Source organism: Bradyrhizobium sp. MI1.10 (genome assembly GCF_055811035.1).
In genome coordinates this window covers 75,319-119,723 of sequence record NZ_JBVVPN010000026.1, presented here as the reverse complement: position 1 = coordinate 119,723, position 44,405 = coordinate 75,319, and the positions used below count along the sequence as shown (strand labels likewise).

Genomic DNA, 44,405 nt, shown 5'->3' with positions numbered 1-44,405 from the left:
CGGGTGCCAGCCGGCACCCGGCCTTCCCTGCGCCCTCTTGGACAAGAGGGTGGAATGACCAAGCAAAGCTCGGGCGAATTTCGCCGCGAGAACGCGGCGGTGCGTCCGCCAACCCCAATATTCCGGTTCGGGCACCGATGACTTGTCCCTAACGCTAGGGACAGACACGTTGCTGCGATCCGCTTAGCATGGCCCCGCCCGGTTGCTCGGGACCGCAGGAGAAAACGCGTATGTCGGACGACATGCCTCTTGAGCGGCGACGGTGTCGTGGGGAGCACTGCAAGCTCGAGCCGGGGCGCCGACGCAGCCGGCGGAATCGTCAAAGCGGACAGGGAGGAACAGGACATGAAGATCGGTTTCGCGCGAGCCTCGCTTCTTGTGGCATGCGTCCTTTATGGAAATGCGGCTCACGCGGACATCAAAATTGGAATTGTGATTTCGGCAAGTGGCCCGGGATCCGCACTGGGACAACCGCAGCTCAAGACGGTTGCAGCTCTTCCGAAAGAGATCGGTGGAGAGAAAGTGACCTATATCGTCCTGGACGACGAGTCGGATTCGACAAAAGGGGTCCAGAACGCACGCCGGCTGGTGATCCAGGACAAGGTCGATGTGCTGGTCGGCTCCTCTCTGACGCCGGTGACCATGCCGATGCTGGATGTCGCGCTCGAATCGAAGACGCCGCTGCTGTCGCTCGCTGCCGCTACCGCCATCGTTCAACCGATGGATGAGAAGCGCGCCTGGGCTTTCAAGGTCGTTCCCAATGACGACCTCATGGCGGCCGCCATCCTCAAGCATATCGCGAATTCAGGCGTGAAGACGCTCGGCTATATCGGTGTTTCGGATGGCTACGGCGAGGGCTACTACAAGGAGGTGAGCCGCCTCGCGCCCGCGCTGGGGCTGACCGTAACCACACACGAAGTCTATGCGCGAGCCGACACCAGCGTCACCGGTCAGGCGCTGAAGGTGATGTCGACCAATCCGGATGCCGTCTTCATCGCGTCCGCGGGAACTCCGGCGGTCTTGCCGCAGCAGGCGCTCCGCGAGCGCGGATACGCCGGGAAGATATTTCAGACTCACGGCGTGGCCAGTGAGGAATTCATCAAGCTTGGTGGCGCGAACGTCGAAGGTGCCGTATTCGCGGGCGAGGCCTTTACCATTGCCGCCGACCTCCCCACGGGAGATCCGTTTCGTCGCTCGACGGAGGAGTTCGTGACCGCGTATGAAGCGGCAAACGGGCAAAAGCCCAACATGTTCGCTGCTCACCTCTGGGATGTCGTCGCGCTGATCGGAAAAGCTTCGCCGGATGCGCTGAAGACGGCAAAGCCTGGCACAATCGAATTTCGCGCGGCCCTGCGGGACGCACTCGAGCGAGGGCAGAACATCTATCTCAACAATGGGCTGTCGAACATGAGCAAGGCCGATCACAACGGCTATGATGAGCGCTCGGCCTTCCTGATCAAGGTCGAAGGCGGGAAGTTCCGCCTGGCAAAGTAGCGGCGCGCCAATGCACGATCTCGCCTGCTCCGCCTCAGACCCAGCCTCCATCGACGATGTAGTGCTGGGCTGTACAGGCGGAAGCCTCGTCGGAAGCGAGGAAGATGGTGAACTTCGCGATCTCGTCCGGCATGAGCTTGCGCTTCAGGCATTGTCGTTGCATCAGCTCGACCTCGCCCTGTGGCGTCATCCATTTATCGAGCTGGCGCTCGGTCATGATCCATCCCGGCGCTATCGCGTTCACGCGGATGTTGTAGGCGCCATAATCGCGCGCCAGGGAGCGCGTGAGACCGATGACGCCTGATTTGCTGGCGGTGTAGGCGGCCATGCCGCCTTGTCCGGCGATCCACGATACCGAACCGAAATTGATGATCGCGCCGGCATTCGCCGCCTTCATGTCCGGCAACACGGCCTGCGCAGCAAAGAACTGGTGCTTCAAGTTGACCGCGACACGGTTGTCCCAATATTCCGGTGTCATTTCCTCGGTGCTGTGCCGCTCGTCATGTGCGGCATTGTTGACGAGGATGTTGATCGCGCCGTGCACGTTGCGCGCCTCCGCGACACCGGCACGCAACGCGGCGATATCGGTCAAATCGACACGCATGAAACGCGCGCTAAGACCTTGATCCGACAGCTCGCGTGCCAGGGATTGGCCCTCGTCGACTTTGATGTCGAAGAACACGACATTGGATTTCTGCTGTGCGAAGCGCCGCACGATCGCAGCGCCAATTCCGGATGCGCCCCCGGTGACGAGAACGACCTTGCCGGCGAGGTCGGAATAAACGGCAGCCATGGATATCCCTCGATTTGCGTTGGGGCAGCGCGACGCGCCGCCCGATTCTCGCGCTCACCTTAACGACCTCCTTCGTGAGGTGCATAGATCAGAATTTTAGTTGCGTACCTCAAAAATCGAAGGCAGGATTGCACCAAAGAATAAAAGCCGTTGGGAGGAATGTGATGAGACTGCTCGGGAAACTGGGACTGGCCGTTGTCGCATGCCTGCTCGGAGCGAAACTCGCTGCGGCCGATACGACGGTGAAGTGGCTGCACATCGAGGCCAACCCGGCCCAGGTCAAAATCTGGGAAGAGGTTGCGCGCGCCTTTGAGGGGTCGCATCCGGGCGTCAAGGTCGAGATGCAGTTCCTCGAGAACGAGGCCTACAAGGCCAAGCTGCCGACCATCCTCCAATCCAAAGACCGGCCCAACATCATCTACAGCTGGGCGGGCGGTGTCCTGAAGACGCAGATCGAGGCCGGCGTGCTCGACGACATCACCGATTCTGTGAAGGGCTACAGCGACAGTCTCACGCCGGCGGCGCTCGCCGCCTTCACCCGCAACGGCCGCGTTTATGGTCTGCCCACGGCGCTCTCGCAGGTCGGCTTCCTCTGCAACAAGGAGCTGATGGCCAAGGGGAAGGTCGATCCTGCCGGGATCAAGAGCTGGGACGATCTGCTTGCTGCCGTGAAGGCGTTGAAATCCGCCGGCGTGACCCCGATCGTGGTCGGCGGCGCCGATAAATGGCCACTGCACTTCTACTGGACCCATCTTGCTGTGCGCATCGGCGGCAAGGCGGCGTTCGATGCGGCGCTGCGCGGCGAGAACGGCGGCTTTGCCGGGGAAACCTTCCAGAAATCCGGCGAGCTGTTCAAGCAGCTCGTCGATCTCCAGCCGTTCCAGAATGGCTTCCTGGGCTTCAAGAATCCGCAGGCGGTCGGCTATTTCGGCGACGGCAAGGCGGCGATGACGCTGGCGATCAGCACGGTCTATCATCTGCAGCGCGCTCTCGCCGCCGACAAGGTCGGGTTGACCGAGGACAAGATGTGCTGGTTCGACTTCCCGGTCGTGACCGGCGGCAAGGGTGCGCCCACCGATACGCTCGGCGGCATCACCGGTTGGCTGATTACGAAAGGCTCGCCGAAGGAAGCCGTCGATTTCCTGAAATACTTCGTCTCCAAAGAGGTGCAGACGCGGCTTGCCGCCGGCAACTTCATCATCCCGGTGGTGCAGGGCGCGGACGCAGGGCTGAACAACAGCTTCATGAAGCTGATCGCCGCCAATCTGGCGAATTCGAACTACCACCAGAACTTCTATGACCAGAGCCTGGGTCCGTCGGTCGGCCGCGTCGTCAACGACGTCACGGCCGAGATCGCCGGCGGCAGCATGAGCCCGCAAGAGGCTGCCAAGGCAATCGAGGCGGCGTGGAAGCAGGGCAACTGACGGTGGCGCGGCGGACCGCGAGCGTGTCGGCGATCGGTGCTGCTGGCGAGATGGTACCGCAAGTCAGGGTCCGTGGCCCGGTTTGGGACGGCAGGCTGACGGTGCTCATCCTGTTCCTGCCGCCGGCGCTGCTGTTGTTCACGTTGTTCGTTGTGCTGCCGATCGGCGAAGCAGCCTGGTATTCGGGCTTCAATTGGAACGGGTTCGGCAGGCCCACCAACTGGATTGGCTTGGACAATTACCGCTTCGTGCTGGAGACCCGCGCCTTCTGGCTCGCGCTGCGTAACAACGGGCTGATTATCGCTGTTTCGCTCGCCATCCAGCTGCCGCTCGCGCTCACGCTGGCCTTGATGCTCGCCGAGCGCTTTCGAGGGGCGGTGGCGCTGCGCATGCTGTTCTTCATGCCCTATATCCTGGCGGAGATCGCGACCGGGTTGATCTTCAGCTTCGTCTATGATGGCGACTACGGCCTTGTGGCTTCGATCTGGCGCAGCTTCGGCGCCGAGCCTCCGCATCTGCTGGCTTCGACGGATACGGCGATGCTGGCGGTGCTGATCGTGATCGTCTGGAAGTACTTTGGCTTCCACATGATGCTGTTCATCGCAGCGCTCCAGAGTCTCGACAAGAGCCTGGTCGAGGCGGCACGCATCGACGGCGCGACCCGATCGCAAGCCCTGCGACATGTGGTCATTCCCTTGCTCTATCCGACGATAAGGCTCTCCGTGTTCTTCGCCATCGTCGGCTCGCTGCAGCTGTTCGACCTCGTGATGCCGCTGACGCGCGGGGGGCCAGCGGACTCCTCGAACACGATGGTGAGCTTTCTCTACAACAACGGCATCTCGCGCATGCGGGTCGGCTACGGCAGCGCCATCGGTGTCATTTTGTTTGCGATCTGTGTGACCTTTGCCTTCACGTACAAGCGATGGTTCATGCGCGATGAGTAACGCCAGGATCATCCGCGCGCCGTTCGATCCCGCAATGCTGTTCAAGCTGGTGTTCCTCGCCGTCGTTGCCATCATCGTACTGGTGCCGCTGCTCGCGACCTTGTTCGGTGGCTTCAAATCACTCGGCGAATTGCGCGTCAATCCGTTCGGCCTGCCACGTCACTGGGAGTGGCAGAACTATGCTGATATCCTGTTCTCGGCGCGTTACTGGCAGCTCTTGCGCAACTCGCTGATCATCTCGACCCTCACGGTGGCCCTGACCCTGATCGTCGCCTCGATGGCGGCGTTCACCTTTGCCCATATCAGGTTCTTCGGCAGCTCGATGCTGCTGAGCTACCTGACGCTGGGCCTGCTGTTTCCGGCGGCGACAGCGGTGCTGCCGCTCTTCATCAAGGTGCGCGATCTCGGATTGCTCGATACATATTTTGGCGTTGCCCTGCCGCAAGCGGCCTTCGGTCTTGCGATGAGCGTGTTGCTGCTGCGGCGCTTCTTCAAGGACATCCCGTACGAACTGCTGGAAGCCGCGCTGGTCGACGGCTGCAGCTATATCAAATTCTTCCGCTATGTGACGTTGCCGTTGTCGCGGCCGATCCTGGCGACCGTCGGTACCATCACCTTCGTCAACAGCTGGAACGCCTATCTGTTGCCGCTGGTGATGCTCAACACGGACGCGCTCTATCCCTGGCCGCTCGGCATCATGGTTTATCAGGGCGAGTATTCGTCCGAGTGGCATCTGATCCTGGCCTTCATCACACTGACCATCCTGCCGACGATCATTATCTTCCTTCTCGCGCAGAAACACATCGTCGCAGGCCTCACTGCCGGCGCGGTCAAGGGATGAACGGCACCTCACGGAGATCACAATGAGAAAAGTCGGCATCGGCATCATCGGCTGCGGCAATATCAGCACCGCTTATCTGAAGGCGGCCCAGCGCTTCCCGGTCATGGAAATCAAGGCGCTCGCCGATATGCGCAGCGACATCGCAGAGCGGCAAGGCGCCGCCTTCGGGCTGCCGGCGATGCGGGTTGATCAACTGCTCAAGCGGGACGACGTTGAGATCGTCATCAATCTCACCGTGCCACTCGCCCACACCGACGTCAGTCTCGCGGTGCTGAACGCCGGCAAGCACGTTCATTCCGAGAAGCCGCTCGGCATCAACGTCACGGAAGCCCGCAAGGTGATGGAGCTCGCCGCGCAGAAGAGTCTTCGCGTCGGCTGCGCGCCCGATACGTTCCTCGGCGGGGGGCACCAGACGGCGCGCAAGTTGATCGACGATGGTGCGATCGGCAGGCCTGTGGCCGGTAGCGCGTTCTTTGGCTGCCCCGGTCACGAGCGCTGGCATCCGGCGCCGGGTTTCTACTATTTGCGCGGCGGCGGGCCAATCCTTGACATGGGCCCGTACTACATCACCGATCTCGTGCAGTTGCTCGGCCCGGTGGCGAGCGTGATGGGCTCGACGGCGCGTCCGAAATCCGAGCGGTTGGTCACCAGCCAGCCGATGAACGGAACGCTGATCCCGGTCGAAGTTTCGACCCATGTCGCCGGCACGCTCGAATTCGAGAGCGGGGCGGTCGTCTCGATCGCGATGAGCTTTGATGTGCCCAAGCACCGACATGCGCCGATCGAGATCTATGGCGACAAGGGCAGCATGCTGGTACCGGACCCGAACCGCTTCGGCGGCGAGGTGCAGGTCGCGAAGACCGGCGGCGAGTGGGAGCCGGTGCCGCTGACTCACGGTCATGTCGACGGCGAGTTCCGTTCCATCGGTGTCGCCGACATGGCCTCCGCGATCCTGAACAACCGGCCGCATCGTGCCAGCGGTGCGCTCGCGTTCCACGTGCTGGAGGTGATGGAAGCGTTCCAGACCTCTGCCGACGAAGGGCGACGCGTCAAGATCGAGAGCTGCGTCGAACGGCCGGCGATGCTGCCGGCCGGGCGTGAAACCGGACAGATCGACTGAGGGAATGACCATGCGCAAGGCAATGATTGTATGGGGCGGTTGGCCGGGGCACGATCCCGATCTCTGTGCTTCGATGATCCGGGGCTGGCTGAAGGCTGAAGGCTTCGAGGTGCGGATCGAAACCACCACCGCCGCGTTCGCCGATCCCGCGATTCACGACCTGTCACTGATCATCCCGATCTACACCATGTCGAAGATCGAGAAGGCGGAAGCGCTCAATCTCTGCGCTGCGGTCCGTAGCGGCGTCGGGCTCGCCGGCCATCATGGCGGCATGGGCGACGCTTTCCGCGATTCTGTCGACTACCAATTCCTGTGCGGCGGGCAGTGGGTTGCGCATCCCGGCAACATCATCGACTACAAGGTCGACTTGACGAAGCCGGATGATCCCATCATGAAGGGCCTGAAGAGTTTCGAGCATCGTTCCGAGCAGTACTACATGCATGTCGACCCCGCCAACGAGGTGTTGGCGACGACGACCTTCACCGGCGAGCACGCACCCTGGATCGAGGGCGTGGTGATGCCCGTGGTCTGGAAGAAGCGATACGGCGCGGGCAGGGTGTTCTATTCCTCGCTCGGCCACCGCGCTTACGAGCTCGACGTACCGGAGATCCGTACGTTGATGATCCGCGGCATGCTGTGGGCGGCGCGCGAATGAATGCTGGTGCGACCCAGCCGGTGCTTCGTGCCACGCTCGAGGACGTCGCGCGCACGGCAGGTGTTTCGCTCGCCACCGTCGACCGCGTCGTCAACCGGCGCGAGGGCGTGCGCGCCAAGACCGTCGCGCGGGTCGAGGCCGCGGTGGCAAAACTCGGCTATCGAGCCGACGTCGCGGCCGCGCGGCTTGCCCGCGGGCAGACGTTCCGCTTTGCCTTTGTGCTGCCGACGGGTAGCAACAGCTTCATGACCAACCTGACCGAGCAGGTCCAGCGCACCGCGGACTGGCTCGCCGGCCAGCGCGGCTTCATTGATATCCTGCATGTCGACGTGTTCGATCCGGACGTACTCGCTGCCGCACTGGAAAATCTCTCGCCGGTGTATCAGGGCGTCGCCGTCATCGCGCTCGATCATCCCAGGGTGCGCGCCGCGATCGACGAACTCACCACGCGCGGGGTCGCTGTGGTGACCCTTGTGTCGGACGCGCCGAGCTCGCGCCGGCTGCACTATGTCGGCATCGACAACCCGGCGGCAGGCCGCACCGCTGCAACGCTGATGGGACGGTTCCTCACTGGTCGCGAGGGGACGGTGGCCGTGATCGCGGGATCGTTGTCGCTGCGCGATCACACCGAGCGGCAATTCGGCTTCCACCAGATCCTGTCCAGCGAGTATCCGAACCTGCTCGCGCTGCCGGTGATCGAGGGCCGCGACGACAGCGAGCGCACGCGGGAGCTCACTGCGGCACTGCTCGCGCGCCAGCCCGATCTGCGCGGCATATACTGCTGCGGCGCCGGCAACCGTGGCATCGCCGATGCGCTCGAGGCCTCGGGACGCGCGCGCGAGGTGGTCTGGATTGCCCATGAGCTGACTCAATACACACGGCGTTTCCTGGTCCGCGGCGCGCTCGATGCTATCATCAACCAGGATCCCGGCCACGAGGCACGGTCTGCGGCGCGAGTCCTGCTCGCGCATTGTTCGGGTGAGCCCATCAGCCCCGACCAGGAGCGCATCCGCATCGACATTTTTCTGCGGGACAATCTGCCGTAACCTTTGAGTCGCCTGCGGAGCGCATCAGAAGCTCGCGGCCATTGCGGCCAGACGTTGGTGGGCGCGTTCGCGGGCCGCCTCGATCGGCTGTTGCGGTCCGGTGGTTGGTCCGATTGGAATGAAACGGACATTGTTGATCCCGACAAAACGCAAAATTTCGCGCAGGTAAGGTGTTGCCATGTCGATGCGCCCGCGGTTCATTCCGGTGGCGAAATCGCTGCCACTGGCAATGATGACGATGGTCGGCCGGTCCTTCAGCAACGGGACATACCCCAGCGACGGATCGAACCGGAAGGTGAGCCCGGGCTGGACGATGACGTCGAACCATTGCTTGAGCTTATAGGGAATGCCGAAATTCCACATGGGCGTGGAAATCAACACCCGCTCGGCAAGCGCCAAGCGCACCCATCCGCTCGGCCTCCGCGAAGCTGTCCCGCTGCGCGTCGTTAAAGGCCTGCGCCTTCATCCGTGCATATTTGGCCTCGACAATAGGGCCTGAAAACTCCGGCAGGCGCTCGCGCCAGAGATCCATGACGTCCACGTCCCAATCGGGCCGAGCTTGGCGAAAGCCATCGAGGAAAACGCGGGCGCCGGCGCTTGACCAGGAGTCGTCGCGGGGCGAGCAGGACAGGTGCAGGAGCTTCGCCACCGCTCATCCCAGCGCTTTGATGACCGCATCGGCCCTGGTCACGACGGCGACGTTCTGCATGGCGAAGTTGATCGACGCGGCGTGCCAATCGGCGTTCATGGTCGAGCAGCAATCCTCAGGAACGATCATGAAGTAGCCCTTGTCGGCACCGGTCCGCGCCGTGTGCTCGACCGACATGTTGGTCCAGGCGCCGGTGTTGATGATCATGTCGCGACCGGTGGCTCTCAGGATCGTTTCGAGCTTCGTGCCTTCCCAGGCGCTCATTCGCACCTTCTCGACCACGAAATCGCCGGGCCGTGGTTCGAGACCTGAAACCGGTGCCGCGCCCCAGCTTCCGCGCACCATCGCCTTGCTGTCGACGAGACCCTCGAACAGTGGCGCATTCAGAGTCACGCCGGGCGCGCCGGGCTCAACGACGAACCAGACATGGATGACGGCGACGCCGCGCGCCCGCGCGGTTTCGGCCACGCGGCGGACGTTCTCGACGACATGCTGCTGGCGCGCATGCCCGGGCGCGCCGGAATCGGCAAAGGCGCCACCGTCCATGATGACGTCGTTCTGGAGGTCCTGGATGATCATAGCGCAGCGTCGCGGGTCGAGCTGCATCTCGCCGTCGGCGAGGACGGGTGCAGCGGAAGCAGAGCCGGCCGCCGCTGTGCCGCCGCCTCGCTTGCCGCTCATATAGGGCTCGTGGCGCGGTCCGACCTTGGTGGGAATGGCATAGACCGAGTGCGTCGAAGTCAGGTACAGCGTGCGGAAATCCGGCCCGCCCCAGGTAAGGTTGGCGACAAGCTCGGGCAGGCGGAGCTTGCCGAGCAGCTCGCTGCGCGGCGAATAGACCCACACGCCGCCGGGTGCCGTGACCCAGATGTTGCCGTGCTGGTCGCACTTCATGCCGTCGGGCAAGCCGGGCTCGAGCTCGGAGCGGATGCCGCTCGCGAACACACGCGCACTCGACAGCGAGCCGTCGCCGTTGACATCGAATACGCGGATCAGTGCCTGTACGGTGTCGTTGACATAGAGCAGTTTCTCGTCGGGCGAGAAGCACAGCCCGTTCGGCTGGTCGAACAGATTGCGGTCCACGACGAGCTTCGGCTCGGCGCCGGGCACCACGCGATAAACGCCCTGGAAACCGAGCTGCCTTGGCCGCTCGACGCCATAGACCGGCATGCGGCCATACCAGGGATCCGAGAAATAGATCGCGCCCGAGGAGTGCACGCAGACGTCATTGGGACTGTTGAGCTCCTGTCCCCCAAAGTGCGAGGCCAGCACCTCGCGCCGCCCATCCGGCCGCTCGCGGATCAATGACGACGTCGCGTGCTCGCAAACGATCAGATTGAGTTCGGCGTCATAGGTCATGCCGTTGCATTTGTTCGAGGGACGCTTGACCTCGGCGACGCCTCGCCGCGCATCCCAGCGCCGACGCACGTCGGCCGGCATGTCCGAGAACAGCAGATAATGATCGACTGGATGCCAGATCGGTCCCTCCGTGAAGTCAAAACCGGTGCCGATCTGCGCGACTGGTGCGTAGGGGTCAATCAGGGTCTCGAATTCGGAGCGTAAGGTGACGTGCGTCATCATCCATCCTCTGGCGTCTAGGCTGGAAACCAGTTGCGCTGGGGCAGGGACTGCACGACCGGCCCAGGCACCTGGTCGTGGAGTCGGCCGACGACGTTGCCACCTTCGATCTTGGCGGGACGGTCATGGACCGGCAGCAGATATCGCGAATTGCTGAGCAGCTTCTTGATGGCGGTCTTCTCGGCGCGCTTGGTGGTGCCGTGATTGCCGGTGGTGCGCGGCTCCCAGTCGTGGATCTCGTTGAAGGGCGTTACGATCTGGTCGTTGAAATCATAGATGACGTCGCCGCAAATTGTGGCGATGCCGTCGGCGGTTTCGACGATGATGTTCATCGAGCCCTCGGTATGCGCATTCGCAGCGTCGCAGTAGACGCCCGGCATCAGCTCGATGGGACCTGTGATCTCAAGGTCGAGAAAGCGCAGGGCACTCTTGGTGTGCAGACGGTCGATCAGATGCTTAATATCCGGCGCCGGATATTGCGGATGCATCAGGCCGGACACGGAGTATTCAAGCTCCCGACGGTTGAGGACGACAGTCGTGTTCATCGGAAACAGATCGTCCTTGCCGGCGTGGTCGATGTGCAGATGGGTGTGGCAGACGAAGCGCACATCGCCCATCCGCACGCCGTGCCGTGCAAGCTGGTTTTCGATCATGTGCTCGTGATACTGCAGGCCGCGCATGCCCAGCGTTTCCATGATCTGGTTGGAGCGGTAACCCGTATCGACCACCACCGGATACTTGCCGCCGAGGATCAGGAAACCGAGGGTGAGGACGCGGCGGGTGCGGCCGCAATCGCGGCCGAGAACCAAAAAGCTCGATTCCAGCTCAATATCGCCATAGTCCAGAATCTTGATCTCCAGCGGCATTCCGTCCCTCCCTGTGTCCGTTCTCGTTGTTTCCTCGGCGCTCAGAGCCGATAGACGCGCATGGCAGTGGTTCTGAAAACGGCTTCGCGCTGATCATCGCGTAGCGGCGCCGCGGCGACACGGAATGCATCAATCAATTCGCGGTAGTTGGTCCACAATTTCTCGATCGGAAAATTCGAGCCGAACAGGCAGCGTTCGGCGCCGAAGATCGCAATCGTATCGGTCAGGACGGACGCGATATGCGCGGGGTCGTTGCGGTGGATGAAGGTTCCGAGCCCCGACAGTTTCGACACGATGTTCGGGCATGCGGCGAGGCGGGCCATGCCGGCGCGCCACGCAGCGCGGCCTGGGGGTGAAAGGTCCTCCAGCATGCCGGCGTGCTGGAGGATAAAGGTCACCTTCGGGCAAGATTCCACAAGGCGCGCGGCGTCCGGAATCTGCGGCGTGAACACCTGAAGGTCAAAGCTCCAGCCATAATCCGCAAGGCGGGCGATGTTGCGCTGGATCACGGGATCGGTGCAGAGATCCGGCCGCGCGGCGAAGCGATAAAGCGGGTTCTCGTGCCAATGCAGTTGCATGCGAACGCCGCGTACGAGGGTATAGCGCTTCAGGCGATCGAGCTGTGGACGCACGTCATCCACTGAAAAGTCGGCGTAAGCTACGATGGCATGCGGCCAGCCGTGCTCCTCGGCGGTCTGCTGCACCCAGGCGGCCTCGTCCTCGAAGCGGTCATTGGCCCAGTTGGTCTGGACATAGACTGAGCGGGTGACGCCGCTGCCTTCGAGGTCGCGGAGATATTCCCCGATCGGGTAATCGCGCCGGATCGGCTCGTATGGACCGAAGATGCGCGGCTGCATCGGACCGACCAGCCAGGGCAGGTCAGCCTGGCGCCAGATATGATGGTGCCCATCGACGATGTCCGTCACGCAACTCTCCTCTGTCCCAGCGCCAGCACATGCGCGACGATCGACGCGCTCGATCCACCATCGGCCAGGTCGTCGACGAAGCGCTCGATCGCGACCAGCGCTTCGGTCTGCGGCCGAAAGCCGGGACCGGCCGCGAGCGGCGTCAGCCAGCTCACGCGCCACGCACGGCGCGATAGTTTCGCGACCGCATCGCGCAGCGCGTCGGGTTCGCCCCGCTCCAGGCCGTCGGAAATAATGATCACGGCAGCTCCTCGCGCGTATCCGCCAAAGCGGGGCACGGCGAGAAAGGCCTGAAGCGCCTCGCCGATCCGGGTGCCGCCGTCCCAGTCGCTGACCACATAGGCCGCGGCCTTGAGCGCCTGCTCGCGGCGCTTGAGACGCAACGGGCGGGTGATGCGGGTCAGCCGCGTGCCGAAGGTGAAGACCTCGACATTGGGTGCCGCCTGCACCAGCGTGTGCGCGAACTTCATATTCTCTTCGGTGCGCGTCTTCATCGAGCCGGAGACGTCAATCAGAAGCAACACCTTGCGTGGGCGGTGCCGCCGCTTCAAACGTCCCAGCCGGAGGATTTCGCCGTCGCTGCGAATGGAGTCGCGGAGAGTGCGGCGCAAATCCGCGTAGGGTCCGCTGCGAGCCCGCATGCGGCGATGGCCGCGCCGCTTCGGCAGGCGCCTGGGCGCCTCGCGGGACAGCCGGCGCAGCGCATCGGTGGTGGAGAGCTGCGCAAAGCGGCGCTCGACCAGCGCTTCGGCGCGCGCAGCTGCGAGACCGGACTCATTGGCTTCGTCCGACAACAGTGGCTCGTCGTTTCCACGGGCCTCCTCTTGGAGCCGAACTGTCTCGTCGTCCTCGCCGTCATCGACGCGCTCGATTGCCTCGTTTCCGCGAAAGTGCAGATCGAACAGCCGGTCGAACGTTGCGCGACGCTCCGGTGGAGGGGCCAGTGTTGCAAGGGCCGCCTGCCGAATGTCTTCCAGGCAGCGGGGACCGAGCAACTGGATCGCGGCCAGGAACGAGGTCGTCTGTTCCGGTGCGACGGCAAACCTGTTCGTTCGCAACAAGCCGACGAACGAGATGAAAACACGCGCAGCGCGCGGCAGTTCGGGTTCGGCGCTCATGCAGAGGCCTCCGCCAGCAGGGCGTCGAGGCGCGGCGAAATGAAATGCAGATCCTCCTCGTCTTTCAGGGCAACCCCAATCGAGCGCCTGAAGGCATCGGGCCACCGTGCGCCGCCCTTGTGCAGCAGCGTGGCGGCCTCAGCCCAGTCAACGGCCTCGGCGATCCCGGGCGCCTTGCTGAGCGGCTCGCGTCGCAGCTTCTCGACGGCGGCGACGACGGCCCGCGCGGTCCCCTCGGCGACGCTGGAGGCCCGCATCATCACGATGCGGGCTTCGCGCTCCGCCGAGGGATAGTCGATCCAGTGATAGACGCACCGCCTCCGCAACGCTTCATGAAGATCCCGCGTGCGGTTTGAGGTGAGGACGACGACCGGGCGCTCAGAAGCGCGCACCGTGCCGCGCTCCGGGATCGAGATCTGAAAGTCGGACAGAAACTCGAGCAGGAAGGCTTCGAATTCCTGGTCGGCGCGATCGATTTCGTCGATCAGCAGCACAGTCGAGTCAGGCGCGCGCAGTGTCGCCAGCATCGGTCGCTCGATCAGAAAGGTTTCGCCGTAGATGTCGATGCTCTCATCGCCGGCCTGGCGGATGGCGAGCATCTGGCGCGGATAGTTCCATTCGTAGAGTGCGGCGGATGCATCGATGCCTTCGTAGCATTGCAGGCGGATCAGGCGGCGGCCGAGGACAGCGGCGATGGCTTTGGCGGCCTCGGTCTTGCCGACGCCCGGCGCACCCTCGACCAGCAGTGGTTTGCCCAGCGCCAGCCCGAGATAGGCCGCGGTCGCCAGCCCCTCGTCGGCGAGGTAATAGGCGGCCCGAAGCGCCTTCTCCAGTGCCTCGGGGCTGTCGATGCCGGCGATGTTGCTGCGGACGGTCATCGAGACCTCAGCGCCGCGCCTGAGGGCGCGCGCCGCCCTCGGCCTTGATCGCGCGCAGCACCTTCTCCGGCGTAATCGGCAGATCGTCGATGCGAACGCCGACGGCGTTGAAGATGGCGTTCGCGACGGCCGGCAATACGGGATTCGCGCACATTTCGCCGGGGCCTTTGGCACCGAAGGGGCCATCAGGCGCGGGGCGTTCCAACACGGCGATGTCGTGTGGGCAGATGTCGCCAGGACCGGGCATGACATATTCGACGAAGTCGCGAGGGCCGTGGACAGGGTCGGGATAATAGGGTTCAGGCGTCTCGTAGAGCGCGTGACTGACGCCCATCCAGGCGCCGCCGACGAGCTGTTGCTCGACCAGCCGCGGGTTGAGCGCGCGGCCGAGCTCATAGGCAGAGTCCATGCGGATCATCGTGACCTCGCCGGTCTCGTCGTCGACCTCGACCTCGGCGACAAGACAGGCATGGGCGTAGCAGGTCGCCGGCGACATCTCGCCGGTTTCCGGATCGACATTGGACAGAGGAACCAGGAAGATGCCACGGCCAGAGATGGTCTTGCCCTGCTTGAACTGCGCCGCGATGGCGACGTCCTTGGTGGAGATCGAGCGGTGCGGCGCGCCCTTGACGTGGATGTTGCCCCGGCCGTCGGTTTCGAGATCGGCGGCGTTGACCTCGAGTTCCTCTGCGGCGGCCTCCATCATCACGCCGCGCGCCTCGCGCGCCGCCGCCATCACGGCATTGCCGACGCGATGGGTGCCGCGCGAAGCGAACGAGCCCATGCAATGCGGACCGGTGTCGGAATCGGCGGTGTCGACATAGACGTCCTCGACGGGCACGCCGAGCGTCTCTGCGCAGATTTGCCGCGTGACCGACTTCATGCCTTGGCCGAGATCAATCGACGACAGCGCTACGGTGAATTTGCCGCTTGGGTTGGAATGGACCAGGGCTTGGCTGGGATCGCCGCCGAGATTCATGCCGATGGGATAATTGACCGACGCGATGCCGCGTCCGCGATGTCGGGTCATCTCAACGCCTCCTGGTGCCGAACACGGATGAGAATCGACCCGCCCCGTGCGAGGGCGATGCCGGTCGCGGTGGCTGCGGCGGGGAGGGCGCGGGCGGTGGGGGCTCGCGCGGCGGTTCGCGCGACGCGGCCGTTGGAAGGCGATCATAGCTCGTGCGCTGCGGCGCCGGCGCGGTTGTCCGCGCGTTGGTGTCGGCAGGCGTCCGCGGGATGACGGCGCGGCTGCCGCCGCCGTCCTTGCGGGAGGAGGCACGCTTGAACTCGTCGCGGATCGGCCATTTCGCTTTCTCGGCAGCTACCTGGACGCACTCGATCAGCGCCGTGTTCTTGGCCTCGCGCCGGTGCGCCTTCATGTCGCCGTCGCGATAGGCATTGAGGATGCGGAACTCCATCGGATCCATGCCGACGAGGTTCGCGAGCTTGTCCATCTGGCACTCGATCGCAAAATCCATGGCGGTGACGCCGAAGCCGCGCATCGCGGTTGCCGGCGTACGGTTGGTGAAGACGCAGTAGACGTCGCCATAGACGTTAGGGATGGTGTAGGGTCCTGGCAGGTGGGCTGCGCATTTCACCGCGGCATAGCTCGAGAGCCGCGTATATGCACCGCTGTCGAAATATGCGCGGATCTTTCGCGCAACGACGCGGCCGTCGCGCATCACGCCATCCTTGATGTAGATGCGCTCGGCGCCGCGCGGCGGACCGTATTGCATCTCTTCTTCGCGTCCGAACACGTAGCGCACGGGACGTCCCGTCAGCATCGCACCCAGGATGCATAAAGGTTCGGTCAGCGTGTCCACCTTGCCGCCAAAGCCGCCGCCGACGGTGCCGCCAATGAAATGGAAGGTGTTCGAGGGGACGTCGAGAATCTTGGCGCAGGTGTCGACCGAGAAGAACAACGCCTGGGTCGAGGTATAGACGACATAGCGGCCGTTGGTGTCGGGCGCCGCGATCGACCCGTTGGTTTCGGTCGGCGCGTGCTCGATCGGTGACATCTGGTAGCGTTGTTCGAGCACGTGATCGGCGGTCGCGAGTGCGGCATCGGCATCGCCGAAGCGGAGCTTTTGGTGGTCGTATCTGTCGTGATAAATGAAGGCATTCTTCGGATAGGTATCGTTGACGACGGGCGCGCCCGCCTTCAGCGCATCTTCCACGTCGAACACGGCCGGCAACGGCTCATAGTCGATCCGTACCTTCGCAATGGCCTCAAAAGCCTCGCGCTCGCTGTCCGCGACGATGGCTAGGATTGGCTCCCCCTTGTAGCGGACCTTGTCGACGGCCAGCGACGGCTCGTCGTCCTTGCCGAAATTGATCAGGCTCAAAAGTGTGTTGAGGTTGCGGGGCACGTCCGAGCCGCGGATGATCCGGCGCACGCCGGCTGAGCGTTCAGCGTCGGCTGTGTCGATCCGCCGGATCCTTGCGTGCGAATGGGTCGAACGGACGACTTTCAGGTGCAGCATGCCCTGGAGCTTGTGGTCGTTGAAATAGCTCGATGTGCCCGTGACATGGCCGAGCATGTCCTGGCGCTGTGTGCCCTTGCCGATCTCCTTGAGATCGTCGTCGCGCTCGTCGGCGAAAATGTCTTTGCGCAGTTCCAGCATGATCTGGTCCTTCAGGCGCTCACCCGGCCGCCGGCAGCGGCGAGGATGGCGTTGATGATCGGCTCGTAGCCGGTGCAGCGGCAGATGTTGCCGGAGATTGCCTCGACGATCTCGGCGTGGCTCGGGGAGGGATTGCGATCGAGCAGTGCCTTGGCAGCCATCAGCATGCCCGGCGTGCAATAGCCGCATTGGGCGGCAAAATTCTCGGCGAAGGCGCGCTGCAGCGGGTGGAGGTTGGGTCCCTGCTTCAGGCTATCCAGCGTCTCGACGGAGCGGCCGGCGACGGTTTCGGCTAGCGTCAGACAGGAGAGATGGAGGTCGCCATCGATCAGGACGCTGCAGGTACCGCAGCCGCCCTGGCCGCAGCCGAACTTCGGCGTCATGTCGCCGATCAATTCGCGAAGCGCGACGAGCAGGTTGGTGCCGCCATCGACGAAAATGGCGACATCGCTGCCGTTGTGACGAAATTGCAGGGCAGTCTTGGCCATACGATCTATTCCTGACCCAAGAGAAGACGACGCAGATGGACGCCGACGATCTCGCGGCGGTACCATGCGCTGCCGAGCGCGTTGTCGGACGGCGATGTTCCTTCCACGGCTGCAGAGGCTGCGGCCGCAACGGTTGCGGCATCCAGCGAGCGACCTTCCAGAGCGCGTTCGGCCGCCCGCGCACGTATTTGCGTCGGCGCCATCGATCCCAATGCAATTCGTGCCCCGGCGATCCGTCCGCCACTGATAGGCAGATATGCGGCGAGCGTGATGACCGAGCCGCCCTTGGGCTTGATCCGTGCGATCTTGCGGTAGCGGAAAGCCGCTGCGCTGGTCGGTCGCGTGCAGGACACCGACAGCACTAGCGAGCCTGCCTGCCTTTCACGTGACTGCAAAAATTCCTCAATTGGAATGTCGCGCGATCCAAAGCCGCCTTGCAGGGCCACGGTGGCATCGAGCGCAAGCAGGGCGACGGTGAAATCGCCATAGGGGTTGGGCGCGAACAGATTGCCGCCCACCGTACCCATGTTGCGCACCGCCGGGCCACCAATCGAGCGGGCAGGGGCGTGTAGGAAAGCGAGGTCGCGCTCGCCCAGAATCCGGGCGAATGTTACGCCAGCACCCAGTGTGATCCGCGGGCCTGAGGGGTCGATGCGCGTCAAGGCATGGTCATTGGCGCGCACGACGGTCGAGATCGAGATGTCGCCTTCGTTCAGTGCGCGCATCACCAGCGTGCCGCCGGCGAGATAGCGTGCGTTGCGATCGGACGACAGCGCGGCGGCGGCCTCGCTCGAGCTCGTGAAGGTCTTCACCGTCACAGTCATGTTGACACAGCCTCCTTGAGGTACCGGCGGATCGCTTCGAATCCCGCCTGGTAGATATCTTCGGCGACCATGTGGGTGATCCGGTCCTTGTCCTCCGGCCGTGTCGAGAAGCGGGATTCCCAGTGCCAGAAGGTGCGGTCGCCGTCGGTCACCGGCAGCAGGCGGACGTGGGCCACGTAGTTGAACATCGGAACCGGCGTATCGAGCAGGCAATAGCTGAAGGTCTGCTCCAGATCCGACAGCGTCAGCAATTGCTCGCGCAGCTCCGAACCGTCCTGCAGCTTGAAGCGCCTGACACAGCCGATCTTGTCCGAGGCCTGCGCGCGCTCGATCGTGGAGGTCGCGACCGCCGGATGCCAGCGATCGTGCCCGTTGAAGTCGCGCAGCACGGCCCACACGGAGCCGGTCGGTGCATCCAGGATCGTGCTCTTGACGATATGCGGCACGGCGCTCAGCCTCCGAACTGGCGTTTGAGGGCGTCGAAGCCGCCCTGGAACACGCCGCCGCCGATATTTGCGACGAGCTCCGCCTCCCGCTCGGGTGCGCAGTCGAACTCCGCGGTCCATTCCATGAAGGTCTGGTCGCCATCCGTGACCGGCGTCAGCCGAAGCGTCGCGACGTACTCCTCGACCCCCATCGGGGATTCGAGGATCGAGTAGGTGCAGAACATGTCGTAATCGGACAAGCCGAGCAGCTTTTCCCGGATGCGATCGCCGTTGCGCAGGCGAAAATCCCTGACGCAACCGATCTTGTCAGAGGGCTCGCCGCCCTCGATACGGCTTTCCGCAATCGCAGGATGCCAGTTCGGCAGACCGTTGAAGTCGCGTACCCGCGCCCAGACGCGGTCGTTGCGCGCGTTGACGACGGTTGAGACGTAGACCCGCGCCATGGTGCGACCTCAGCTCTTCTTCCGGGGGCCGCGCTCAGCGGGTGGCTCGCCGTCGGCTGAAGGCGAGGGCGCAGCGGCTGGCTTCTCGCCACCGCCGCCGCTCTTGCGCGCGGAGTCCTTGATGCCCTGCATGTCGCGAGCTTCCCGGATCAGGCCTGGCATCTTGGCGAGGCTGCCGCCTTCGACGCCGATGTCCGCCAGAAGCGAGTCGATCAACGGCGCCTGGACGCGGTAGCGCAGCGCCGAGTCGATCACCTCGTCGGTGGCGCTGCGGCCGCCATTGCCGCCATGGCCGTTGCCATTGAGGCCGTCGACCTGGAGGATGCGGATGCCCTCAATCTTCTCCATCGGCTTGACGCTCTCACGGACGATGCCCTCGATGCGGTCGAGCAGCTTTCTACGGAACAGCGAGTAGCGCGCCTGGTCGGTCAGCACGTTCTCGGCCTCGTTGAGCATACGCTGCGCCTCGGCCTCGACTGCAGCGCGGATTCGCTCGGCTTCCGCGGCAATTCGCGTCTCCTCGGCCTGCTTCTCGGCGATCAGGATCTCCACGGTCTTTCGGCGCTTCGCGATCTCGCTCTCGCGCGCGGTAATGACACGCTCGGTGGCTTCAGTGGCATGTACCCGCGCTTCCTCGGCCGAGGCCTTGGCCGCGGATTCCTCCAGCGACTTGAGGTGGATGGCAATCGCCTTTTCCATCAAGACGGTCTCGACCTCCTTCTCGCGATTGATTTCGAGCTTACGCAGCTCGCGCTCGCGGCCGATGCGGGCCTCGTCGAGGCCCCGGTCGGAGGCGATGCGGGAGCGCTCGACCTCTTCACGCGCGGCAATCTCGGCTTCCTGGAGCGACTGGACGCGAGCGACTTCGAGCTGTTCGATCGAGCGGCGGCGTTCGATCCGCGCCGCCTCCAGCGCATGCTCGCGCGAGACGTCGGTGGTCTCGACCTCCTTGCGCGCGACAATCTCGGCCTGCCTGACCTGGCGGTCGGCGTCGATGCGCTCGGATTTCTTGGTCGAGAGCGCAATGACGCGTTCCTCATCTGCGATCTCGATCGCCTTCTTGTGCTCGATGTTGAGGACTTCGCGCTTTCTGGAGGAGGTGATGCGCTCGGCTTCGAGCGCGAGATCGACGCCGATGCGCTGGCGCTCGATGGTGTCGCGCCGGTTCAGCTCGGCGGCCTCGAGCACGGCTGTACGCTCGATCTCGAGCGCGCGCGTGTCACGCTCAGCCTGGATACGCTCGGCTGCAACGGACTTTTCCTGCGCGATCCGGGCGGCTTCGATGGCTTCGCGTGAGGCAATGTCGGCTTCCTCGACGGCGCGGTTGCGGGCGATCTCCAGGGAGCGAACGCGTTCTTGCTGGGTGATGCGGGCAGCTTCCGTGGCTTCGCGCGCCGTGACCTCTGCGACTTCCAGCGTCTGATTTCGTTCTATCTCCAACTGCCGGGTATTTTGCTCGACCGCGATGCGCTCGACGGCGAGCCTGTGCTCGCGGGCGATGCGCGCCGCCTCGACCGCGCGCTGCGCCTCGATCTCGGCTTCCTGGATGTTACGCACCTGCTGGATCTCCAGCGCACGGGTGCGCTCATCGGATGCGATGCGCTCGACATTGACAATCATGGTCTGGGCGATGCGGGCCTTTTCGGTCGTCTCGCGGGCAGCGATCTCGGCCTCGTCCACAGCGCGGGTCCGGTCGATCTCGCGGCGCCGGGTCTCCTCTTCGTTGGCGATGCGGGCGTCGGTCACGACGCGGTCCTGCTGGATACGCGCTTTCTCGATCGCCTCGCGGGCGGTGATCTCGGCTTCCTCGACGGTCCGCATCCGCTCGATTTCGCGCTGGCGCACCTCGCGCTCGGAAGCGATGCGGCTGGTATCGATCGAGCGCTGGTTGGCGATCCGGGCTTTTTCGATTTCCTCCCGTGCGAGCAGTTCCTTCTCCTCGATGGTGCGGGTGCGCTCGATCTCCCGCTGGCGGGTCTCACGCTCCGAGGCGATACGGGCTTCGGCGATCGCCTGGTCGTTGGCGATTCGCGCCTTCTCGATGGTTTCACGGGCGGAAATCTGCGCCTGCTCAGCTTCGGTCTCGCGCAGGGCCCGTTCGCGTGCGACCTCGGTGCGTTGCAGGGCGCGGCGCATCTCGATGTCACGCTCCTGTTCGAGGCGCGCCGTCTCGCTTTCGCGTTCGATCTCGAGAGCCTGCCGCTCGGCCTCCAGGTTACGGGAGCGGATCTTGATCATCGAATCCTGCTCGATGTCGTTGCGCAGTTTGCGCTTGGCCTCGATGTCCTCCATCAGGCGGGTCAGACCTTCGGCGTCGAAGCGGTTCGAGGGGTTGAAGAATTCGAGATCGGTCTGGTCAAGATCGGTGATCGCGACTGATTCCAGCTCGAGCCCGTTCTGGGCGAGGGCCTCTGCGGCGTTCGCCTTGAGGCGGGCGACGTACTCACCGCGCTGCTCGTGCATCTGCTCGAGGGTCATCTCCGAGGCAACGGAACGAATGGCCGAGATGAATTTTCCGGCGAGGAGGGCATGGAGCTGTTCGGGCTCCATGGTGCGGCGGCCGAGTGTGGCGGCCGCGATAGACACGGCTTCGCGGGTTGCCTGCACGCGGACATAGAAATCGGCCTCGATGTCGACGCGCATGCGGTCACGGGTGATCACGGCGTCCTGGCGGGAGCGCACGATGCCCATCGGCTGCACGTTCATGTTGACGGGCGTGTAGTCGTGGATGAACGGCAGCACGAAGGCGCCGCCGTTGATCACAACGCGCTCGCCGAGCAGGCCGGTCCGGACGAATGAGGTCTCCTTGGACGAGCGGTGATAGAGCCAGTTCACGATGTAGACGCCGACCACGATCACCACGACGGCGACGATCAGCCAGAGGATCAATTCACCGACCAGAGTCCCTGACATGTTTCTCTCCTTCGACCTTTCGGCGTTATCGCGCGCCGATCGCCTTGAATTTGCGAACCTGATCCGTCAGCGCCCGCTCGACCGGCAGACGTTCCATCGAGGAGGCGCCGTAGAAGCCGTGGCAATTTCGTGTGTTCCTCATGATGAAATCGGCATCGTCCGGATCGGAGATCGGTCCGCCATGAGCGAGCACCAGAATGTCCGGATTGACGCCGAGCGCGGCGGAGGCCCAGGTGTCGATGTGCGCTGGGCAATCCGTCAGCTTGAGTGCGGTCTGCGCGCCGATGGTGCCCCCGGTCGTTAGGCCCAGATGACACACGATGATATCCGCGCCCGCGATTGCCATCGCGGCAGCTTCCTTCTCGCTAAAGACGTAGGGCGTCGTCAGCAGGTCCTTCTCGCGCGCCTTTGCGATCATGTCGATCTCGAGCGCATAGGACATGCCGGTCTCTTCGAGATTAGCGCGGAACACGCCGTCGATAAGGCCGACGGTCGGAAAGTTCTGCACGCCGGAGAATCCGAGCGCTTTCAATTGGTCCAGGAAAAGATCCATGTCGCGGAACGGATCCGTGCCATTGACGCCGGCGAGCACTGGCGTTCTGGTCACGACGGGCAGCACTTCGCCGGCCATCTCCAGCACGATGGCGTTGGCGTCGCCGTAAGCCATCAATCCCGCGAGCGAGCCTCGGCCGGCCATTCGGTAGCGGCCGGAATTGTAGATGACGATGAGGTCGACGCCGCCGGCCTCCTCGCATTTGGCCGAAAGGCCGGTGCCGGCGCCGCCGCCGACGATGGCCTCGCCGCGCCTTGCCATGTCGCGGAAGCGCTTCAACAGTGCAGCGCGTTCAAACCGGGCCATCGGTCACCTCGCTAGTCTCCGGCGCGCCCCAGTGCGGCCGAACAATGTTCGGAACGCGCTGACAATGGTGGAGGCGAACTCGGGGTCGTTGATGTTCTTGGAAACGCGGATGAGCTGACGGTTGGCGGTCTGCCGCACGTTGCGCTCCAGCGTGCGGAACAGCGCCGCATCGGTGTCCGGATCCCAGAACGGCTGTCCTCGCGCGTCGAGCGCGGAGACGCCGCCCTCGGGCAGGAAGAAGCGCACCGGGCCGTCCATCCGGTTGAGTCGATCGGAGATCCAGTGCCCCATGCGCTCGTTCTCCTCCGCCGTGGTCCGCATCAAGGTAACCTGCGGGTTGTGGACGTGGAATTTCCTGCCGCGGTAGCGCTCCGGGATGGTCTCGGGAGCGCCGAAATTCACCATGTCCAGCGCGCCCGCCGAGCCAACATAAGGCACCCGGCTGCGGATGATGGCGCCAAAGCGGTCGTCGGTGGCCGGGAACACGCCACCCATCAGGAGGTCCCCGACCTCCGTGGTCGTGAGGTCGATGACGCCTGCGAGTTGCCCGGAATCGACGAGTGCCTCCATTGAGCGTCCGCCGACGCCGGTGGCGTGGAAAACGAGACACTCGAAATCCTCGCGCAGGTCGGCCGCGATCTTCTCCACCGCCGGCGTAGTGACACCGAACATGGTGATGCCGACCGACGGCAATCCGCTGTCGCTCCGATCCTTTCCTGCATGCTGATCAAGGCGCGCCTTGACCATGCCGGCCAGCGCGTTGGCGCCGTTGGCCAGCACGGCGCGCGAGATCGAGTTGAGGCCCTGCACGTCGGCGACCGAATGCATCATGGTGATGTCCGCGGGGCCGACATAGGGCCCGACGTCACCGGAGGCGACGGATGAGATGATAAGTTTCGGCACTCCGACAGGAAGGATCCGCATACCGGGCGCGACCAGTGACGCTGCGCCCGAGCCGCCGGCCGAAATCACGCCGGCAACATTGCTCTGGCGCCGCAGCCAGCTGGCGAAGGCGTCGGCCATCGCGGTGACGGCGGCGCCGCGGTCGGGTCCGAATACCGCCGATCCGCCGCGACCATGGTTCAAGGCGATCTCCTGGGCGGAGACGTCGCTGGCCGCGTGCCTGCCGCTGGTGGAGACATCGACCAATCGGGTTCGCAGGCCTGTCCCGGCGATGATGTCGCGGATGAAGCGGAGCTCCATGCCTTTGGTGTCGAGCGTACCCACGACGAGCACGACCGGAGAACCCTGCGCTTGCGTCGCGACCGGTTCGTGCCGGCGTCGTGCCGTCTCGTCGAGACGCATCACCTGTGTCGAGAACGTGCGGGCCGCAGCCTCGATGCGGGCGATCGGCACCGGTTGCGACCACCGTGTCGGCGGCGTCGGGTTTGACATGTAGATGCGGATCGCGCCGCCTGGACGCGTTTGCGGCGGAGGAGGCTTTGCTTCCGTATCCGCCGGTGGCACGTCGAGGTCGAGCTCGAGTCCGGCGTGCATTCCGACACCGAGCAGGCGCTGCTGCAGTTCGCGATCGGCGGCAAGCCGCACTGAATCGATGATGCGGTTGACGCGGCCGTTGACCATGATCGCGACTTTGCGCGACACGGCGGTCGCCACGCCGATATTCTGTTCGATCACGAGCACGGACATGTCGCCGTCCTCGCCAAGCCGTAGCAGCATCTCCTCGACTTGGGCCACGATGACGGGCGCGAGCCCCTCAGTGGGCTCGTCCATGATCAGGAGCCGCGGGTTGGTAAGCAACGCGCGGGAGATCGCAAGCATCTGTTGCTCGCCGCCGGAGAGCTGGCCGCCGCCGTGATCCTTGCGTTCGGCCAGCCGCGGAAACGTCTTGTAGATGCGCTCGACCGTCCAGGCGCCGCGGCGCAAGCCGGCGGCAAGCTGCAGATGCTCGTCGACGCTGAGTGATCGCCACAGCCGCCGTCCCTGCGGAACGTAGCCGACGCCGAGTCGGGCTATGTGGGCAGGCGGCTCTCCGGTGATGTCATCGCCGCGGATGCGGATCGAGCCGCCGCTGACCGGCACCAGCCCCATGATGGCCTTGCACAGCGTGGTCTTGCCCATGCCGTTGCGGCCGACGACCGAGAACACGCCGGCCTCGAGCGTCAGGTCCACGCCCTGCAGCGCGTGCGAATGGCCGTAATAGACGTCCAGGCCGCGGACTTCGAGCGCGGCGGCGGTACGGCGGACCTCATTCATGGCCGCCTCCGAGGTAAAGCTCCTGCACTTCGGGATCGGACTCGATCTCCTGCGGACGGCCTTCCTTGAAGATGCGCCCGTTGTGCATCATCGTGACGCTCTCGACGACGCGCAGGGCCACGTCCATGTCGTGCTCGATGATGATGTAACCGATATGCGCGGGCAGGGAGGTCAATATCTCGATCAGCTCGGCACGCTCGGTCGGCGACAGTCCCGCCGCGGGTTCATCGAACAGGACGAATCGCGGCGCGCCGGCAAGCGCAAGTGCAATCTCGAGCTGGCGCTGCTGGCCATGTGCGAGCTCGGCAACGCGCTGATCCTTCACGCCCGAGAGATGGACGGCCTGCACGAGATTTTCGGCCGCGTGCATCAACGCATCGTTCTGACCGGGGCGGACAAACGAGAAGCGCCCGCGTGAAACGCCACGGCAGGCGAGGTAGACATTGTCCTGGACGGTGAGGCCGGGAAACAGTGCGGAGATCTGGTAAGTCCGGCGCAGGCCACGGCGGATGCGCTCATAGGGCGGGAAGTGCGTGACGTCCTCGCCGAAGAAGCGGATGGTGCCGGAAGAGGGTGGGAAGTCGCCGGTGATGCAGTTGAACAGCGTGGTCTTGCCGGCGCCGTTTGAACCAAGCACGGCGCGCCGTTCGCCGGGGCGGACGGTGATGGTGATGTCGGTGAGGGCTGCGAGCGCGCCGAACAGACGTGTCACGCCGCGCAGCTCCAGCGCGGCGCCGGCGCCCACGACAGAGAGGCGTTGCGCGACGCTATCCATGGCGGGATCCATGGCTGGATCCTTGGCCAGATTCTCGGCCAGGTTCTCGGCCGCGTCGTCCACTTGAACTTGCCGCGCCGGAGCGTTGGCGGCGCCGCCAGCTCTGCCAGAGCCCGATGACGCCGTCCGAGGACCAGAACACGATGGCGAGGAAGCCGAGGCCGATCAGGAGCCGAAAGCGGTTGCCGTCGAGCCCCACCTTGACCAGGAAGTCGAGTGCGAAGGTGCGCAGCAGCACGAAGATCAGCGCGCCGATAAAGGGTCCGACGGGGCGCGTGATGCCGCCGACGATCGCGATGATGAGGATATCGATGCACGCTCCAACGCTCACGGATCCCGGCGAAATCTGCCGGTAGTTCCAGACCTGGAGCACCCCTGCCAGCGCCGCGACGAAGGACGCGAAGGCGTAGGCCGCGACGCGATGCGCATTGACGTTGAAGCCGAGCGCCGCCATGCGGCGGGGATTGTCGCGTACGCCTTGCAACGCGAGGCCGAATGGCGCCCGGGAGATGTAGTCGACGGCGAAGTAGCACAGCGCGGCTACCGCGAGGACGATATAATAGAAGGGAATGTCGGCGCGCCAGTTGACGCCCCAGAAATGCGGCGTGGCGACGGTATTGATGCCGGTATGGCCGTTGAAAATCGCCCAGTTCTGGTTGGTGAAATAATAGAATGCCGCGCCGATCGCGAGCGTGATCATGATGGTGTAGATGCCCTCGGTGCGCACCGCCAGCGCGCCGCCGAGCGTGCCGAAGATGGTCGCGAGCGCGAGCGCCATCGGGACCGCAAGCCACCACGGCCAGCCCAGGCTGATATTGGCGTTGCCGCTGACGCCAAACACCGCGACCATATAGGCGGAGAAACCCGCGATGGTGAGCTGCATCAGGCTGACCATGCCGCCATAGCCGGCAAGAAACATCAGGCTCAGCGCCATGGTTCCGAGGATCAGCGTGGTCGCAAAGATCTCGATCAGGAAGAAGCCGTTGGCGATCAGGGGCATGATCAGGAGAATGGCCGCGACGGTCCAGGCCGCCGGATTGTCGATCTCCGGCCATCCGCGCAATCTGGAGCGTTGCACAGCAGCGGTGGGACGAACCGGGACGCGGGCGTCGTGAGCGAGGGACATGTCAGCGCCTCGCCAACAGGCCCTGCGGCCGAATAGCCAGCACCAGAACCATGATCAGGAAGGTCACGACGATGGCGTAGGTTGGGATGTAGACCGAGCCGAGCTGCTCGGCGAGGCCGATGATAAGCGCGCCCAGCGCAGCCCCCGGGATCGAGCCCATGCCGCCGACGATCACGACGACGAGGGAGGCGAGCAGGAAGCGGATATCTTCGCCGGGCGAGAGCGACTGGAACGTTCCGCCGACGACGCCGGCGACGCCAGCGAGGCCGGCGCCGAGCGCAAACACCACCACGAAAACGAGTTGGATCCGCACTCCGGTCGCCGCAAGGATGTCGCGATCGTCGACCCCGGCGCGGATGATCATGCCGATGCGCGTGCGGTTGAGCGCCAGCCACATCGCCACGCCGATCACGACGGAGGCGGCGAAGATCACGAGTCGGACCATGGGATAGCGGAGATAGACCGGCTCGCCTGAGGATTTGACCGCGGTGACCAGCGGAAGCTCCACAGGTCCGATCAGCCAGTTCGGGGTCTGGATCTGATAGAAATCGCCGCCGCAGGCCCACAGCATCAAATCGGCGAATACGATCGAGAGTCCGATCGTCACCATGGTCTGGCGCAGGTCCTGGCCTTCCATGCGGCGGAAGACGAGGACCTGGAGCAGGACGCCGACCAGTGCCGTCAGGATGAAAGCGACGATGAAGCTGAGGACCCATGAACCGGTCGCGACGCTGATGGCGTAGCCGACATAGCCGCCGAACAAATAGAGCGAGCCGTGAGCGAGGTTGACGTTGCGCATCAGGCCGAAGATCAGCGTAAAACCGCTGGCGACGAGGAAGTAGAGACCGCCGAGCGTGATGCCGTTGAAGAGCGCGTTGAGGAAGACCCGCTTGCGGCCGAGCGCATCTTCGACGCTCTGCGGCCACACTGCGAAAATCAGCCAAAGCGCCACCGCAACCACGATGATGAGGACCAGTGCCCACGCGGGATGGCGTTCGACAAAGCGGGTCATGATCGCCGCTCCGTCTTGACGTCACCCCATCTCTCACCCCGCAAGCGGGATGGAGAGGCACGCAGACCGTTGGCGGCCGCAAGCCCTGCCATGAACGTGCGCTCCCTATCGCGCGGGATCCTCGTTTCGGGACCGCGTTTTGGCGCATCCTAATGCGGCCGTAAGGGAGGCGTTTGATCGTGAGTATCTTTTCGCGTGAGGTCAGGCGCGCAAAACCTTGGCCGCGCGGCGATAATCGGTCGGCGCCATGCCGACATTGGCGGCGAAGAAGCGGGTGAATCCGCTCTGTGACGAGAAGCCGAGATCGAAGCCGATATCGGCGATTGGCGCTTCGCTCGCCACCAGCGCCTCCAGCGCCTGCTCCATCATCAACGTGTTGAGATAGAGGTGCGGCGTGACGCCGGTCTGGGTGCGGAACAGCCGGTAGAAATGCGGCCGGGACAGGCCGGATTCGCGCGCGATGGTGTCGAGCTCGATCTCGGCGCCGGGACTCTCCGACATCATCTTGATGCACTTGCGCACGCGAAAATCCGTGATGGAACCGTTTGCGCGCGGATCGCGCGCGGTCGCCGCCTGTTGCCAGCTTTCGTCATAACAGATGTCGATCAGGCTTCTCAGCTCGCCATCGAGGCTGTTGAGCGAGGGAGCGCCGCACACGAGGGCGGCTGCGTGCCTGATATGCTTGTCCAGCGCAACGGACCGTGTGAACTGGGTGCGGCCGAAGCGGAGGCGGTCGGCGCCGGGCGCATCGGGCGAAAACCACTCCGCATTGACGTAGAGCACGAAGAAAACGGCGCCGCCTTCGAGATCGGATGGCAGGAAGTTATGCGGCTCCCACGGATTGACCGCGACGACGGAACCTTCGGTGAGCTCGTAGCGTCCGTCGCTGACATCGATGCATGCAGAACGCCCGCCGACATGGAAGATCAAGTGACCTTCGCGATGTGCGTGGATGTTGAAAGGGCGGTTCAACTGATAGACCGTCGCCCGACCAAAGCGGCCGTGGAAGACGGCGAGCGCCCGGCTCATGCCTCTCCTCCCAAAAGCTCTTGGTATTTTTTTGTAGCGTTCAACAACCGGGGAGAGAATGCAAGGGCGCACGTGTCGCGCTCCTGGCAAATCTCTCCCCGGTCGGTCATCGTTGGCGAACTAGACTAGGTCAGTATTTCTTACATTCCGGTACTGTGCGGCTCGGCAAACCGATTTTGGCGAACACCGCGGGATCGTAGCCCAGCGTTTGGTTGACGTTCGGGATCACGTTCACGACCTTTGAGAACAGCGCGCCCTTGCCATCGTCGACGACCTCGGTGACGAAGTTGGTGCCGATCGCCTGGCGGTTGGAGTCTAGCTTGATCTTTCCGTTGGGTGCGTCGAGTTCGATCTTGGCAAGGGCCTCCTTGTACTTGGCTTGATTGTTGGAGAGATCTCCGTTGACCTGGCGCAGCGCTAGGATCAGCGCCATTGTCGAGCCATAATAGTTGGTGGCGAGCAGCGATGGGCTCGGGAAGCGCTTGTTGGGCGGGAAGGCGTCCTGATAGTCCTTCACGAACTTCTGCCAACTCGGGTTCTCCCAGGTGTCGGCCTGGCCGCTCGCGGCCAGCGTGCCAATCAGGGCATTCTTGGCGTTTCCCTTGGACGACAGGATGGTCTGGTCGATCATGATCGAGCCGCCCATCAGATGTGCCTTGCCGCCGGCCTGCTGGTATTGGTTCAGGAAGTTGACGGCGTCGGCGCCGCCGAGGCCGAGATAGATCGCGTCGACGTCGTCGGGCAGTGCGGCGATAACAGAGGCAAAGTCCTTGGTGCCGAGCGGCACCCATTGCCGGTTGGTGACCTGTCCGCCAGCACCGCAGAACTCGAGCACGAGGCCGAACACCTGCGTATAGATGAAGGAGTAGTCTTCGCCGACGGTTGCGATCTTGCGGTACTTCTTTTCGTCATAAGCGTATTTGCCGAGGCCCACCTGCCACTGCGCGCCGTCCATGTTGTAGCGGAAAAAGTTCGGAGCCGGATCGACATAGGTCGTTTCCTGGGCCCCGGAGGCGGCGTTGATGAAGGTCAGTTCGGGATGGGTCTTTGCAAAGTTTTTGACCGCGATGCCTTCGTCACCAGAGAGCGGTGACAGCAGGATCTGTACCTTGTCCTGCTCGATCAGCTTGCGCACGGCTCGTACGGCGGAGTCCGGCGTTGCGTCGGTCGACGCGATGACAAATTCGAGTTCCTTGTCGCCGACCTTCTTGCCGAGGACGTTGAGGGCCGTCTGGAAGCCGCGAATGCCGTCCTCGCCGAGTACGGTGTAGGTGCCTTCGAGCGTCGCGGTGACGCCGACCTTGATCTTCTCCTGTGCGAAGGCGGTGCCTGAAAGTAACAGGCTGCTCAACGCGATCAGTCCTAGACTGCCTTTCAACATTGCTCTCCTCCCTGGGTGTTCTTGTCACTGTTTTTCACCGCGCCTTGACGCGCCCGCCGCGCGGTGCAGCGTTCGGGCAAGGCTAACGGTTCTTGAAACGGAGGCTAACCGAACTCCGATGCAGCGCACGTTCTGGAGCCGTGCGCGGCTTAACGGGCAGTCTCATTTTGAATGTTGCGTCGCGATTAACATCGCGGTGCAGCAGGCCTCAGGCTTCCCGATTTGCACCCGCCAGCCGCATGGCGGCCGCGCCTCCGTGAATAGGATCGCTCGAATGGAGGGGAAATCAATCGTAGGCGTTGGGTCATTTCGTGGCGCGCGGCACTCGCTGATTATACGTTGTGGCAGGCGATCGTCCGACCGTCCGCACCGACAGATCGAAGTTGTGGCACATCGACGAGACAGCGATCGCTGGCCATTGGACAGCGGGGCGCATACGCACAGCCGCGCGGCCGCGTGAAGAGGCTTGGCGGTTCACCCATTTCGATCGCGCCATGGATCCGTTTCGATGGATCGGGCTTCGGAATTGCCGCCACCAACGCGCGCGTATAGGGGTGGAGCGGATGATCCAGGACCGTCCGCGTCCCGGCCTGCTCCACGATCCGGCCCATATACATGACAGCAACGCGGCTGCTGATCTGCCCGATCACGCCAAGGTCGTGCGAGATGAAGAGCATCGACAGTCTCAATTGGTCACGCAGATCCATCATCAGGTTGAGCACTTGCGCCTGCACGGAAACGTCGAGGGCCGAGACCGGCTCGTCGGCGACGATGATGGACGGCGTGGGAAGAATGGCGCGTGCAATTCCGACCCGTTGCCGTTGCCCGCCACTCAGTTCGTAAGGGTAGCGAGCGGCGAAAGACGGGTTCAACCCGACGGCCGTCAAGGTGGCGGCTATGGCCGCGCTGCGCTCGGCGCGGCTCTTGAAGATGCCGCTGATGTCGGCCGCCTCCGCCACCGAATCTCCAATTGCGCGCCGCGGGTTGAGCGATGCATTGGGGTCCTGGAAAACCATCCGGACGTTCAGACGCATCTCGCGCAGGCCGGAGCGGCCGGCTCCGATCAATTCGGTTCCCTTCAAATTGATGTTGCCGCTGTCGGGCTGGACCAGCCCGACGAGGGTTCGGCCTAGCGTGGTCTTGCCGCAGCCGGATTCGCCCACGATCCCGAGGACCTCGCCTTCCGCCAGCGACAGCGATACACCATCCACCGCCTGCACCCGGTATTTCCGACCGGCTCGCCTGGCACTGAACGAGACCATCATGTCCCGGACGTCGAGGATGACATTGCCGCTCATGGCAGCCCCCCGCCGGCCAGCGGAAATGCGCAGAGCACCTCGTGTCGTTGGGAGGCCTCCAGGCGGGGAGGGGGCGCCACGCGGCACTCATCGCGCACCGCTGCGCAACGCAAGGCAAACACGCAGCCGGCAGCGACCGTACCTGGCAGCGGCGGCTGACCAGAAATGGTTGGCAGCCGGCGCGCGCCGGAGTTTCGCGACGGCATGCAATCCATCAATCCGCGGGTGTAATGATGACGCGGTGCGCCGAACAGCGCAGCGACTGAAGCGGTTTCCACGATCCGGCCGGCGTACATGACAGCGACGCGATCGGCGAGCTGCGCAATGACTCCCATGTCGTGGGTGATGAACAATATCGCCATATCCAGCCGATTGCAGAGCTCGCGCAAGAGCCCGAGAATCTGAACCTGTATGGTGACATCGAGCGCGGTGGTCGGTTCATCGGCGACCAGCACCTGTGGCCTGCAGGCCAGCGCAATCGCGATCATGACCCGCTGGCGTTGGCCTCCGGACAACTGATGCGGATACGCGGACAGCTGCATTTTGGGGTCGGGCATACGTACCAGTTCGAGCAGTTCGCGCGCACGGACCAGCGCCGCCGCGCCCGAAATTCCCTCATGCACGCGCACGGCTTCGGCGATCTGATCGCCGATCCGACGAACAGGGTTGAGTGAGGTCATCGGCTCCTGAAAGATCATTGCCATGCGGCCGTGGCCCGCTTCGACACGTTGCCAGGGCTGCAGCTGCGTTACGTCGCAGCCCTCCAACAGGACCCGCCCGGCGCGAACCCGGGGACCGGGCTGCGGCAGCAATCCCATGACCGCAAGCGAGGTCATGCTCTTTCCGCAACCGGACTCGCCGACGAGACCAAGGATCTCGCCCTTGGCCAAGCCGAAGGACACGCCCGCGACGATGTCGACCGGCGAGGTTTCCGGCCCCACTGACACCGTAAGGTCGCAAACTGTCAGCACGGCCTAACCCTTCTCACCAAAGACCTGACGGAATCGCGGATCGAGTCGATCGCGCAATGCATCGCCGACCAGGTTCAGAGAAAACGCCGTCGCCACGATCATCATGCCCGGAAAGAAGAGCAGCCACGGAGCGCGCGTGATGAAGGTCCGCGATTCCGCCAGCATATTGCCCCAGCTCGGAATGTCCGGCGGGGCGCCGAGGCCCAGGAAATCGAGTGAAGCCGCGCCGAGCTGCGCGAACGCGAAGACGAAGCTGGCCTGCACGAGAAGTGGTGAGACCAGGTTCGGCAAGATGTGCCGACTGATGAGCCATGCCGCTCCGGCGCCCATGCTGCGCGACGCCTCGACATAGGTTTCCGCGCGCAAGCGCAGTGTCAGTCCGTAGACGATCCGGGTCGTCGTCGTCATGTAGCCGATCCCGATGGCCAGGATGACGGTGGCCACACTCGGGCTCAAGATGACAATCAGGCCAAGTGCGAGAAGCAGAGTCGGGAAGGCCATCAGCACGTCGACCATGCGCATCAGCAGGTGACCCAGCCGCGGGAACAGAGCGGAAAGTACGCCGGCCGGAACGCCGGTCGCGAGAGCGAAGACGACCACGCCCGAGCCGATCAGAAGTGCCATGCGTGCTGAATGAATGGTGCGCGACAGGGTATCCCGGCCGAATTGGTCGGTGCCGAACCAGTGGGTCACGTTCGGGGGCGTCAGGCGGATCAGGGGATCGATGGCATACGGATCGTAAGGCGACAGCCAGGGTGCGAAGATCGCGGCCAGCACGGTCGCCAGAAGGACCCCGAGCCCGGCCAGCGCGATCGGACGGGCGATGAACGGCTTGAGCCACAAAATCACGCTGTTGCTGCTCATTGAAGTTCAACCCGCGGATCGAGCAGACGATAGCTCAGATCGACGATCAGATTGATCAGGAGATAAACCACGACAATAACTAGGATGACGCCCTGGATCACAGGGTAGTCTCGACGAAGGATCGACTGAACGACGAGGCGGCCGATGCCGGGCAGGGCAAAGACGGTTTCGGTCACCACCGCTTCGGACAACAGTGCGGCGAAGGTGAAGCCGAAGGCCGAGACGACCGCCAGCAGTGCATTACGCCAGATGTGGCGGCGCACGACCTGCCACGGCCGGATTCCCTTTGCACGCGCCGTGCGCACGTAGTCTTCCCGGGAGACGTCGAGCATGCTGGCGCGCGTCAGCCGCAGGATCAAAGCGGCATTCGGAGCCGCAAGCGCCAGGCTGGGGAGAACGAGATAGCGGAGATTGACGACACCACCTTCGAAGATCGACGGATAACCGGAGCTCGGAAACCAACCGAGCCAGGCGGCAAAGATCAGGATCAGATAGAGCCCGACCCAGAACGTGGGTATCGAGGCCATCAGCATCGCCCCGCCGGACAATCCCTGATCGAGCCACGTGCCGTGCCGGACCGCCGCAATCATGCCGATCGGCACGCCGATGACCGCAACCCAGATCATCGTCATGGTGGCGAGCAAGGTGCTGGTCTCGGCGCCATCGGCAATCACCGACAGCACGGGCGCCTGGAAGAAGATCGACCGCCCGAGGTCGCCCTCGAGCACATGGCCGGCCCAAGTGAGATATTGCAGGATAATCGGTTGGTCGAGACCGAGTTGGTGTCGCAAGGCGTCGATCTGGTCGGGAGTCGCGGTATCACCGAGCAGAACATAGATCGGGTCACCCGGCACGATATGGATGAACGCGAAGATGATGATGGACGCTGCCAGCAGCGTCACCGCCGTCGTTCCTGCGCGCTTGAATGCGTAAGACCACATGTGATTGGGCGCCTGATCAGCGGCAACGATGCGCGCCGGCGCCGGCGCTCGACAGTCCTCGCGGCCTCATTGCCCGTCCTTATTTCGTCGACACATTCCAGAACACGGGACCGTTGGGGTTGAGCCCCTTGAGCTTGGGAGACGCAATGTCATAGGTGTAGGCATCGCCTACTTTCATCACCGGTACCTGCTCATAGATCAGCGACTGGATCTTGTCCCATGTCGACTTGCGCGCGGCTGGATCGGTCGTGTTGATCAACTCTGCCCGAAGCGAGCCGATCTCGGGGCTGTCCCACCAGCCGGGATAGCTCGCATTCAGGAACGTGAGCAGCAGCGGGTCGGGCGCGAAGGAATGGTGGGTGACGAAGATGTCCCACTGTTCCGGCTGGCCGCGCATCTTCAGAAGGGTCGCCCAATCGACGACCATCATCTGAACATTGATGCCGGCGTCGGCCAGCTGGCGGGTGAAGACAGAGGCTTCATCATAGTGTGCCTGGTAGTTCGTCGAGACCAGCAGGCGGATCGGCGTCCCCGTGTAGTCCGCCTCCTTTGCGAGCTCCTTGGCCTTCTTCGGATCGTGCGCACTGTAATTGGAGGCGCCTTCGGTCGAGTACCAGGGTGTGCCGTTGGGAAAGATCGATCCTTCGGCATTCCACAGGTCCTTGGGACCGAAGGCGACGCGCAATGCCTGCGACTTGTCCAGCGCGGTCTGGATGGCGCGGCGGAGCTTGTAATTGTCCTTCAGGATTCCCTGCTTCGAGTTCATGAAGAAAAGGCCGAAGATCGGCGCGTTGGTACGCTGCACCTGAACCGATGGATCTTTGCTCAGGGACTCGTACAGATCGCCGGAGATCATTTCCGCGTAGTCGTAGTCGCCCGCCTGCACGCCGCTCACGCGCGTGCCGACGTCAGGCACCGGAATGAACCGTATCTTGTCGAAGCTCGCAACGCGGGCGCCGGCGAAGCCGTCCCCCTTTTCCTTGACTGGCTTGTAGCCCTCGAACCTCTCCACCTCGACATAGCGGTTCGGCCGCCACTCCACGAACTTGTAGGGTCCGGTGCCGATATAGTCCTTTTGCTCGATCGGCCGGTTTCCCGCTTTGGCGGCTATGTCTTCCGGATAGATCGCAAGGCCGCCATTGACGTCCGCAATGAGAGCCTTCCAGGCGCCGTTCGGCGCGGACAATTTCAGCGTGACTTCATACTTTCCGGTCGCCTCGACCGAGGTAGCCGCCTCCATCAGGAGCTTGCCACGCGCACCGAAACTGCCCCATCGCGTCATCGAGGCGACCACGTCCTTGGCGGTCATCTCCTTGCCGTTGTGGAAGAGGACACCTTCGCGGAGCTTGATGACGATGGTCCGACCGCCGTCTTCCGTGCGATCGCTCTCGGCCAGCATCGGACGCGGCGTATAGGTCGAGTCCAGGGCATACAGGGTCTCGAAGATGTGGCGGCCGATGACCGATGCGACGTCGGCTGTCGTCAGCATGACATCGAGCGGCGGCGGTTCTCCGATGGTGGCTTCGCGGAGCAGGGTGGCGGCATTGGCCTGCGCAATCAAAAACGACGCAGTGGCCAGCCCCATGACGCCACGCATCAAGACACTTGGACCGTATCTCATGATCGCCCTCCCGCCTTGTTGAACCGCCTGCTTCCGGTGCAGGGGATGTGCCTTTCAGCTGTTGGGCTGATGGCACGCTATTGGTTGTTCGAAAGTTACATACACAATTTGGCAATTATCAAGCGGAAAATGCTGTTCTTGATGGGGCATGCAGATATACGTTTGGTCGATGCTGAAGGTTTCTTACGGCAGCTTCTTGCCAAGGGCGCAGGTTGATCTGACCTGGGGAAGGGCGGGCAATGGCGCGTGCAAAGCGAAATCATCCGGCGAGAGCCGTTGGTACAGCGATCTCGAAGCCGTCGGGCGACGACAATGTCGTGGCCGGCGACATCATCTCCCTCATCAGGCAAAGCGCTCCAAGCCTCAGCCCCTCGGAGCAACGCGTTGCCACGGTGCTGCTGGCCGATATGGAGTTTGCCGTTCACGCCAGCAATTCCGAGTTGGCCCGTCGGGCGCGCGTCAGCGAGCCGACGGTAACCCGGTTCAGCCGCTCCGTCGGTTGTCGGGGCGTCCGCGACCTCAAGGTGAGGCTGGCTCAAGCAATGGCGGTCGGGCGGATTTACGTTGAGCTTCCCCCGCATGTCGGGACCGATCTGGCGCGCCCCGCGCTCTGGCGGTCGGTGTTTCAGGAAATTCGCCGTGCAATTGCCGCCGCCGAGGAAGGACTTCGCAAGGAAGACATCGAGAGGGCTGCCGAAGCTATCTCGCGCTGTTCGAAGCTTGCCGCGTTCGGGGTTGGGGGCGGTTCCACTCTTGCGGCGGCGGAGGTTCAGAACCGGTTCTTTCGTCTTGGGGTTGCCGTCTCGCATGCCTCCGATCCGAGCTTGATGCGGATGATCGCCGCGACCCTCGGACGGGATGATGTCGTCGTTGCCATCTCGACCACCGGTGCAGCGAACGCGGTGATCGAGGCAGCCAGTATCGCCAAGCAATACGGCGCCTTGGTCGTCGCAATTACCAAGCCGCAAAGCAGGCTGGCCTCGATCGCCGATATTGCGCTCGGCGTGCACGTGCCGGAAGCGCCCGACGCGCTCAAGCCGACGGCGTCGCGCTATGCATTTCTCGCCACCATCGATCTGCTCGCAGCGTCAACCGCCTATTGCAAGCCGCTCGAAGCCCAGGCACGCATGCGGCGGATCAAATACGAGTTGCTGAAGGGAAGCGACGGGGACGCCAAAGGGCCGCTGGGAGACTGAAAAATCTCCCAGCGGCCCGACGAGGATTTGTTCGGTGCATCGCCGCTCGCATGTGGCAACGTCCATCGCGCTCCGAAACCTGAACAGTACATGCTGCAGAAAAATCGTCCGGCAGGATACGATGTTCAGAGCCGGCTACGACGGCTATCAGCGGCAGACGTAGCTGCCATTGACCAGAACGCGGACACATCCCGTACCGACAGCGGCTGCACCAACTGCTGCGCCGCCGACGACCGCGCGCCTGGTGGTGCGCCGTGCTACGCCGGCGACTGATACGGGCGTCAAGGGCCGCCCGACCCGTGCTTCAGCCCGGCCGAGCGAGAGCGAAAGGCCTTCGTCCACCGACCAGTCCATCGAGCCGGACACTCCGAGGGCGACCACGGCAACTGCGAGTGATAATTTTGTGACCAAACCAAGCTTCATAATAGTCTCCGCCTGTGAGAGTGAATTTGGACGCTCCATGGACTGGGGCTCGGACCATTGATCAAGATCAAGGAACCGTCGAAATCGTAAGCTGGTAACCGAAGGCGAACCACCAGAACGATTCAGTCGGGTTCGGGTACATGCGTCACCCTTTTCGCCTCGTTTTTACTTCTGTATGCAGAGCGGCCTCAGTGTCTCGTCGCTGCTGCGCGCTTTCGCGTATTCCATCAGCGCCGTCCGGGCTGCTTCGCAACGCTCTGCGCTTGAAAATTCTTGTGTCGATATGACGGCGCCATTCGCGACGCCGAGCCAGCTGATGACGACCAGAACATAGGTCACGGTATCCTCCCCCTCAGCCGTCGATCTCCTGAGCTCAGATTAGCGCGACAGGCGGCTTAATGAGCGCCGCCCATCGCGCCATCATCAAGCTCTATTGGCACACGTACATGATGCCATCGCCGCCCTTCACCAACGAGCCTGGGACGCAACCGATGCCGTTGCGCGCCGCATAGTCGGTCCAGCCGCTATAGCCATAGCTCCACGGTCCGCCGAAGTAATAGGCTCGCACGGCGTACCAGGGCAGACCCTCGTTAGTGTAGTAGTGTCCGCGATAATAGGGAGTGACGTACAACCTCGTCGCCGCTTGCGCCTTGTCGAGCCCCAGCGAAACTCCGCCTTGATCGGTCCAGCCGATGGACAGCGTCGTGCCGCATACGAGCGCGGCGACGGCAACGGCAATCTTCCTTGCGCTTATCGACTTCATGGACGTTCTCCAAAAATGAACTTCAACGCCACCACACCAACGCAGCACCAGGGCTGCGGCTTGCTTTAGATCAAGGGATTCAACAAATCGCATCTGCTTCGTCTTCGATTTTACCGGGTCAAGTTCAGATCGAGTTAAGGGAATCTGGATGACGACGCTTTGACGTCCGACGAGTGCAGCCCGCCGGGTCGCATCGGAAAGCATGCTGTCACGTGGTGCACCGGCTCTCTCTTACTTGAGCCATGTATGCAATCGTGCGAACGCTTCTCGCTGGAATGCGTCAGGCAGTCGGTGACAAGCTCCGAGGCGGCATGACGCGTTTGGATCTACTCTTCATCATTTCTGCCGTTTGGTTCGCAGGCTCGTGTTGCGCCGCGACCAATTTGTTGAAGGCGAAGAATAACCGGGCGGTGATGACGCCTTTCAATTGGTGCTCATCAGGAAGCATCTCGGCGGCCAGCCGTGACCAGCTTCTTGCCTCGGCCATCCAGACCGTTTGGTTTGCCGGATCCTGGCTTGCAAGCTGCCGGCAAAGTGCTGCGCGCGAACTCAGCTCGAATTGACTCATCATCGGCCCTCCCTGCCAGAAGCTCGATGTACACGGTGAGAATTCTGCGTTGCGTGCCACACCTCTGCAATTGCCCTTCCGGTCATTGTACCAAGGGGCAGGTCACAGCCACTGACCAAGCCGTGCGATACTATGCGAGGCCGTGTTGCGATAGTTCAATTCGTTGATCTGGCTCAAGCGAAGCCGCGTTCGGACGCGGTGAATATTCGCCTGCTGCAGCGTGCGTGCGCTTACCGACGAAGCGCCGCCATGCCTCAGCAAGTGCTTCACCAGGGGCGCGCCGCGGCAGAAGCGGCGGCTCGATTTAGGCAGCCATGCCATGCAGGTTGCATTGCTTCGCCAATTCTGCCGCCGTGGCCCGTTGCTTGCCCGGCGAAGATCTGCGGCGGCAATGGCGCCGACAATGCCCATCTCACGATATCTGCTCTATGTCGGCAGTACGTTGCTCGCGATGCTCTTTGTTGTGGACGCACTGGTGCCGGATCGGCCCGCCATCCACGGTGGAGCTGCGCGCTCCGCGACCATCCGCATCCATTCCGATTGGAAATTACCCGAGCGGGTCGTTCTCGACACTAGCCTGCCGACGATTGTCGCAACCGACATCGCCAGGGTCGAGCTTGGTATCCTGCCCGGCGCCGACGTCTCACAGAGGCGCGCTCGCGAGGCCTTTGCTCAGCTAGGAGCCCCCGATGCCGAACGACCGCCAGCGCGTCCGTCGACAAAGGCGGAAGTGAAGCCGCAGCGCCAAAACAAAAGTGCGAGGAGGCACATCGAAAAAAATATCCGGCTCGTCGCGCGGCCGCCGCAATACGGCTGGTTCGGCAACCAGGTTTGGTGAGCGTCTCCTATCGTCGCATCTTCGGAGTGGGGCGCCCGCCATTGATACTATCAACGAGTGCACGTCGAGGCATTGCCCAATCAAACGTCCTTGAAGATCGGGAGTAACTGACATGAGTGAAACGTCGAGGTCTGAGCGAATCGATCGTCGCCGGGCTCTTTCGTTGCTCGGATGGGCCGCGGTACTCGGATTGGCGACCTCCGGAACGTTCCTGTTCGGAGCAGAAGCGCCGGCGCAGACGATCGGCATGGAGCGACGCCAGGAGAGGCGCGGAGCCCGCCACGAGCGGCGTCAGGAACGGCGCGCGGGCCGGACTGAACGCCGTCAGGAAAGGCGTACAGGGCGCACGGAGCGCCGTGAAGAGCGGCGCAATTAGGACGCCGACATGACCTCACCGATTATCGTTCGCCGGCAGATGTCTGCTTGATCGCGATCCGGAAGCTGGCGGATGCCGCAGACCTGGTACGTAACATTCGAGGTGCACAAGCGTGGGACCTTGCCGAAGCGGCGAAGTCCACGGGAGACACGCACATTCGAGAGCGAAGCCGAGGCGCGGGCTTTCGCGCGAGCGAAGTTCAATGAGGGATTGATCGTGTTTGCAGGCACGCTCAATCCCTTTTTGCCGCGACGGCTGATTCCCTCGAGCGATATCCCGTCCTGGATAGAGCAAGACCGAGGCGACGAGGTTGCCGGCCACGATGCCAAGCGCGACCCGGAGAAATAGGCAGCATGTCTTGGTGCTCATGCCGATGTCGCGTCGAAATGTCTTGAGTGTTGCCATTATGGCACGTGGAGTTTGTGGCGTCGCCCGTAGAGTTTCAGCTGGAAGTTGGGGGATGATTGCAGTGCAACAAGCCGCCGATCGGGCAATCAAAAGCGGCCGGCAAGGAGAGAGCATGATGAAAAGACTTCTACTAGCAACCGTTGGTCTGGTGGCGCTGTGCACGGCGGGGACCGCCATGGCTGCCGATATGGCCGTAAAGGCGCCTCCACCGGCACCGATCATTCCGATCTACAATTGGACGGGGTTCTACATCGGCGGCAATGGTGGCTGGGCGCAGAACCACAACTGCGTCGATTTCCTTGACGCGGCTGGAGTCGCCGTCGCCTCTGGCTGCCGCGATCGTTCCGGTGGTGTCATCGGTGGCCAGCTCGGTTATCGCTGGCAGGCCAGCCAGTGGGTGTTTGGTCTGGAGGCTCAGGGCGATTGGGCGGATCTCAGCAACCAGCGCGTCAGCCTGTTCAATCCGGCGCTCTCCACGCGCGCCAAAACGAGCGCCATCGGCCTCTTCACCGGCCAGATCGGCTACGCCTGGAATGCGTCACTGTTCTACGTGAAGGGTGGCGCTGCGGTAACAGACAATCGTCTCAGCGTGCTTGATACTGCGTCCGGCGCCGAGCTCGCGGCGCAAAGCGCAACCCGCTGGGGTGGTGTCATTGGTGTCGGATACGAGTATGGCTTCACCCCGAACTGGTCGGTGGGGCTCGAATACGACCATCTGTTCATGGGGCATCGGAATAATTCGTTCACGGCCGCCGATCCGCGCCTTGCCGCTTTTGTAAACGACCGGATCACCCAGGACGTGGATATGCTCACCGTGCGCTTCAACTACCGCTTCGGAGGGGCCAACCCGGTCGTCGCGAGGTACTGAACTCTCCCGGTCTGATGTCTTCAGGGGGCCGGCAGTCATGTCGGCCCTCATTTTTGTGGTCTCATCGTGCAAGCCAGTCAGCGTCTGCCGGCGCGATCGACCGGACCGCCGCGGTTGGTCGGAGTGCCGGACCGCACTGCTTCTCGTGCGGCAGCGCGCGCGACGGGACGCACTCCCAAGACGACGCCCGGTCTTGCAACGCAATGCGCGGGCTAGTCCACATATTGGCAATATACGGCCGCGTTGGCGCTTTCAGGACTCGCGAAGACGAGCCCGGGCACCAAGAGCGCGTGCTCAGGAAAATCCGGGGCAGATCTACCAGCCGGAATAGTAGCTCCGCCTCGCATAGTAGCCGCCATAACCGCCATAGCTACCGTAGGCGCTGTAGGCACTGGGCGGACAATATTCATAGCCGTATCCTCCGCCGTAAGAGGAGTATCCGCCGCCGTAGGAAGGATATGCACCATAGTAGCCGGAGCTTGCGATCGCGCCACCCACGACAGCGCCCGCAACCACCGCGCCGGCGCCCCAGCCACGGTAGCCTCGATATCCGTAACCTCTGTAGCCATATCCGGCGCCGCGATAGCCCAAACCACGATAGCCCAATCCCGCTCCGCGGTAGCCTCCGCCCCATCCGCCGCGATAACCCCAGCCTCCGTAGCGCACTTTCACCACGTCATTATCGAGCGTGGCTCTCATGGCGCCGACGTTGGTCGGCAAGGGCGCTGCTTCGCTTCCGGCTACAGAAATCATGGTGGTCGCGACAGTAAGAATTGCTGGAAATGCTCCTTTGATGAACCTCATCATATCCTCCACTGGTTTAAATCTCGACTGACCGGCGAGAGAAGAATTCCGTCACGCCGGCGGCACGACCGCGCACATGAAATGTTTGCGGTCGTTACCGGCTTGGCCTTGATTTGAATCAACGAGCGAGCTTGGAGGCCGTGAGCGGCTCCGGCCGGTCACGGGCCCGCTTGCCCGAGGCGCGGCACCAGATGGATCGTCCTTAGGTCGCAGAGCGCGGCGGGCTTGAAGAACCTGCGAATATAGCGAACATTAATCGCAACGGCTCGATCTGCATATCGTCGACACTTGCATAGTGGAGCGGCCTGATGATCACAGTTCCGGAACTGGTGTCGCAAGCTCTGGGCGCGTTTCTGACGACGGAAACCAAGGACCGGTTCGGCGCCTCGCATGCCGGCCTGACCGAATTGCTTCCATTTGCAGCCAAGCTCACGATGGAGTGCATCGGCAACAGCGATGCTCTCTATCACAACATCGAGCATACGTTGCTCGTGACCCTTGCCGGGCACGATATCCTGACAGGCCGCGCGCTGCTCCGGCCCACCACGGCAAACGACTATGCGAATTTCATTCTGGCGTGCCTTGCCCACGACATCGGATACGTCCGCGGCGTCGTTCAGGGCGATGAGGACGATCTGTTCATCGCGGACGTCACCGGCAACACGGTTCGTCTGCCGCGAGGATCGTCCGATGCGGCTCTCGCGCCATACCATGTCGATCGGTCGAAACTGTTCGTGCTGGAACGGTTGGATTCCGTCGAGCAGGTGGATGCCGATCGGGTCGCTCGGGCGATCGAATATACCCGGTTTCCTTACACGATGTCTTCGAATGACAGCCTCATTGAAGAGGAGGGATTGCTGTTGCGGGCCGCCGATCTCATCGGTCAGCTCGGCGATCCCAACTATCTGAAGAAGTCCAACGCGCTGTTCTACGAGTTCGAGGAGATCGGCCTCAACAAGACCTTGGGCTACGCGACGCCAGCGGACATTGTTTACAAATATCCACAATTCTATTGGAGTAACGTAGCTCCCCAGATCCAACCGGCGATACGTTATCTCAACGTGACGTCTCGAGGCCGGCAATGGATAGCGAGTCTCTACGGCAACGTATTTCGGGCCGAGCGTGAGCTGACTCTCTCCGGACCGCAGCCCTAGACCGGACCACAGCCCTAGAAGAGGCTCGACGCTTGATCTGGATCAAGCGTGCGGCGTGAGAGCAGGGGCTAGTTCGCCTCAGCATGCGCGGCATGACTGAAGGCGCGTCCGTGAAAACACTCCGTCAGATATTCTCTGGAGACGAGATCATCCAGCTTTTGATCCGGCTCGGATTGCTCGGGCTGCTGCTCGTCTGGGCGCTCCTCCTGGTCCGTCCATTCATCCCCATATTGGCCTGGAGTGTCGTGCTTGCTGCTGCGCTGAACCCGGTTTTTCGGCGCCTCAGCGACATTCTCGGTGGGCGGCCGAAGCTTGCGGCGACGATTCTCACGCTCGTCAACCTGGCTGTGGTGATCGGACCGGCGACCTGGCTGGGCATGGGCGCGGTCGACGGGATCACCGATCTTGCCGCCCAGGTGACGGCCGGTGAATTGCATGTGCCTTCGCCGCCGCAGTCGCTCAAGGAGTGGCCAGTCATCGGGCCTCAGCTCTTCGATCTCTGGGATCAGGCGACGACCAACCTCCGGTCGCTCTTGCGCGCGGTCGTGCCCTATTTGAAGCCATTCGCGACCACCTTGCTTGGGTTTGCCGGCAATGCCGGTGTGGGAACGGTCAAGTTTCTGCTGTCGGTGGCGGTGGCCGGCGTGCTGTTTCCGTATGGACCTCAGCTCGTGGCCGCAGGGCGCAGCTTTCTGTCGCGCATCGTGCCGGACCAAAGCGAGCATTTTTTGGACTTGGCGGGAGCCACGATCCGTGCGGTGGCTCAAGGCGTGATCGGCGTTGCTATCATCCAAGCCTTGCTGGCGGGAATAGGTTTCAAGCTCGCCGGCATCGCCAGCG

The 44,405-nt window shown here is 63.2% G+C and carries 44 protein-coding genes and 1 pseudogene (1 of these 45 running past the window's edge); 14 read left to right on the top strand and 31 right to left on the bottom strand.

Annotated features, from left to right (window positions below):
• Window positions 1-345 precede the first annotated feature (345 nt).
• Window positions 346-1,494 (top strand): ABC transporter substrate-binding protein, encoded by a 1,149-nt coding sequence (locus AC0L3K_RS25895; protein WP_219684424.1) that lies wholly within the window; start codon window positions 346-348, stop codon window positions 1,492-1,494.
• A 34-nt stretch (window positions 1,495-1,528) separates the two neighbouring features.
• On the opposite strand, the gene AC0L3K_RS25890 is transcribed toward AC0L3K_RS25895, so the two are convergent.
• The gene (locus AC0L3K_RS25890; RefSeq protein ID WP_007593048.1) at window positions 1,529-2,287 is read right to left on the bottom strand and encodes an SDR family NAD(P)-dependent oxidoreductase; all 759 of its coding nucleotides are present in this window, start codon (window positions 2,285-2,287) and stop codon (window positions 1,529-1,531) included.
• Window positions 2,288-2,451: 164 nt separating this feature from the next.
• Here AC0L3K_RS25890 and AC0L3K_RS25885 point away from each other — a divergent pair, with 164 nt between their 5' ends.
• Genes AC0L3K_RS25885 through AC0L3K_RS25860 form a run of 6 tightly spaced genes read left to right on the top strand, consistent with a single transcriptional unit; the run spans window position 2,452 to window position 8,317 of the window.
• Window positions 2,452-3,711 (top strand): extracellular solute-binding protein, encoded by a 1,260-nt coding sequence (locus AC0L3K_RS25885; protein WP_219684417.1) that lies wholly within the window; start codon window positions 2,452-2,454, stop codon window positions 3,709-3,711.
• 2 nt (window positions 3,712-3,713) lie between these two features.
• Entirely contained in the window at window positions 3,714-4,655 is a 942-nt protein-coding gene (locus tag AC0L3K_RS25880) for a carbohydrate ABC transporter permease (RefSeq protein ID WP_473367137.1), read from the top strand.
• Entirely contained in the window at window positions 4,648-5,496 is an 849-nt protein-coding gene (locus AC0L3K_RS25875; protein WP_219684416.1) for a carbohydrate ABC transporter permease, read from the top strand. The genes AC0L3K_RS25880 and AC0L3K_RS25875 overlap by 8 nt, the downstream gene beginning before the upstream one ends.
• Before the next feature lie 22 nt (window positions 5,497-5,518).
• Window positions 5,519-6,616 carry a Gfo/Idh/MocA family protein gene (locus AC0L3K_RS25870; protein WP_354127585.1) on the top strand — a complete coding sequence of 366 codons (1,098 nt, stop codon included), beginning with the start codon at window positions 5,519-5,521 and terminating at the stop codon, window positions 6,614-6,616.
• Window positions 6,617-6,626: 10 nt separating this feature from the next.
• Entirely contained in the window at window positions 6,627-7,271 is a 645-nt protein-coding gene (locus AC0L3K_RS25865) for a ThuA domain-containing protein (protein WP_219684414.1), read from the top strand.
• On the top strand, window positions 7,268-8,317 hold the full coding sequence (locus AC0L3K_RS25860; RefSeq protein WP_007593037.1) for a LacI family DNA-binding transcriptional regulator: 1,050 nt from the start codon (window positions 7,268-7,270) through the stop codon (window positions 8,315-8,317). Before AC0L3K_RS25865 ends, AC0L3K_RS25860 begins: the two co-directional genes overlap by 4 nt.
• 24 nt (window positions 8,318-8,341) lie before the next feature.
• On the opposite strand, the pseudogene AC0L3K_RS25855 reads toward AC0L3K_RS25860, so the two are convergent.
• From AC0L3K_RS25855 to AC0L3K_RS25735, 25 genes and pseudogenes are all read right to left on the bottom strand, one after another.
• A pseudogene (locus AC0L3K_RS25855) lies at window positions 8,342-8,966 on the bottom strand (FMN-dependent NADH-azoreductase).
• Window positions 8,967-8,969: 3 nt separating this feature from the next.
• Entirely contained in the window at window positions 8,970-10,544 is a 1,575-nt protein-coding gene (locus AC0L3K_RS25850) for an isochorismatase family protein (protein WP_007593033.1), read from the bottom strand.
• A 17-nt stretch (window positions 10,545-10,561) separates the two neighbouring features.
• Window positions 10,562-11,410, bottom strand: a complete 849-nt coding sequence (locus AC0L3K_RS25845) for an MBL fold metallo-hydrolase (RefSeq protein WP_473367130.1) — start codon at window positions 11,408-11,410, stop codon at window positions 10,562-10,564.
• 41 nt (window positions 11,411-11,451) lie between these two features.
• Window positions 11,452-12,336, bottom strand: coding sequence for an amidohydrolase family protein (locus tag AC0L3K_RS25840; protein ID WP_354127588.1), 885 nt, complete (start codon window positions 12,334-12,336; stop codon window positions 11,452-11,454).
• On the bottom strand, window positions 12,333-13,454 hold the full coding sequence (locus AC0L3K_RS25835) for a vWA domain-containing protein (protein WP_473367129.1): 1,122 nt from the start codon (window positions 13,452-13,454) through the stop codon (window positions 12,333-12,335). The genes AC0L3K_RS25840 and AC0L3K_RS25835 overlap by 4 nt, the downstream gene beginning before the upstream one ends.
• On the bottom strand, window positions 13,451-14,332 hold the full coding sequence (locus AC0L3K_RS25830; protein ID WP_007593028.1) for an AAA family ATPase: 882 nt from the start codon (window positions 14,330-14,332) through the stop codon (window positions 13,451-13,453). Before AC0L3K_RS25830 ends, AC0L3K_RS25835 begins: the two co-directional genes overlap by 4 nt.
• A 7-nt stretch (window positions 14,333-14,339) precedes the next feature.
• Window positions 14,340-15,362, bottom strand: coding sequence for a xanthine dehydrogenase family protein molybdopterin-binding subunit (locus AC0L3K_RS25825; protein ID WP_007593027.1), 1,023 nt, complete (start codon window positions 15,360-15,362; stop codon window positions 14,340-14,342).
• Between the two features lies 1 nt (window position 15,363).
• Complete coding sequence (locus tag AC0L3K_RS25820) at window positions 15,364-16,959, bottom strand: xanthine dehydrogenase family protein molybdopterin-binding subunit (RefSeq protein ID WP_473367128.1); 1,596 nt, start codon at window positions 16,957-16,959, stop codon at window positions 15,364-15,366.
• An 11-nt stretch (window positions 16,960-16,970) separates the two neighbouring features.
• Window positions 16,971-17,447 carry a (2Fe-2S)-binding protein gene (locus AC0L3K_RS25815; protein WP_473367127.1) on the bottom strand — a complete coding sequence of 159 codons (477 nt, stop codon included), beginning with the start codon at window positions 17,445-17,447 and terminating at the stop codon, window positions 16,971-16,973.
• 5 nt (window positions 17,448-17,452) lie between these two features.
• Window positions 17,453-18,271: an FAD binding domain-containing protein gene (locus tag AC0L3K_RS25810; RefSeq protein WP_473367126.1), complete on the bottom strand. Its 819-nt coding sequence runs from the start codon at window positions 18,269-18,271 to the stop codon at window positions 17,453-17,455.
• Complete coding sequence (locus AC0L3K_RS25805) at window positions 18,268-18,717, bottom strand: SRPBCC family protein (protein WP_473367125.1); 450 nt, start codon at window positions 18,715-18,717, stop codon at window positions 18,268-18,270. Before AC0L3K_RS25805 ends, AC0L3K_RS25810 begins: the two co-directional genes overlap by 4 nt.
• A gap of 5 nt (window positions 18,718-18,722) precedes the next feature.
• Window positions 18,723-19,160 carry an SRPBCC family protein gene (locus tag AC0L3K_RS25800; protein WP_473367124.1) on the bottom strand — a complete coding sequence of 146 codons (438 nt, stop codon included), beginning with the start codon at window positions 19,158-19,160 and terminating at the stop codon, window positions 18,723-18,725.
• Between the two features lie 9 nt (window positions 19,161-19,169).
• A complete protein-coding gene (locus AC0L3K_RS25795) occupies window positions 19,170-22,073 on the bottom strand; it encodes a flotillin family protein (RefSeq protein ID WP_473367123.1) in 2,904 nt (967 codons plus the stop codon).
• Between the two features lie 25 nt (window positions 22,074-22,098).
• The gene (locus tag AC0L3K_RS25790) at window positions 22,099-22,932 is read right to left on the bottom strand and encodes a phosphoenolpyruvate hydrolase family protein (RefSeq protein ID WP_473367122.1); all 834 of its coding nucleotides are present in this window, start codon (window positions 22,930-22,932) and stop codon (window positions 22,099-22,101) included.
• A gap of 3 nt (window positions 22,933-22,935) precedes the next feature.
• The gene (locus AC0L3K_RS25785; protein WP_473367121.1) at window positions 22,936-25,149 is read right to left on the bottom strand and encodes a Tm-1-like ATP-binding domain-containing protein; all 2,214 of its coding nucleotides are present in this window, start codon (window positions 25,147-25,149) and stop codon (window positions 22,936-22,938) included.
• Window positions 25,142-25,924: an ABC transporter ATP-binding protein gene (locus AC0L3K_RS25780; RefSeq protein WP_473367136.1), complete on the bottom strand. Its 783-nt coding sequence runs from the start codon at window positions 25,922-25,924 to the stop codon at window positions 25,142-25,144. The genes AC0L3K_RS25785 and AC0L3K_RS25780 overlap by 8 nt, the downstream gene beginning before the upstream one ends.
• Complete coding sequence (locus AC0L3K_RS25775) at window positions 25,917-27,050, bottom strand: branched-chain amino acid ABC transporter permease (protein WP_473367120.1); 1,134 nt, start codon at window positions 27,048-27,050, stop codon at window positions 25,917-25,919. The genes AC0L3K_RS25780 and AC0L3K_RS25775 overlap by 8 nt, the downstream gene beginning before the upstream one ends.
• 1 nt (window position 27,051) lies before the next feature.
• Window positions 27,052-28,062: a branched-chain amino acid ABC transporter permease gene (locus AC0L3K_RS25770; protein ID WP_473367119.1), complete on the bottom strand. Its 1,011-nt coding sequence runs from the start codon at window positions 28,060-28,062 to the stop codon at window positions 27,052-27,054.
• A gap of 201 nt (window positions 28,063-28,263) precedes the next feature.
• Window positions 28,264-29,091, bottom strand: a complete 828-nt coding sequence (locus AC0L3K_RS25765) for an AraC family transcriptional regulator (RefSeq protein WP_473367118.1) — start codon at window positions 29,089-29,091, stop codon at window positions 28,264-28,266.
• A 130-nt stretch (window positions 29,092-29,221) separates the two neighbouring features.
• Window positions 29,222-30,472, bottom strand: coding sequence for an ABC transporter substrate-binding protein (locus AC0L3K_RS25760; RefSeq protein ID WP_473367117.1), 1,251 nt, complete (start codon window positions 30,470-30,472; stop codon window positions 29,222-29,224).
• 332 nt (window positions 30,473-30,804) lie between these two features.
• Window positions 30,805-31,770, bottom strand: coding sequence for an ABC transporter ATP-binding protein (locus tag AC0L3K_RS25755; RefSeq protein ID WP_473367116.1), 966 nt, complete (start codon window positions 31,768-31,770; stop codon window positions 30,805-30,807).
• Window positions 31,767-32,741 carry an ABC transporter ATP-binding protein gene (locus AC0L3K_RS25750; protein ID WP_473367115.1) on the bottom strand — a complete coding sequence of 325 codons (975 nt, stop codon included), beginning with the start codon at window positions 32,739-32,741 and terminating at the stop codon, window positions 31,767-31,769. The genes AC0L3K_RS25755 and AC0L3K_RS25750 overlap by 4 nt, the downstream gene beginning before the upstream one ends.
• Window positions 32,742-32,744: 3 nt before the next feature.
• Window positions 32,745-33,590: an ABC transporter permease gene (locus AC0L3K_RS25745; RefSeq protein WP_473367135.1), complete on the bottom strand. Its 846-nt coding sequence runs from the start codon at window positions 33,588-33,590 to the stop codon at window positions 32,745-32,747.
• Window positions 33,591-33,601: 11 nt separating this feature from the next.
• On the bottom strand, window positions 33,602-34,546 hold the full coding sequence (locus AC0L3K_RS25740; RefSeq protein WP_007608695.1) for an ABC transporter permease: 945 nt from the start codon (window positions 34,544-34,546) through the stop codon (window positions 33,602-33,604).
• 79 nt (window positions 34,547-34,625) lie between these two features.
• Window positions 34,626-36,167, bottom strand: coding sequence for an ABC transporter substrate-binding protein (locus AC0L3K_RS25735; protein WP_473367114.1), 1,542 nt, complete (start codon window positions 36,165-36,167; stop codon window positions 34,626-34,628).
• A 15-nt stretch (window positions 36,168-36,182) separates the two neighbouring features.
• On the opposite strand from AC0L3K_RS25735, the gene AC0L3K_RS25730 reads away from it, so the two are divergent.
• Entirely contained in the window at window positions 36,183-36,383 is a 201-nt protein-coding gene (locus tag AC0L3K_RS25730) for a hypothetical protein (protein ID WP_473367113.1), read from the top strand.
• Between the two features lie 101 nt (window positions 36,384-36,484).
• Window positions 36,485-37,363, top strand: a complete 879-nt coding sequence (locus AC0L3K_RS25725) for a MurR/RpiR family transcriptional regulator (protein WP_311985924.1) — start codon at window positions 36,485-36,487, stop codon at window positions 37,361-37,363.
• A 147-nt stretch (window positions 37,364-37,510) separates the two neighbouring features.
• On the opposite strand, the gene AC0L3K_RS25720 is transcribed toward AC0L3K_RS25725, so the two are convergent.
• The 4 genes from AC0L3K_RS25720 to AC0L3K_RS25705 form a co-directional block, all read right to left on the bottom strand.
• Window positions 37,511-37,786, bottom strand: a complete 276-nt coding sequence (locus tag AC0L3K_RS25720; RefSeq protein WP_007593000.1) for a hypothetical protein — start codon at window positions 37,784-37,786, stop codon at window positions 37,511-37,513.
• Between the two features lie 165 nt (window positions 37,787-37,951).
• A complete protein-coding gene (locus AC0L3K_RS25715) occupies window positions 37,952-38,125 on the bottom strand; it encodes a hypothetical protein (protein ID WP_007592998.1) in 174 nt (57 codons plus the stop codon).
• A gap of 91 nt (window positions 38,126-38,216) precedes the next feature.
• Complete coding sequence (locus tag AC0L3K_RS25710) at window positions 38,217-38,549, bottom strand: hypothetical protein (protein ID WP_007592996.1); 333 nt, start codon at window positions 38,547-38,549, stop codon at window positions 38,217-38,219.
• Window positions 38,550-38,829: 280 nt separating this feature from the next.
• The gene (locus AC0L3K_RS25705) at window positions 38,830-39,120 is read right to left on the bottom strand and encodes a hypothetical protein (protein WP_473367112.1); all 291 of its coding nucleotides are present in this window, start codon (window positions 39,118-39,120) and stop codon (window positions 38,830-38,832) included.
• Window positions 39,121-39,436: 316 nt separating this feature from the next.
• Between AC0L3K_RS25705 and AC0L3K_RS25700 the strand changes: the two genes are divergently transcribed.
• The 3 genes from AC0L3K_RS25700 (at window position 39,437) to AC0L3K_RS25690 (ending at window position 41,607) form a co-directional block, all read left to right on the top strand.
• Entirely contained in the window at window positions 39,437-39,955 is a 519-nt protein-coding gene (locus tag AC0L3K_RS25700; protein ID WP_354127600.1) for a hypothetical protein, read from the top strand.
• A gap of 448 nt (window positions 39,956-40,403) precedes the next feature.
• Window positions 40,404-40,679: a hypothetical protein gene (locus tag AC0L3K_RS25695; RefSeq protein ID WP_007592990.1), complete on the top strand. Its 276-nt coding sequence runs from the start codon at window positions 40,404-40,406 to the stop codon at window positions 40,677-40,679.
• A gap of 172 nt (window positions 40,680-40,851) precedes the next feature.
• The gene (locus AC0L3K_RS25690; protein ID WP_007592988.1) at window positions 40,852-41,607 is read left to right on the top strand and encodes an outer membrane protein; all 756 of its coding nucleotides are present in this window, start codon (window positions 40,852-40,854) and stop codon (window positions 41,605-41,607) included.
• A 315-nt stretch (window positions 41,608-41,922) separates the two neighbouring features.
• Here AC0L3K_RS25690 and AC0L3K_RS25685 read toward each other — a convergent pair whose 3' ends face one another.
• A complete protein-coding gene (locus AC0L3K_RS25685; RefSeq protein WP_245285885.1) occupies window positions 41,923-42,360 on the bottom strand; it encodes a hypothetical protein in 438 nt (145 codons plus the stop codon).
• Between the two features lie 359 nt (window positions 42,361-42,719).
• Here AC0L3K_RS25685 and AC0L3K_RS25680 point away from each other — a divergent pair, with 359 nt between their 5' ends.
• Together AC0L3K_RS25680 and AC0L3K_RS25675 are read left to right on the top strand one after the other, a co-directional pair.
• Entirely contained in the window at window positions 42,720-43,565 is an 846-nt protein-coding gene (locus AC0L3K_RS25680; RefSeq protein WP_219684394.1) for an HD domain-containing protein, read from the top strand.
• A gap of 83 nt (window positions 43,566-43,648) precedes the next feature.
• Window positions 43,649-44,405: the 5' portion of an AI-2E family transporter gene (locus AC0L3K_RS25675; protein WP_007592983.1), read on the top strand. 359 nt of this gene lie beyond the right edge of the window; 757 of the gene's 1,116 nt are visible here — the first part of the coding sequence; its start codon is at window positions 43,649-43,651; its stop codon lies off the right edge, out of view.

Coding starts and splice junctions, on each gene's coding strand:
- AC0L3K_RS25895 (WP_219684424.1), top strand. CDS start 346: ATGAAGATCGGTTTCGCGCGAGCCTCGCTTCTTGTGGCATGCGTCCTT.
- AC0L3K_RS25890 (WP_007593048.1), bottom strand. CDS start 2,287: ATGGCTGCCGTTTATTCCGACCTCGCCGGCAAGGTCGTTCTCGTCACC.
- AC0L3K_RS25885 (WP_219684417.1), top strand. CDS start 2,452: ATGAGACTGCTCGGGAAACTGGGACTGGCCGTTGTCGCATGCCTGCTC.
- AC0L3K_RS25875 (WP_219684416.1), top strand. CDS start 4,648: ATGAGTAACGCCAGGATCATCCGCGCGCCGTTCGATCCCGCAATGCTG.
- AC0L3K_RS25870 (WP_354127585.1), top strand. CDS start 5,519: ATGAGAAAAGTCGGCATCGGCATCATCGGCTGCGGCAATATCAGCACC.
- AC0L3K_RS25865 (WP_219684414.1), top strand. CDS start 6,627: ATGCGCAAGGCAATGATTGTATGGGGCGGTTGGCCGGGGCACGATCCC.
- AC0L3K_RS25860 (WP_007593037.1), top strand. CDS start 7,268: ATGAATGCTGGTGCGACCCAGCCGGTGCTTCGTGCCACGCTCGAGGAC.
- AC0L3K_RS25850 (WP_007593033.1), bottom strand. CDS start 10,544: ATGACGCACGTCACCTTACGCTCCGAATTCGAGACCCTGATTGACCCC.
- AC0L3K_RS25845 (WP_473367130.1), bottom strand. CDS start 11,410: ATGCCGCTGGAGATCAAGATTCTGGACTATGGCGATATTGAGCTGGAA.
- AC0L3K_RS25835 (WP_473367129.1), bottom strand. CDS start 13,454: ATGAGCGCCGAACCCGAACTGCCGCGCGCTGCGCGTGTTTTCATCTCG.
- AC0L3K_RS25830 (WP_007593028.1), bottom strand. CDS start 14,332: ATGACCGTCCGCAGCAACATCGCCGGCATCGACAGCCCCGAGGCACTG.
- AC0L3K_RS25825 (WP_007593027.1), bottom strand. CDS start 15,362: ATGACCCGACATCGCGGACGCGGCATCGCGTCGGTCAATTATCCCATC.
- AC0L3K_RS25820 (WP_473367128.1), bottom strand. CDS start 16,959: ATGCTGGAACTGCGCAAAGACATTTTCGCCGACGAGCGCGACGACGAT.
- AC0L3K_RS25815 (WP_473367127.1), bottom strand. CDS start 17,447: ATGGCCAAGACTGCCCTGCAATTTCGTCACAACGGCAGCGATGTCGCC.
- AC0L3K_RS25810 (WP_473367126.1), bottom strand. CDS start 18,271: ATGACTGTGACGGTGAAGACCTTCACGAGCTCGAGCGAGGCCGCCGCC.
- AC0L3K_RS25800 (WP_473367124.1), bottom strand. CDS start 19,160: ATGGCGCGGGTCTACGTCTCAACCGTCGTCAACGCGCGCAACGACCGC.
- AC0L3K_RS25795 (WP_473367123.1), bottom strand. CDS start 22,073: ATGTCAGGGACTCTGGTCGGTGAATTGATCCTCTGGCTGATCGTCGCC.
- AC0L3K_RS25790 (WP_473367122.1), bottom strand. CDS start 22,932: ATGGCCCGGTTTGAACGCGCTGCACTGTTGAAGCGCTTCCGCGACATG.
- AC0L3K_RS25785 (WP_473367121.1), bottom strand. CDS start 25,149: ATGAATGAGGTCCGCCGTACCGCCGCCGCGCTCGAAGTCCGCGGCCTG.
- AC0L3K_RS25780 (WP_473367136.1), bottom strand. CDS start 25,924: ATGGATAGCGTCGCGCAACGCCTCTCTGTCGTGGGCGCCGGCGCCGCG.
- AC0L3K_RS25775 (WP_473367120.1), bottom strand. CDS start 27,050: ATGTCCCTCGCTCACGACGCCCGCGTCCCGGTTCGTCCCACCGCTGCT.
- AC0L3K_RS25770 (WP_473367119.1), bottom strand. CDS start 28,062: ATGACCCGCTTTGTCGAACGCCATCCCGCGTGGGCACTGGTCCTCATC.
- AC0L3K_RS25765 (WP_473367118.1), bottom strand. CDS start 29,091: ATGAGCCGGGCGCTCGCCGTCTTCCACGGCCGCTTTGGTCGGGCGACG.
- AC0L3K_RS25760 (WP_473367117.1), bottom strand. CDS start 30,472: ATGTTGAAAGGCAGTCTAGGACTGATCGCGTTGAGCAGCCTGTTACTT.
- AC0L3K_RS25755 (WP_473367116.1), bottom strand. CDS start 31,770: ATGAGCGGCAATGTCATCCTCGACGTCCGGGACATGATGGTCTCGTTC.
- AC0L3K_RS25740 (WP_007608695.1), bottom strand. CDS start 34,546: ATGTGGTCTTACGCATTCAAGCGCGCAGGAACGACGGCGGTGACGCTG.
- AC0L3K_RS25735 (WP_473367114.1), bottom strand. CDS start 36,167: ATGAGATACGGTCCAAGTGTCTTGATGCGTGGCGTCATGGGGCTGGCC.
- AC0L3K_RS25720 (WP_007593000.1), bottom strand. CDS start 37,786: ATGAAGCTTGGTTTGGTCACAAAATTATCACTCGCAGTTGCCGTGGTC.
- AC0L3K_RS25710 (WP_007592996.1), bottom strand. CDS start 38,549: ATGAAGTCGATAAGCGCAAGGAAGATTGCCGTTGCCGTCGCCGCGCTC.
- AC0L3K_RS25705 (WP_473367112.1), bottom strand. CDS start 39,120: ATGATGAGTCAATTCGAGCTGAGTTCGCGCGCAGCACTTTGCCGGCAG.
- AC0L3K_RS25700 (WP_354127600.1), top strand. CDS start 39,437: ATGCAGGTTGCATTGCTTCGCCAATTCTGCCGCCGTGGCCCGTTGCTT.
- AC0L3K_RS25695 (WP_007592990.1), top strand. CDS start 40,404: ATGCCGCAGACCTGGTACGTAACATTCGAGGTGCACAAGCGTGGGACC.
- AC0L3K_RS25690 (WP_007592988.1), top strand. CDS start 40,852: ATGATGAAAAGACTTCTACTAGCAACCGTTGGTCTGGTGGCGCTGTGC.
- AC0L3K_RS25685 (WP_245285885.1), bottom strand. CDS start 42,360: ATGATTTCTGTAGCCGGAAGCGAAGCAGCGCCCTTGCCGACCAACGTC.
- AC0L3K_RS25680 (WP_219684394.1), top strand. CDS start 42,720: ATGATCACAGTTCCGGAACTGGTGTCGCAAGCTCTGGGCGCGTTTCTG.